This window comes from Nocardia aobensis NBRC 100429 (assembly GCF_000308375.1).
Lineage (GTDB): Bacteria > Actinomycetota > Actinomycetes > Mycobacteriales > Mycobacteriaceae > Nocardia > Nocardia aobensis.
On record NZ_BAFQ01000293.1, the window covers coordinates 1 to 54,747 of the forward strand.

Annotated in this window: 61 protein-coding genes (1 of these 61 only partly in view); 35 read left to right on the forward strand and 26 right to left on the reverse strand. The window is 68.6% G+C overall.

Annotated elements, in window-relative coordinates:
- Positions 1–70 precede the first annotated feature (70 nt).
- On the reverse strand, positions 71–364 hold the full coding sequence (locus RJ03_RS32115) for a hypothetical protein (protein ID WP_036509991.1): 294 nt from the start codon (positions 362–364) through the stop codon (positions 71–73).
- 324 nt (positions 365–688) lie between these two features.
- Between RJ03_RS32115 and RJ03_RS32120 the strand changes: the two genes are divergently transcribed.
- The gene (locus RJ03_RS32120; RefSeq protein ID WP_036509994.1) at positions 689–943 is read left to right on the forward strand and encodes a nickel-binding protein; all 255 of its coding nucleotides are present in this window, start codon (positions 689–691) and stop codon (positions 941–943) included.
- A gap of 26 nt (positions 944–969) precedes the next feature.
- Positions 970–1,776 (forward strand): methanethiol S-methyltransferase, encoded by an 807-nt coding sequence (gene mddA / locus RJ03_RS32125; RefSeq protein ID WP_373281743.1) that lies wholly within the window; start codon positions 970–972, stop codon positions 1,774–1,776.
- A 24-nt stretch (positions 1,777–1,800) separates the two neighbouring features.
- Here the strand turns inward: mddA and RJ03_RS32130 are convergent, their stop codons facing one another.
- Positions 1,801–2,454 (reverse strand): hypothetical protein, encoded by a 654-nt coding sequence (locus RJ03_RS32130; RefSeq protein ID WP_036509997.1) that lies wholly within the window; start codon positions 2,452–2,454, stop codon positions 1,801–1,803.
- Positions 2,455–2,473: 19 nt separating this feature from the next.
- Here RJ03_RS32130 and RJ03_RS37915 point away from each other — a divergent pair, with 19 nt between their 5' ends.
- A complete protein-coding gene (locus RJ03_RS37915) occupies positions 2,474–2,647 on the forward strand; it encodes a hypothetical protein (protein ID WP_167332038.1) in 174 nt (57 codons plus the stop codon).
- Positions 2,648–2,934: 287 nt separating this feature from the next.
- Here RJ03_RS37915 and RJ03_RS32135 read toward each other — a convergent pair whose 3' ends face one another.
- The 3 genes from RJ03_RS32135 to RJ03_RS32145 all read right to left on the reverse strand — a co-directional run bounded on the left by RJ03_RS32135 (position 2,935) and on the right by RJ03_RS32145 (position 4,004).
- Complete coding sequence (locus RJ03_RS32135) at positions 2,935–3,300, reverse strand: PIN domain-containing protein (protein ID WP_232329136.1); 366 nt, start codon at positions 3,298–3,300, stop codon at positions 2,935–2,937.
- A gap of 46 nt (positions 3,301–3,346) precedes the next feature.
- Positions 3,347–3,601 (reverse strand): type II toxin-antitoxin system Phd/YefM family antitoxin, encoded by a 255-nt coding sequence (locus tag RJ03_RS32140; protein ID WP_036510000.1) that lies wholly within the window; start codon positions 3,599–3,601, stop codon positions 3,347–3,349.
- 223 nt (positions 3,602–3,824) lie between these two features.
- Positions 3,825–4,004, reverse strand: a complete 180-nt coding sequence (locus RJ03_RS32145; protein ID WP_036510003.1) for a hypothetical protein — start codon at positions 4,002–4,004, stop codon at positions 3,825–3,827.
- A gap of 231 nt (positions 4,005–4,235) precedes the next feature.
- Here RJ03_RS32145 and RJ03_RS37590 point away from each other — a divergent pair, with 231 nt between their 5' ends.
- Complete coding sequence (locus RJ03_RS37590) at positions 4,236–4,409, forward strand: hypothetical protein (RefSeq protein ID WP_157121498.1); 174 nt, start codon at positions 4,236–4,238, stop codon at positions 4,407–4,409.
- A gap of 4 nt (positions 4,410–4,413) precedes the next feature.
- Positions 4,414–4,947 (forward strand): hypothetical protein, encoded by a 534-nt coding sequence (locus tag RJ03_RS32150; RefSeq protein ID WP_036510006.1) that lies wholly within the window; start codon positions 4,414–4,416, stop codon positions 4,945–4,947.
- 25 nt (positions 4,948–4,972) lie between these two features.
- On the opposite strand, the gene RJ03_RS32155 is transcribed toward RJ03_RS32150, so the two are convergent.
- The 4 genes from RJ03_RS32155 to RJ03_RS32170 form a co-directional block, all read right to left on the reverse strand.
- Positions 4,973–5,581: a maleylpyruvate isomerase family mycothiol-dependent enzyme gene (locus tag RJ03_RS32155; RefSeq protein WP_218001048.1), complete on the reverse strand. Its 609-nt coding sequence runs from the start codon at positions 5,579–5,581 to the stop codon at positions 4,973–4,975.
- Positions 5,582–5,764: 183 nt separating this feature from the next.
- On the reverse strand, positions 5,765–6,565 hold the full coding sequence (locus tag RJ03_RS32160; RefSeq protein WP_051025558.1) for a carbohydrate ABC transporter permease: 801 nt from the start codon (positions 6,563–6,565) through the stop codon (positions 5,765–5,767).
- Positions 6,566–6,616: 51 nt separating this feature from the next.
- Entirely contained in the window at positions 6,617–7,471 is an 855-nt protein-coding gene (locus RJ03_RS32165; protein WP_051025559.1) for a carbohydrate ABC transporter permease, read from the reverse strand.
- A 125-nt stretch (positions 7,472–7,596) separates the two neighbouring features.
- Positions 7,597–8,919 carry an ABC transporter substrate-binding protein gene (locus tag RJ03_RS32170; RefSeq protein ID WP_036510022.1) on the reverse strand — a complete coding sequence of 441 codons (1,323 nt, stop codon included), beginning with the start codon at positions 8,917–8,919 and terminating at the stop codon, positions 7,597–7,599.
- A gap of 227 nt (positions 8,920–9,146) precedes the next feature.
- On the opposite strand from RJ03_RS32170, the gene RJ03_RS32175 reads away from it, so the two are divergent.
- Both RJ03_RS32175 and RJ03_RS37595 read left to right on the forward strand, forming a co-directional pair.
- The gene (locus RJ03_RS32175) at positions 9,147–9,530 is read left to right on the forward strand and encodes an Rv0313 family protein (protein WP_036510026.1); all 384 of its coding nucleotides are present in this window, start codon (positions 9,147–9,149) and stop codon (positions 9,528–9,530) included.
- Positions 9,531–9,891: 361 nt separating this feature from the next.
- Positions 9,892–10,158: a hypothetical protein gene (locus RJ03_RS37595; RefSeq protein ID WP_157121500.1), complete on the forward strand. Its 267-nt coding sequence runs from the start codon at positions 9,892–9,894 to the stop codon at positions 10,156–10,158.
- Positions 10,159–10,439: 281 nt separating this feature from the next.
- On the opposite strand, the gene RJ03_RS32190 is transcribed toward RJ03_RS37595, so the two are convergent.
- Complete coding sequence (locus tag RJ03_RS32190) at positions 10,440–10,934, reverse strand: SRPBCC family protein (protein WP_036510032.1); 495 nt, start codon at positions 10,932–10,934, stop codon at positions 10,440–10,442.
- Positions 10,935–11,022: 88 nt separating this feature from the next.
- On the opposite strand from RJ03_RS32190, the gene RJ03_RS32195 reads away from it, so the two are divergent.
- Genes RJ03_RS32195 through RJ03_RS35425 form a run of 3 tightly spaced genes read left to right on the forward strand, consistent with a single transcriptional unit; the run spans position 11,023 to position 12,656 of the window.
- Complete coding sequence (locus tag RJ03_RS32195; protein WP_198163723.1) at positions 11,023–11,364, forward strand: ArsR/SmtB family transcription factor; 342 nt, start codon at positions 11,023–11,025, stop codon at positions 11,362–11,364.
- Positions 11,357–11,893: an SRPBCC family protein gene (locus tag RJ03_RS32200; RefSeq protein ID WP_036510039.1), complete on the forward strand. Its 537-nt coding sequence runs from the start codon at positions 11,357–11,359 to the stop codon at positions 11,891–11,893. The genes RJ03_RS32195 and RJ03_RS32200 overlap by 8 nt, the downstream gene beginning before the upstream one ends.
- Positions 11,886–12,656, forward strand: coding sequence for a GNAT family N-acetyltransferase (locus RJ03_RS35425; RefSeq protein WP_157163566.1), 771 nt, complete (start codon positions 11,886–11,888; stop codon positions 12,654–12,656). Before RJ03_RS32200 ends, RJ03_RS35425 begins: the two co-directional genes overlap by 8 nt.
- Here the strand turns inward: RJ03_RS35425 and RJ03_RS32210 are convergent.
- Positions 12,647–13,159, reverse strand: coding sequence for an SRPBCC family protein (locus RJ03_RS32210; protein ID WP_051025562.1), 513 nt, complete (start codon positions 13,157–13,159; stop codon positions 12,647–12,649). The two genes, RJ03_RS35425 and RJ03_RS32210, sit on opposite strands and share 10 nt — an antisense overlap.
- Before the next feature lie 95 nt (positions 13,160–13,254).
- On the opposite strand from RJ03_RS32210, the gene RJ03_RS35430 reads away from it, so the two are divergent.
- The 7 genes from RJ03_RS35430 to RJ03_RS32245 all read left to right on the forward strand — a co-directional run bounded on the left by RJ03_RS35430 (position 13,255) and on the right by RJ03_RS32245 (position 19,949).
- Positions 13,255–13,911 (forward strand): TetR/AcrR family transcriptional regulator, encoded by a 657-nt coding sequence (locus RJ03_RS35430; protein ID WP_083871498.1) that lies wholly within the window; start codon positions 13,255–13,257, stop codon positions 13,909–13,911.
- A gap of 192 nt (positions 13,912–14,103) precedes the next feature.
- A complete protein-coding gene (locus RJ03_RS32220; protein WP_036510042.1) occupies positions 14,104–15,231 on the forward strand; it encodes a DegT/DnrJ/EryC1/StrS family aminotransferase in 1,128 nt (375 codons plus the stop codon).
- Between the two features lie 18 nt (positions 15,232–15,249).
- On the forward strand, positions 15,250–16,188 hold the full coding sequence (locus RJ03_RS32225; RefSeq protein ID WP_198163724.1) for an NAD-dependent epimerase/dehydratase family protein: 939 nt from the start codon (positions 15,250–15,252) through the stop codon (positions 16,186–16,188).
- Positions 16,189–16,190: 2 nt separating this feature from the next.
- Complete coding sequence (locus RJ03_RS32230) at positions 16,191–17,306, forward strand: glycosyltransferase family protein (protein WP_036510046.1); 1,116 nt, start codon at positions 16,191–16,193, stop codon at positions 17,304–17,306.
- The gene (locus RJ03_RS32235) at positions 17,303–18,220 is read left to right on the forward strand and encodes a DMT family transporter (RefSeq protein WP_051025565.1); all 918 of its coding nucleotides are present in this window, start codon (positions 17,303–17,305) and stop codon (positions 18,218–18,220) included. The genes RJ03_RS32230 and RJ03_RS32235 overlap by 4 nt, the downstream gene beginning before the upstream one ends.
- The gene (gene galE / locus RJ03_RS32240) at positions 18,217–19,203 is read left to right on the forward strand and encodes a UDP-glucose 4-epimerase GalE (RefSeq protein ID WP_036510049.1); all 987 of its coding nucleotides are present in this window, start codon (positions 18,217–18,219) and stop codon (positions 19,201–19,203) included. The genes RJ03_RS32235 and galE overlap by 4 nt, the downstream gene beginning before the upstream one ends.
- Entirely contained in the window at positions 19,200–19,949 is a 750-nt protein-coding gene (locus tag RJ03_RS32245; protein WP_051025566.1) for a polysaccharide deacetylase family protein, read from the forward strand. The genes galE and RJ03_RS32245 overlap by 4 nt, the downstream gene beginning before the upstream one ends.
- Before the next feature lie 39 nt (positions 19,950–19,988).
- Here RJ03_RS32245 and RJ03_RS32250 read toward each other — a convergent pair whose 3' ends face one another.
- Positions 19,989–20,255: a hypothetical protein gene (locus tag RJ03_RS32250; protein WP_036510052.1), complete on the reverse strand. Its 267-nt coding sequence runs from the start codon at positions 20,253–20,255 to the stop codon at positions 19,989–19,991.
- Between the two features lie 63 nt (positions 20,256–20,318).
- Between RJ03_RS32250 and RJ03_RS37600 the strand changes: the two genes are divergently transcribed.
- Complete coding sequence (locus RJ03_RS37600) at positions 20,319–20,456, forward strand: Rv1535 domain-containing protein (RefSeq protein ID WP_157104230.1); 138 nt, start codon at positions 20,319–20,321, stop codon at positions 20,454–20,456.
- Between the two features lie 37 nt (positions 20,457–20,493).
- Here the strand turns inward: RJ03_RS37600 and RJ03_RS38710 are convergent, their stop codons facing one another.
- The 3 genes from RJ03_RS38710 to RJ03_RS32270 form a co-directional block, all read right to left on the reverse strand.
- Positions 20,494–20,925: a hypothetical protein gene (locus RJ03_RS38710; protein WP_232329137.1), complete on the reverse strand. Its 432-nt coding sequence runs from the start codon at positions 20,923–20,925 to the stop codon at positions 20,494–20,496.
- 495 nt (positions 20,926–21,420) lie between these two features.
- Positions 21,421–22,203: a Mut7-C RNAse domain-containing protein gene (locus RJ03_RS32265; RefSeq protein ID WP_036510059.1), complete on the reverse strand. Its 783-nt coding sequence runs from the start codon at positions 22,201–22,203 to the stop codon at positions 21,421–21,423.
- A 36-nt stretch (positions 22,204–22,239) separates the two neighbouring features.
- Entirely contained in the window at positions 22,240–25,512 is a 3,273-nt protein-coding gene (locus RJ03_RS32270) for an arabinosyltransferase domain-containing protein (protein WP_036510061.1), read from the reverse strand.
- Positions 25,513–26,171: 659 nt separating this feature from the next.
- On the opposite strand from RJ03_RS32270, the gene RJ03_RS32275 reads away from it, so the two are divergent.
- Both RJ03_RS32275 and RJ03_RS32280 read left to right on the forward strand, forming a co-directional pair.
- Positions 26,172–27,128, forward strand: coding sequence for a TIGR03564 family F420-dependent LLM class oxidoreductase (locus RJ03_RS32275; protein WP_036510185.1), 957 nt, complete (start codon positions 26,172–26,174; stop codon positions 27,126–27,128).
- The gene (locus RJ03_RS32280) at positions 27,125–28,240 is read left to right on the forward strand and encodes a CaiB/BaiF CoA transferase family protein (RefSeq protein ID WP_083871500.1); all 1,116 of its coding nucleotides are present in this window, start codon (positions 27,125–27,127) and stop codon (positions 28,238–28,240) included. The genes RJ03_RS32275 and RJ03_RS32280 overlap by 4 nt, the downstream gene beginning before the upstream one ends.
- A gap of 96 nt (positions 28,241–28,336) precedes the next feature.
- Here the strand turns inward: RJ03_RS32280 and RJ03_RS32285 are convergent, their stop codons facing one another.
- The gene (locus RJ03_RS32285) at positions 28,337–29,353 is read right to left on the reverse strand and encodes a ferredoxin--NADP reductase (protein ID WP_036510064.1); all 1,017 of its coding nucleotides are present in this window, start codon (positions 29,351–29,353) and stop codon (positions 28,337–28,339) included.
- Positions 29,354–29,426: 73 nt separating this feature from the next.
- On the opposite strand from RJ03_RS32285, the gene RJ03_RS32290 reads away from it, so the two are divergent.
- Genes RJ03_RS32290 through RJ03_RS32310 form a run of 5 tightly spaced genes read left to right on the forward strand, consistent with a single transcriptional unit; the run spans position 29,427 to position 34,441 of the window.
- The gene (locus RJ03_RS32290; protein ID WP_036510067.1) at positions 29,427–30,830 is read left to right on the forward strand and encodes a class I adenylate-forming enzyme family protein; all 1,404 of its coding nucleotides are present in this window, start codon (positions 29,427–29,429) and stop codon (positions 30,828–30,830) included.
- On the forward strand, positions 30,808–31,713 hold the full coding sequence (locus RJ03_RS32295; protein ID WP_036510191.1) for an acyl-CoA dehydrogenase family protein: 906 nt from the start codon (positions 30,808–30,810) through the stop codon (positions 31,711–31,713). The genes RJ03_RS32290 and RJ03_RS32295 overlap by 23 nt, the downstream gene beginning before the upstream one ends.
- On the forward strand, positions 31,700–32,788 hold the full coding sequence (locus tag RJ03_RS32300) for an acyl-CoA dehydrogenase family protein (RefSeq protein WP_036510072.1): 1,089 nt from the start codon (positions 31,700–31,702) through the stop codon (positions 32,786–32,788). Before RJ03_RS32295 ends, RJ03_RS32300 begins: the two co-directional genes overlap by 14 nt.
- Position 32,789: 1 nt before the next feature.
- A complete protein-coding gene (locus tag RJ03_RS32305; protein WP_036510076.1) occupies positions 32,790–33,569 on the forward strand; it encodes an enoyl-CoA hydratase/isomerase family protein in 780 nt (259 codons plus the stop codon).
- Positions 33,570–33,628: 59 nt separating this feature from the next.
- Complete coding sequence (locus RJ03_RS32310) at positions 33,629–34,441, forward strand: LLM class flavin-dependent oxidoreductase (RefSeq protein ID WP_051025572.1); 813 nt, start codon at positions 33,629–33,631, stop codon at positions 34,439–34,441.
- Between the two features lie 13 nt (positions 34,442–34,454).
- Here RJ03_RS32310 and RJ03_RS32315 read toward each other — a convergent pair whose 3' ends face one another.
- Positions 34,455–35,204, reverse strand: a complete 750-nt coding sequence (locus RJ03_RS32315; RefSeq protein WP_036510083.1) for an SDR family NAD(P)-dependent oxidoreductase — start codon at positions 35,202–35,204, stop codon at positions 34,455–34,457.
- Positions 35,201–35,965, reverse strand: coding sequence for an SDR family NAD(P)-dependent oxidoreductase (locus RJ03_RS32320; protein WP_036510086.1), 765 nt, complete (start codon positions 35,963–35,965; stop codon positions 35,201–35,203). The genes RJ03_RS32315 and RJ03_RS32320 overlap by 4 nt, the downstream gene beginning before the upstream one ends.
- 53 nt (positions 35,966–36,018) lie before the next feature.
- Between RJ03_RS32320 and RJ03_RS32325 the strand changes: the two genes are divergently transcribed.
- The 3 genes from RJ03_RS32325 to RJ03_RS32335 are packed head-to-tail and all read left to right on the forward strand — an operon-like array spanning position 36,019 to position 39,501.
- Positions 36,019–37,455 (forward strand): class I adenylate-forming enzyme family protein, encoded by a 1,437-nt coding sequence (locus RJ03_RS32325; RefSeq protein WP_036510090.1) that lies wholly within the window; start codon positions 36,019–36,021, stop codon positions 37,453–37,455.
- Positions 37,448–38,593 carry a thiolase family protein gene (locus tag RJ03_RS32330; RefSeq protein ID WP_036510094.1) on the forward strand — a complete coding sequence of 382 codons (1,146 nt, stop codon included), beginning with the start codon at positions 37,448–37,450 and terminating at the stop codon, positions 38,591–38,593. The genes RJ03_RS32325 and RJ03_RS32330 overlap by 8 nt, the downstream gene beginning before the upstream one ends.
- Positions 38,590–39,501 (forward strand): ArgK/MeaB family GTPase, encoded by a 912-nt coding sequence (locus RJ03_RS32335; protein WP_036510099.1) that lies wholly within the window; start codon positions 38,590–38,592, stop codon positions 39,499–39,501. Before RJ03_RS32330 ends, RJ03_RS32335 begins: the two co-directional genes overlap by 4 nt.
- A 19-nt stretch (positions 39,502–39,520) precedes the next feature.
- On the opposite strand, the gene RJ03_RS32340 is transcribed toward RJ03_RS32335, so the two are convergent.
- On the reverse strand, positions 39,521–40,195 hold the full coding sequence (locus RJ03_RS32340) for a hemerythrin domain-containing protein (protein ID WP_036510102.1): 675 nt from the start codon (positions 40,193–40,195) through the stop codon (positions 39,521–39,523).
- Between the two features lie 102 nt (positions 40,196–40,297).
- Here RJ03_RS32340 and RJ03_RS32345 point away from each other — a divergent pair, with 102 nt between their 5' ends.
- On the forward strand, positions 40,298–43,573 hold the full coding sequence (locus RJ03_RS32345) for an ATP-binding protein (RefSeq protein ID WP_036510194.1): 3,276 nt from the start codon (positions 40,298–40,300) through the stop codon (positions 43,571–43,573).
- 72 nt (positions 43,574–43,645) lie between these two features.
- Positions 43,646–44,098 carry a nitroreductase/quinone reductase family protein gene (locus RJ03_RS32350; protein ID WP_306304692.1) on the forward strand — a complete coding sequence of 151 codons (453 nt, stop codon included), beginning with the start codon at positions 43,646–43,648 and terminating at the stop codon, positions 44,096–44,098.
- Positions 44,099–44,147: 49 nt separating this feature from the next.
- Here the strand turns inward: RJ03_RS32350 and RJ03_RS32355 are convergent, their stop codons facing one another.
- Both RJ03_RS32355 and RJ03_RS32360 read right to left on the reverse strand, forming a co-directional pair.
- Positions 44,148–44,960: an acyl-CoA thioesterase gene (locus RJ03_RS32355; protein ID WP_036510106.1), complete on the reverse strand. Its 813-nt coding sequence runs from the start codon at positions 44,958–44,960 to the stop codon at positions 44,148–44,150.
- 44 nt (positions 44,961–45,004) lie between these two features.
- Positions 45,005–45,658: a TetR/AcrR family transcriptional regulator gene (locus tag RJ03_RS32360; protein ID WP_036510110.1), complete on the reverse strand. Its 654-nt coding sequence runs from the start codon at positions 45,656–45,658 to the stop codon at positions 45,005–45,007.
- Positions 45,659–45,836: 178 nt separating this feature from the next.
- Here RJ03_RS32360 and RJ03_RS32365 point away from each other — a divergent pair, with 178 nt between their 5' ends.
- From RJ03_RS32365 to RJ03_RS32385, 5 genes are all read left to right on the forward strand, one after another.
- Positions 45,837–46,835: an acyl-CoA dehydrogenase family protein gene (locus tag RJ03_RS32365; protein ID WP_036510201.1), complete on the forward strand. Its 999-nt coding sequence runs from the start codon at positions 45,837–45,839 to the stop codon at positions 46,833–46,835.
- Positions 46,819–47,997, forward strand: a complete 1,179-nt coding sequence (locus RJ03_RS32370; RefSeq protein ID WP_036510114.1) for an acyl-CoA dehydrogenase family protein — start codon at positions 46,819–46,821, stop codon at positions 47,995–47,997. Before RJ03_RS32365 ends, RJ03_RS32370 begins: the two co-directional genes overlap by 17 nt.
- A 9-nt stretch (positions 47,998–48,006) precedes the next feature.
- Complete coding sequence (locus RJ03_RS32375) at positions 48,007–48,792, forward strand: enoyl-CoA hydratase (protein ID WP_036510117.1); 786 nt, start codon at positions 48,007–48,009, stop codon at positions 48,790–48,792.
- A complete protein-coding gene (locus RJ03_RS32380; RefSeq protein WP_245552456.1) occupies positions 48,789–49,319 on the forward strand; it encodes an MTB12 C-terminal domain-containing protein in 531 nt (176 codons plus the stop codon). Before RJ03_RS32375 ends, RJ03_RS32380 begins: the two co-directional genes overlap by 4 nt.
- 188 nt (positions 49,320–49,507) lie before the next feature.
- A complete protein-coding gene (locus RJ03_RS32385) occupies positions 49,508–50,227 on the forward strand; it encodes a 3'(2'),5'-bisphosphate nucleotidase CysQ (RefSeq protein WP_030516349.1) in 720 nt (239 codons plus the stop codon).
- Between the two features lie 67 nt (positions 50,228–50,294).
- On the opposite strand, the gene RJ03_RS32390 is transcribed toward RJ03_RS32385, so the two are convergent.
- The 5 genes from RJ03_RS32390 to RJ03_RS32410 form a co-directional block, all read right to left on the reverse strand.
- Entirely contained in the window at positions 50,295–51,857 is a 1,563-nt protein-coding gene (locus RJ03_RS32390; RefSeq protein ID WP_245552457.1) for a DUF4153 domain-containing protein, read from the reverse strand.
- Between the two features lie 74 nt (positions 51,858–51,931).
- Entirely contained in the window at positions 51,932–53,014 is a 1,083-nt protein-coding gene (locus RJ03_RS32395) for a sensor histidine kinase (protein ID WP_083871501.1), read from the reverse strand.
- Positions 53,011–53,712 (reverse strand): response regulator, encoded by a 702-nt coding sequence (locus tag RJ03_RS32400; RefSeq protein WP_051025568.1) that lies wholly within the window; start codon positions 53,710–53,712, stop codon positions 53,011–53,013. The genes RJ03_RS32395 and RJ03_RS32400 overlap by 4 nt, the downstream gene beginning before the upstream one ends.
- A 75-nt stretch (positions 53,713–53,787) precedes the next feature.
- Positions 53,788–54,591 carry an inositol monophosphatase family protein gene (locus tag RJ03_RS32405; protein WP_036510218.1) on the reverse strand — a complete coding sequence of 268 codons (804 nt, stop codon included), beginning with the start codon at positions 54,589–54,591 and terminating at the stop codon, positions 53,788–53,790.
- Positions 54,592–54,689: 98 nt separating this feature from the next.
- A protein-coding gene (locus RJ03_RS32410) for an acyl-CoA dehydrogenase family protein (protein WP_036510120.1) crosses the window boundary here: on the reverse strand, positions 54,690–54,747 show its 3' end. It continues 740 nt past the right edge of the window; only the last 58 of its 798 coding nucleotides appear in the window; its start codon lies beyond the right edge, outside the window; the stop codon is at positions 54,690–54,692.

Sequence of the window (54,747 nt, forward strand, 5' to 3'; positions counted from 1 at the left end):
GACGGGGTGGCGTAAACGATGGCGGATCCGCGGGTCGGCAAGAGCGAAGCAGATGTCCACCGACGCGGGATCAGGAGGCCGACTTGGGCTGGGAGAGGTCCCTGATGCCGGTGATCGCCGTGATGATGTTGTCGATCGTGGAGGTGCCCTCATCGAGGGCGGAGCTACCGGAGTCGAGCGTGGCCGAACCCGACGATGCGGAACCGGAGGATGAGCCGGAGTCGGCTGATCCCGAGCTCAGCTGGGCGGGGCCGGGAGTGGCCGAGTCGGCGGACGGGCCGGCCGCGGAGGCCATGGCTACCGGGCCGAGGAACAGGGCGGCGGCGGAGAGGGTGGCGGCAGCGAAGATCTTGCGGGAGACCATGTACAGGAGTTCCTTTCACAGATGGATAACGACGCCATCACGGCGTGCCACCAAATATATGAAAGAGAAATCTGTGAGGCCACTTTCGTTACTGTGTGAATGGTCACTGTTAACAACTGGCGAACTGCGCATTTTGCTGAGGTAACAACATTTGATCTTGCATTTTCTCGATTATTGAACGATCAAATGTCCAGGCTCTCGAATCGCGTGTCTCGCCCTGGTAGAAGGGGGTCCTGCGGCGTAATCTACGCATGGGCTGCGTTACCCGATGGAGCATATGTCGCCGGCCGCGGCTCACATCGCCCACCCGACCAAGGAATCGTGATGGCCCTCTTCATCGACGTGCACGAACATTTGCCCGAAGGCACGACGGCGCAGGACGTGGCCGCCGCGCATGCCGCCGACCAGGCGATCCAGGGAGACTACGGCGTGACGTACCAGCGCTACTGGGTCGACGAATCGAGCCACACGGCCTTCTGCCTGGTCGACGCACCGGACGCGGACACCGCAATCACCGTGCACCGCGAGGCGCACGGCCTCGTGCCCGACAGGATCTACCCGGTGGTCGAGGGCACCTGATAATCGCCGCTCGAAACGAGGTACCGATGTCCACCACCCCGCCCGGTTCCCCGGGGACTCGGCGCGATCGGCCGGCTACGGCCGCCATGCTGATGGCGGCGTACGGACTGGTCGCCTACCTGCTTTTCCTCGTCGTCTTCCTCTACGCGATCGGCTGGGTCGAGGGCCTGGTCGTACCGCGCGACATCAACGAGGGCCCCGCGGCGTCGACCGCGGTGGCGATCGTGATCGACCTGATCCTGCTGTCGATCTTCGCGGTGCAGCATTCGGCGATGGCCCGGCCCGCGTTCAAACGGGTGTGGACCCGTGTTGTCCCGGAACCGATCGAACGCTCGACCTACGTTCTGGCCGCCACCGCGGCGCTGGCGTTGATCATGTGGCAGTGGCGTCCGCTGCCGGCGGAGGTCTGGCACGTGTCGGCCACCCCGGCCCGCATCGTGCTGTACGCGGTCTCGCTGGCGGGGTGGGCTCTGGTGCTGATCGCGACCTTCGCCATCGATCACCTCGAGCTCTTCGGCGTGCGGCAGGTCCTTCGCCATCTGCGCGCGCAGCCCGACGCCGAACCGGATTTCCGCACCCCCACCCTGTACCGCACGGTCCGGCACCCGCTCTACCTGGGCTTCGTGATCGCGTTCTGGGCGGCTCCGACGATGACCGCCGGTCGGCTGCTGTTCGCGGCCGTCACCACCGGCTACATCCTTGTCGCCATCCGCTTCGAGGAGCACGACCTGGTCGGTGTGTTCGGTGATCGCTACCGCAACTACCGCCGCCAGGTCCCGATGCTCGTCCCGCATCCGCATCACGGGAGTCGCGCGCATCCGGTCGATCTGTGACGACGCGGCGGGTATTTCGGCGCGTCAGCGCCCGAAGACGTTGACCGCGATTTCGCCGCCGAGGTGATAGTCGGCGGACAGATGCAGATTGTCGCCACTCCAAAATCTGCCCGGGTCATACCAATTCGGGCGCTTCTCCGGCAGCAATCCCATTGCCTGGTAGGTCATGGCGACGATTTCCGCGCAGTAGGCGTTCTCCAGACCGGCCTCGGTTTCGCGGGTCTTCGAACGCTTCGGCAGCGGTATCCGGCCCCGAAACCACCTGCCCGCCAGCGCACTCGTGGACGGAAAGGGCATGCCGTCCAGCCGTGCCACCGTCCGCAGCGCCGCGTCCTCCATCTCGCGTGTCACCGGCCGATCCAGCTGGCGCAGCCACGCTTGCTGACCGTAGTCATTGGTCCAGCGCAGGACCGCGGCCTGCAGGTCGTGCAGCTGGGCGCCGCGATGGTGGTTGCCCGACCAGACATCGGGCAGCGCGCGGCCGAGCTCGGCATGCCAGATCAGGGCCGGCAGGTCGTCGACGACCACCGCCATACCGACGTGGTTGACCGGGCTGTTGGTCAGCCCGCGGATCGCGCGGTCGGCGCCGGAATGTCCACGGAACAGCCACAAGTCGCCCGTCCGCGTGAGTTCGACCGCTTCATCCAAACCGATACTCGAGGGCGCTTCGCGTGGCACAGCGACTAGCCTAAGCCGTATGCGGTGGTGGAAAGTACTCGGCTTGGCAGGAGCCGCGGGTGTCGCGGCGACCGGAGTGGTGATCGTGCGCTCCGAGCGCAAACGCCGTGCCTATACTCCGGATCAGGTGCGGGATCGGCTACACGCCCGTCTCGGTGATGAAGCCGAATCCATCGGCGACGGTAAGCGCTGATTCGAGCGAATCCGGCCACACCCCAACAGTTCTGGCAACCGCGCCATAGGTGATCACGCCACAGAAAATGTATGGTCGGGCCTCAGCTCGACGAAATCGCCTTTCTCACAACATAGATGGGCAGAAGGACTCTTCACGTAGTCACAACTACCGAACCGAACTCCACCACCGACACCCGATCACCTGCCACGCAGCCGGGCGGTGATGTGCCCAGGTAGTGGCCCCCGAGCCACACCCGTGAGTAAGCGCGTAAACATGGACCCTATGCCCGAATAGTGGCGCGCTGTTCAGATGGTGACCACGGTCAGCAATGCCTCGAGTCCCTTGAAGTCGTCCGGGTTGCGGGTGAACAGGGGGAGATCGTTCGCCGACGCGATAGCCGCGATCATCAGGTCCATTCGGCGTGGCTTCGGGTTGCGTTTCACTGCGACAACCAATTTCGACATGGACGTGAATCGCCGGGCGGCGGTGGAGGAGAACGGCAGTGCGTCGAAGGTGTGCTCGAATTCCAGCAGGCGTTCGGTGCGAATCGCCAACTCCTCCGCGGTTGCCGCCATGGCTGTGCCCAGCCCTAGTTCGGCGAGTGTGACTGTGCTGATGCGAAGTTCGATGGGTAGCGCGGCCTCGTCGATCAGCGGCAAGTCGATGCACACGCAGGTATCCAACAGTCCGGCTTGATGCCGAAAGCTGTTGTCCGGCTCAGTCATCGAGCCGGTCTTCGCCGAATTCGGCGTCTACTTGTGCTCGTTCCGCTGCGCTGTCGGCGTACGCGGCGAATCGGGCGAATCGTTGTTTGGCCACGGCCGCTGTGACGGTCCGCTTCGCGGTGACCGGCCGGAGTTCGCCCACGGGCCGGCCGTTGCGGGTGATGACGAAATCGTCCCCGGCCTCCAACGCGTCCATGATCCCGGCGCTACCGTTGCGCAGTTCGGCTTGGGTAATGGTCCTGGTCATCGCTTCACTATAGCAACACATGCTATGCGATGCTATCCGTCGTTTTCGGAGCCTACGACGACGAGGTCGTGGATCGGATCCGTGTGGTGCAGTTCCCCCGCTTTTGGTCATGGACGAGAAGCGATGGCCGACAACGGGCGAGCGCCGCCCGGCAGCGGCTGCCCCAGGAGGTCGTCCGGGCGGTGAACGGGTCGTTCTTTTAGATAAAGAGCCGGAGTGTTCGTCAGTAGTTTCCGCCGGGCGGATATTCGGAGAAGAACTGTTGGAGCCAGGGCGTGGCGGCGTCGAAGCCCCACCGCACGACGCCGAGTATGGCATTGCCGGTATTGATGACCACGTATCCGATGACATCGCGGTTTTGTTCGGCGAGTTGCTGAAGTGGCTGGATGATATTCGTGAACATGATGTGTCCTTCGCATCCGGACGGATGGATACTTTCAAGGCTGCCACAGTGGTCAATGGGGGACCAGGTCCTTCATCGGCGTCGGCCGGTCCGTCACAGCGGGCCCGTGTCGCGACACAGCAATATCGGTGGACATTCGCCGGCGCGACCGCTTCGTGAGCCGGTCGAGAGTGCTCAGGCCTGGGAGCGTTCGGGAGCGAATATGTCAGTGGTTTTCCCTACGCTGCGTGCATGATTCGTTCCTGGATGCGACTGCGCGAACGCCTCCGCGCACCCGCCGGTCTTCTCTCGCTCGAGCAGGCCGGCACCGATCCCGGTGGCGTGAACAGTCGCCGGTCGTCCGGCGGCCCGCTGCTCGGAGCGCAGCTGCACGACGGCAGGTCCTCGTCGGTGGGGAGCGTGTGAGCAAGTGCGCAGGCTCGATGGCGAGGTGCATGTTCACTACAGCCAGATCTACGTCGAGAGCGACCCCGAGAGCGTCGGCCCGGACATGCAGGAAGCGTTCGCCGGGCAGAGCGCAGGACTGTGCGGTGCTGCGATACCCGGCGCCCTGTGGCTGATGACCGGGCTGCACACCGGCAACGTCGGCTTCACCGCCGAAGTGCGCGGCCAAGCTCCACCGCTCGATCCCGCATGGGAGGACGTCGTGGAGGTCTCTTTCCGCCCGGTGTCGGCTCACAGTTGGCTGATGCAGTGGGCCGGTGAGGCTTGCTGGGAACTGGACCTGGAAGAGATCGACTACCGGGTGCGGTACTGCGCGCAGGGTATGGACCAGGCGCACCAGAAGGACACCAGACTCGATGACGAGCCACTGCTGGACCGTTACCTCCTGCAATTTTGGCCTGCGCCGCCCGAGCCGGACCGAGTGGTGCGGCAGACCGCAGAGATCGCCGCCTACTGGCACAACTATGCCCGCAGCCAACCGTCTCCCACACCGGAATAAGGTGGGGCTCCCTATCGCACCCTGATCACTGCACCTCGCGTCCGCGCAGCGCGAGCACGCCTGGCCCGGCCAGCTCATCGAGATAGGCGGTGCGGCCGGCCATGGCCATGGTCAACGCGATCGTCGTTCCGGTGACCAGAGGGCCGGTTCCGGCAGTGAACGGGCCGTCGGTCGCTTCGAGACGGAGTCCGTCGATCATGCTGCGGCTGGGCACCGCGAAGTCGCGGCTCGCGTAGAACTTCGCCACTTCGGTGGCGGCCTCGACAGGTGGTTCGCGCAGTATTCCCAGCGGTCGTCGGATGTCCTGAGCGTGGACGATCACCTCTCCGAGCCATGCCGCGGTGTGTCCGAACGGGGTAGTGGTGCTGGTGACGATTCTGCGGAACCGATCCAAAGTCTCGGCTGGGGTGCTGCCGCGATGCTCGGCCAGCCGCCGAGCGTTGTGTTCGTCGAAGTCGAAGCGGGCGCCGACGACACTGACCAGCCAGCGCAACCGCCCGGTGCTCGCGGCCGCGGTCAGGTGTGCGACGACCTCCTCGACCGTCCAGCGACCGCACAGCGATTGCCGGGCCCATTGGTGGTCGTCCAGCTCGGCGAGATCGTCCGCCAGAGCCGCCCGTTCGGCGTGGGCCATGGCCCAGAGAGCGTCGCGAGAAATGACATCCGACACCGGAAACCTCCAATTCGAGCCGGCCGGGCACACCGATGAGTAGCTGCACGGGCCATGGCACTGCCGCGCCACATTCGTGGATCCCCAGTGCAGACGACGTCGGTCCCGCGAACTCATCGGTCGCCCTGGAACGCAGCCGAGCCCGCGTCACCGACCACCCATCCCCGACATCGCGATCCCACGCACGAACGACTTCTGTGCGAACGCGTAGATCACCAGCATCGGGGTCACCATCAGGATGGACGTCGCCATGAGGATCGGCCAGTTGGTTTCGTATTGGCCCTGCAGGCGCACCAATCCCAATGTGAGCGTGGAGATTTCGTCGCGCTGGATCATGACCAAGGGCCACAGGAAATCGTTCCAGACCGTCACCCAGGTGAGTACCGCGAGTACCATCACCGCGGGCCGGGCGTGTGGCAGCAGCACCCGCCAGTACGTCTGCCAGACCGAGCAGCCGTCGAGGATGGCCGCCTCCTCCAATTCGACCGGCAGGGTGATGAAGAACTGGCGCATCAGGTAGGTGCCGAACGCGCTGCCGAACAGGCCCGGCACGATCATGGCCAGGGGACTGTCCACCCAGCCGAAGGTGCGCATGAGGATGAACTGGGGGATGACCGTGACGGTCGTCGGCACCATCAGGGTGGCGAGGTAGGCGACGAACAAGACGTCGCGGCCCTTGAACGGCAAGCGGGCGAAGGCATATCCGGCCAGTGAACAGAAGAACACCTGGCCCGCGGTCACGCAGCCGGCGTAGAGGACGGTGTTGAAGAAGATCCGGCCGAACGGCATCAGGTCGAAGATGTCGCGGTAGTTCGACCATGCCAGGTGGGCCGGGACGATGCTGGTGTCGGAGATGTTGCCCTGCTTCTTCAGCGAACTCGACAGTGCCCACAGCAGCGGGAACAGCGCGCACCACGCCATCACGACGAGCGCCAGGTACAGCAGCATGCCGCGCCCGGTACGGCGGAGAACGGCACGATTCGCGGTCGCTGTCGCCACCTAGGCCTCGCTTTCGTAGGCGTCGCCGCGGGTGAGTCGCAGTTGCAGCAGCGTCAGCACCAGCAGGATCGCGAAGATCACCCAGGCGAGGGCGCAGGCGTAGCCGATGTCGTCGAAGGAGAAAGCGTTCTGGTACAGCATGATTCCGAGCACATAGGTGCCGGTTTCGGGACCGCCCTTGCCGCCGGTGAGGACGTAGGCCTGATCGAACACCTGGAACGAGTTGATGAACGTGATGACGAAGGAGAACACCAGCGCGGGACGGATCAGCGGCACGGTGATCGAGCGGAACCGGCGCACCGCTCCGGCGCCGTCGATCCGGGCGGCCTCGTAGACATCGGTCGGGATGCCCTGCATCGCGGCGAGCAGAACGATGGTGGCGAAGGGGACGCTCTTCCACACACTGACCAGGCACAATGAGAACATCGACCACGCGGGGTCGGTGAGCCACGGGACCGGTCCGATGCCGATCCACCCGAGCGTGGTGTTGAGCACGCCGTAATCGGTGCTGAAGGTGAGCCGCCACACCACCGCCATCGCGACCGTCGAAGCGACCAGCGGCATGAACATGATGCTGCGAAAGATCCCGATACCCCTGAGTTTCCGGTTCAAGGCCGCCGCGACGACGAGACCGATGACGATGGTCGGGATCAGCGTGCCGGCGGTGAAGATCACCGTATTGCGCAGGGCCACCCAGAACAGCGGGTCGTGCGCGAAGAGCCGGCGAAAATTGTCGAAGCCGATGAACGTCGGCGAACTGAACAGATCCCATCGGTGCAGACTCAGGTACAGCGTGAACACCAGGGGGAACGCCATGAACACCGCCACCGCGATCAGGTTGGGCGCGATGAACATTCGGCCCGCGGCAGCCTTGCGCCGGCGCAGCGCGGAACGTCGTGGTGTGCCGACGCTCGCTGTGCCCGGTGATGTGGGGGACACCCACGCTCGGTCGGCCCAGCGAGCCGCTGCGCGATTGTCGCTCACTGTGCCTCCAAGAGATCGTTGATCTGTCCGGCGAGGCCCGCCTTGAACCACTCCGCGGAGGCGGCGCCGCGGAACACGTGGTCGTATCCCTGTTCGATGACCGCGTCGACGCGGGGCCACGCGGGCGTGACCGGCAGGTTGTTGGCGTGATCGCCGCCGTGGAACACCTCGAGGTTGTGCACTCTCTCGTGCGCCTGCGCGAACCCATCGGAGGCGAGGGCCGACTTCAATGCGGGGACGAACAGTCCCGACTTCGCGATGACCGCCTGACCGACGGGCCCGGTGGCGAATTTGACGAATTCCCAGGCCTGTTCCTTGCGCGGGCTGTCGGCCGCGATGGACAGGCCGGTGGTGCCGATATCGGAGCGAGCGGCGGTACCGCGCGGTCCGACCGGCAACACCGTGACGTCGAAGTCGAGGTCTGGCTGAGCGGTGTAGGCGCTGTACATCCAATGCCCGGACAACGCCATCGCAGCCTTGCCCTGGGCGAACATATCCGATGACGAAAGCGATTGCTGGAATTCGATTTTCGGCATCACCCGGTGCCGGGTGGACAGGTCGGTGTAGAACTGGACGCCCTCGATGAAGGCGTCGTTGTCGATATTGGTGTGGGTCGGGTCGATGGACGGGGTGAACCATTCCACGCCGTTGTTCATGCCGAAACAACTGGCGGAGTAGTAGACGGTCCAGGGATCCACGAATCCCCACTGGGTGACGTCGCCGGAGCTGTCGCGTTTGGTCAGCGCCTGTGCCGCGTCGAGGAATTCGTCGAAACTCCAGGCGTCCTCCCAGCGTGCGGGCGGCGGTGGGAGCTTGGCGTCGGCGAAGAGTTTCTTGTTGTAGTACAGGAAGATTCCGGCCCACTGCTCCGGTAGCGCGTGCTGCGCGTTCTTGTAGCGGAAGGTGTTGTACAGCGCCGTCGAGCTGTCCTTCTTCAGCTCGGCCGCATACGCCGGGTCCTTGTCGAGGATCGTGTCGAGGTTTTCGAAGATGCCGCGTTCGGCGAGGAAGGAATAGGACAGGTCCCACGACATCAGTACGTCCGGACACTTGCCGCCCGCGCAGTAGGTGAGGATCTGGGTCTGCGGATCGGGGCCGGACATCTGAGTCCGGATATTGATGTCCGGATGCAGCTTGCGGAACTCGTCGATGATCGTCAGCCGGACCTTCGCCTCATCGGGTTTGGCCTGGAAGAAGAAGGTGAGCGCATCGTCGTCGTGGTTACCGCAGCCGGTCATCGAGGATGCGGCCGCTACCGCCCCGGCCGCCGCCGCGCCGCGCAGAAGTGTGCGCCGGTCGAACCTCCGAGACGATGCCACCCACGCCCCCCGTTCGGTTACAGCAAGCGAATTTCTTTGCAGACGAACGTAATACCGCAGGGGCCTATCCGTCCGGAAAACACACGAGAGACCGTCGAACGCACCTCTGTCTCCTGACCGAGTCGGACCAGCCGCAATAAGGGACCTGCTGGACAAAAACTGGTCCACCCCCTCGACGTCCGCGCGCGGCATACTGGAGACACAGCGCCGACTTCGGGAGTATCGAGATGGCAACCAACGGGCCGTTCGGGATCGATCCGGAAGAGTTCGAGCGCGCTCTGCGCGAGGCCGAAGTCGAGCTGCGCGACCTGCTCGGAAAGGCCGCCGGATACCTCGACCGCACCACCGTGAACTCGCTGACGTCACTGTTCGGTCAGTTCGTACAGCCGGAGCGGACGCGATCGCCGGAACCGGACGATACGACGACCGGGGAGACCGGCAGCGGCGTCTGGGCCGTCTACAGCGTCGACGACGCCGGCGAGGCCCGGGTCGAGCAGGTATTCCCGACCGAGCTCGAGGCGTTGCGCGCGCACCGCGACAACACCGACGAACGCCGTAAGGTGCGTTTCCTGCCCTACGGCGTCCCCACCAGCGTGCTCGACCAGACCTGAGTGCGCTGACCCGAGAGATGTCGCGGTTCGCGCACTGTGCGGACGCGATGAATGCTTACTTGTGCGATCAACCGGAGAGCTCCCCGGGTACCTGGATGCCGAAAAATAGGTACGGGCATAGGTAGATCTCCCGTCGCTGATCGTGTGTCGGCGAAGCAGGCTGTGGGGAACAGATCGCACACTATCGCTCGGGGTCACCATGAATGCACAGCAGCGGCAGAGAAGTCGTTCCGGCGCGATCCGCAGTGCACGAGGGGCGCACTCGCCACGACCGCGGACGCTGGACGAGACGAAATCACGGCAGAGGGCCGATTACGATTCGTTCTGGGTCCGCTCGGCGCTGAGTCAGCTGGAGTTTCTGGTGTCCGGCAGGTCGATCGGCGCGGAAACGAAGTCGATGGTCGAATTCGCCATCCGGTGGGCGCCGTTCGGCGGTGCGAGTTCCGGGGATCTCCTCGTGACCTTCGGAGTCGAACGCCGGCGGTTCCTCGAATTGCTCGCCGAAGGGCTGCGGGCGCGGCGATCCGACGACTCCGAGGAGCAATGGCTCGAGCGGAGGCTGGCAGACGCGTTGGCGGCGGCGTGGTCCGTCGACGGCGGCGCCTCGACCGGAGCCCGGCAGTGCTGACCCTCGCCGAGCGCACTCGGCTGCTGTCCCACGACGATGTGCATGTGCGAATCTGGTTGGGCCGAACGGCCTTCGACTATCGGGCGACGGTCGCGGCGGCGGTCAACCTGGTTCACGACTGCCGTCGAAAGCGGTGGTGTGCGATCGAAGTATTTCTGCACAGGATCGAGGAATCACTACCCGAAACGCGCTTGCCGAATGAACGATTGTTTCTGGACCCGCAACCACTTCGGCAGTACGGGTAGTCGGAATTCGGGTGCTCGGCGGTCCACGTCGCACTGTCACGCTCGGGTTTTGTGTGGCAGCGCCGCGTTCGCCAGGGCGAGGGCTTGGGGGTCCTCATCGGGTTGGCCGGTGCCGGTGGCGATCAGGTCGTGCAGGCTCGTGTCGATGTAGAACGACCAGCCCTTGCGGCAGGCGTCGAAGCATTCGAAGGCCGGGGTGAGACCGACGTGGGTGAAGCGGAGTTCGGTGGTGTCGGTGCGGCGGCTGATCTCGAAACGAATCGTGGTGCCGTTCCATTCGGTTCGGTCGTCGACGAGGGTGAGCCGGGCATCGAGGACGCGCCAGACCACGCGTTCGTGAGCAACGACCTCGGTGACCTCGATGGTGGCGCGATGTACGCCCGGGACCTCGTACGTGAAGATGTCTCCGGGCCTTTCGCTGCGTCCGGTGAGAGTTTTCGACCACCAGCCGCGCACGTCGAGCACGGCGTCGAAGAACGTTTCGGGGGTTCGGTCCACGGCGAAGGTCGTCGAGAAATTCTGCTCGGTCATGGGTTTCTCCCTGAAGGGTGGATGAATCGGTCGTGATATTCAACCGATGGGTTGACAGTAGGCGTGCGCAGGCGGAATAGTCAACCATGTGGTTGAGAATTCGTCGGAACAGCTCGACGTGGTGTTCCATGCGCTGTCGGACTCCACGCGCCGCTCGATGCTGCGCACTCTGGCGCGGCGTCAGTGCAGTGTGGGTGAGCTCGCGGCCCCGTTCGACATCTCACTCGCGGCCGCGTCCAAGCACATCAAGGTGCTCGAGCGGGCCGGGCTGGTGCGACGCAGCGTGCGCGGGCGCACACATCTGTGCCGGCTCGATCCGCGCCCGCTGCGAGAGTGTGCCGACTGGGTGAACTTCTACGAGCGCTTCTGGAGTGAGAGTCTCGACGCTCTGGAAGCCGCGCTGCTACAGGAGGATTCGCGAGATGAGTGACTACGGCGAGGTCGTCGAGCCGGGCACGGTTCGCATCGAACGATTACTGCCCGGACCGATCGAACGGGTGTGGGCCTACCTGACCGACGTCGACAAGCGCGCGACCTGGCTGGCCGGCGGCCTGCTCGAACAGGCCACCGGCGGCCGGGTCGAACATATCTTCCGGATAGTTCAACTCACCGGCGAGGGTGATCCCGCCGAGGTGGCCGACCGCAGGCACGGCGAGGTGCTCGAATGGCAGCCCCCGCATCGGCTGCGCCACACCTGGAGCACCGGCGGCGGCCTCGCCGACTCGGACGTGACCTTCGCGCTCGAGCAGGTCGCCGACAAGGTCCGGCTGACCGTCACCCACCGCCGGATCCCGGCTCGCGGCGAAATGCTCGATATCGCCGCAGGCTGGCACACCCACCTGGACATCCTGCAAGCCAGGCTCGCGACATCTCCACCCGATGCCTTCTGGCCGAAGTTCCATTCCCTTCGCGCGGAATACGAATCGCTGCTCCCGCCGGAATCGTCGGATCGTGGCTGATCTCGGCGGCCAGGCCGTGACCCGACGAACGACCCACCCGCGGTTGTGCCACGAGGCCGTAACCACCTTTGTCGCAACACATGTGGTGCGAGCGAACCGGTCGAGCGGTGGCACACTGTCGAGCTGGTTTCGTACCGGCGCGCCCAGCGAGGAGCTCAACGGCGTCCTCCGGGTGGGCGATGCGAGTCCGCACGAGATCGAGCGGTTGCGAACGCTGGTCGACGGCGTGCCCGCGAGCTGGCATTTCTGGCGAGACGTCGATTCGCCGGAGATTCCGCACCTTCTGCGCCGGAAGGGGTTGGCGCTGTTCGAAACCGAACCGCTGATGATGCTCGCCGATCCGGACCGAATCACGCACGGGGAACGCGAAGAGCCGGAGCGAATCGAGGCCGTGACCGATGATGGCGGCCTCGCCGAGTGGGCGGGGCTCTGGTCGGGTGCGACCGACACCGCTGCCCTCGTGGCCGGCCTGCGCCAAGGTGTGGAGCGAGGCTCCACCCGCTACGTGCTCTGGCGTGAAGGCGGCGAGGTGCTCGGCTGTGCCGCAGTCGTGAGCTGCGCCGCAGGCGCATCGCTCGAACATATCGTGACCCGAGCCGATCGTCGTGGACAGGGCATCGGCAGCGCGCTCACGCGGCACGCTCTGATCCTCGCGCTCGAAGCGGGTGCTCGCCGGGTCGTACTCACCGCCTCGCCGGACGGTGAAGGGATCTACCGCCGCCTCGGCTTCGTCACCGTCGGATATGTCGAGCGCTATGCGTGATCGGCGGTCCGGCCGGGACCTGGGCCTGCGTCGCGCTGTTCATCATCGAGGGAGGGTTCGGCTGCCGCGATGAGCAGGTTGTCGGCCAGATCTCCGAGGAACCGGAGCAGGAATCGCTTCCACAGCCATCCGGTGCACGGGATGCGTTCGATGAACTCGCCCGACCATCGCACGGTCGTGGTGCCGTCGTCGTGGGGAGTGAACTCGACCCGGGCGTGGTAGTCACGGACCGGCCAGCGGGTCAGTATTCGGTAGGCGTGGACGTCGGGGCGATCGTCGACGGTGATCTGCTCGGGGGTCTGGACTCGCGGTGTGCCCATCAGCCGCACCCGCCCGACGATGTCGTCGCCGACCCCGGTTTCTCCGTCGCGCCAGGTCGCGTAGGTGATCAGCGGGCCGGCCCATCGGGGCCAGCCCTCGGCGTCGCGTATCAGGTCGAACATCGCCTCGGGTGCGGCGGGCCCGCGACGATCCAGCTGGTAGGTGAACTTTCGGCCGAACATGCCGGCTCCTCTCCGTGTCAACCGACCGAAATATAACAGAAGGATGTTCTATTATTGGTGCATTCCGGGTGCTCGGTCCGGGTGGGAGAGGTGCGATGACAGGTGAGAGTTTTCAGCGAGCGCGTACCGCTGCGCAGCGTGCCGAGCGGGTGCATGCTGTCTTGGCGGCCACCCGGGCGCTGCTGGCAACCGTCGACGTGACATCGCTGTCGTTGGGGGCGATCTCGCGCGAAGCGAACTTGGCGAGCTCGAACGTATTGCGCTACTTCGGCTCTCGCGAAGCCTTGCTGCTCGATCTCATGGACGTGGAGTACCGCACATGGACCCCGCAACTGGAGACGACAGTGCGACAGCATCGCGGACCGCTCGACGTCGATCAGGTGGCGGCGATCGTCGCCGGTGATCTGGCCGAGCGTCCGATCCTCGCGCGGCTCATCGCCGCCTCGGCGGAATTGCTGCAGTATCCGATGCCGGAAGCGGCACGCGAGCGGTGCCGCGAGCAAGGACGTCACAACCGAAACGAGCTGGCCCGCGTCCTCACCGCAGCCCTCGGCATCGAACTGCGAGCCCCCGACCAGGCGTACCTGGTCGCGGGATTCCACGCCGTTGTCACGGCGGTATCGGCATGGTCGAACCAGCCGGCGTTCCCCGTCGAGACCACCGGTGCGATCCGTGAATTGCTTGCCATCCAACTACAGGGCCTGATCTGCCGCCGCGCGGGTGGACATGGGGCACACGATCGCCGTCGATGACATGTGGCACAGGTGGGCCGACTCGCGAAGTCGCTCCGGCGACCGGCGCCGCCGCGGCCGAAACACTCGAATAATCGCTGGTAGAGGCGCTGTCCATGTAGGATGGCGTACTGGTTGGTCGATATGTGTGGTGCCGCGGCCGGAGTCCGGCCGTGCCGACGACGGATATTTCGCTGACGAGGAAAGGCTCGCATGCAGATACCGGCCGCGCGAATCCTGTTCACCGACGATGACCGAGACGAAATCGCCCGCCGCGTCTCCACGGCGCTGAGCACCGGCGCACTGACCCTCGGGCCCAATACGAGAGAGTTCGAAGCCGATTTCGCCGCTGCGCACGGTGCGCCCTACGCCGTGGCCGTGAGCAGCGGAACCGCCGCGCTGGAGATCATCCTGCGCAGTATCGATGTGGCCGGGCGCGACGTCGTCGTGCCGGCGAATACTTTCGCGGCCACGGGATTTTCGGTGCTGCGCGCCGGTGGCAACCCGGTCTTCGCCGATGTCGACCGCGATACGTTCGCACTGTCGCCCGAGACCGTGGCGGCCGCCCTGAGCCCCGACACCGCGGCCGTCGTGCTCGTCCATATCGGTGGACTGGTCTCGCCCGATGCGGCGGCACTGCGGGCGCTGTGTGACGAACGCGGGATCGCCCTGGTCGAGGATGCGGCGCATGCGCACGGCTGCGGCTATGGCGGCCGGTTCGCCGGTTCGTTCGGAGTGGCGGGCGCGTTCTCGTTCTATCCGACCAAGGTGCTCACCAGCGGTGAGGGCGGCATGATCGTGACCGGGGACGAGCGAATCCGCGACGAAGCGGTGATCCACCGCGATCAGGGGAAGGCCGGCTTTCTCGGCAACGTCCACATCCGCGAGGGCTATGCCTGGCGGATGAGCGAGCTCCACGCCGCGGTCGGTCTGGTCCACCTGCGTCACCTCCCCGACTTTCTCCGGGTACGCCACGCCGCGGCGCGACGCTACGACGCGGCAATCGACGCCATGGACGGATTCGAGCGGCTCGTCGTCGGCCCCGAAGGGCGCAGCAACTATTACAAATACATCGTGCTGCCCACCGACGACATCGACCGGGCGCAGTTCAAGAAGGCGGTCAAGGAGCGCTTCGAGGTGTCGTTGAGCGGTGAGGTGTACGAGGCGCCGCTGCACCGGCAACCGGTGTTCGAGCGCTACGCCCGCCGCCGGCTCGAGGTCGCCGACGACATCTGTGCCCGCCACCTCTGCCTGCCGCTGCATTCGGACATGACCGATGCCGAGGTCGACCACGTGCTGGCGGCGCTGCGCGAGGTCCGAGACACGCTGACGGGAGGCTGAACACTTATGCGGATCGGAGTGACAGGCGGCTCCGGCTTCATCGGAGCCCATGTGATTCGCCGGCTCGCCGAGTCCGGGCACACCGTGTACGCCCTGGATACGGTGGCCCCGTCGAGACCGGACCCCCGTGCGCAGTTCCGCCGGCTGGACGTCCTCGACTCGGCTGCCGTCCTCGACGCGTCGTCGGATCTCGAGGTGATCTTCCACTTGGCCGGGATGTCGAATGTCGATGTCGCGCAACATGATCCGCTGCGCACGGTCCGGTTGAACGTGGACGGCACCGCCCATGTTCTGGAAGCGGTGCGGGTCCACGGCCTGCGCCGAATGGTGTTCGCGAGCACGGTCTGGGTGTACGGCGCCGCCTACGACATCTCCGGCGGGACCGAGCCGCTGACGGAGGCGGCGCCGATGGCGCCGGCCAAGGCCGGCCACATCTACACCTCGACCAAGATCGCGGCGGAAACCCTGATCCACAGCTACGCCGAGACCTACGAGGTGCCGTTCACGATCCTGCGCTACGGCGTGCCGTACGGGCCCGGCATGCGAGACGAACTCGTACTGGCCCGATTCGTCCGCAGAGCCCTCGCGGGGGAACCCCTGACCATCGCCGGGGACGGTAAACAGTTCCGCAACTACGTATTCGTCGAGGATCTCGCCGACGCGCATGCGCTGGTGCTCGACGACGCTGCCGAAAACCAGGTGATAGCGCTGGAAGGAAACGAGCGCGTGAGTGTCCTCGACATGGCGGAGGCGGTCCAAGCGCGTTTCCCCGGCACCACGATCGAACACGTTCCGGCGCGGCCCGGCGACTTCCGGGGCATCGACGTGTCGAACGCACTGGCGCGGACACTGGTCGGATGGCGGCCCACGACCTCGTTCCAGGACGGTGTCCGCCGGTACGTCGAGTGGTATCTGGCGGAGCATCCCGACACGGCAGCCGCACACGGAAACGGGTAGCCATGGCGACGCCCTCCGCGCTGCTGCTGTCCGGCTCGCTCGGCATGGGACACGACGTGATGGCCGAAGCGTGCGCGGTGTCGCTGCGCCGGCGTGGCTGGACGACCGACACCGTCGACAGCATGCGCATGATGGGGCACCGTCGAGGTGGGCTCGGGGAAGGGGTGTTTCGTGGCATGCTCGCCGTGCCGGGCCTGTACGACGCCTTCCACTTCGGGCAACTGCGTTCCGGAGGCCGGCTGGCGCGGTTCATCGACGCGGCATCGTGCCGTTACCTCGTGCCCGCCCTCGACGAACGGCTGCGTGAACGGCCGGTCGAGTTGCTGGTGTCGGTGTTCGCGACCGGCGCCGCCGCCGCCGGCCGCATCAAGGAGCGCCATCCCGATGTCGTGAACGCGGTGTTCTGCACCGACACCTGTCCCCATCGCTTGTGGGTCCACGACAACACCGATCTATACCTGGTCACCTCCGATCCGGCGGCCCGCTACATCCGGCGCTTCGATCCGGACGCGGAGATCGCGGTGGTGCCCGCGCCGGTGCGCCCGCAGTTCTACCTGGCGCCGACGCAGGCCGAGGCGCGGGAGGCGCTGGGCGTGCCTCCGGATGCGGAGTGCGTGTTGCTCATATCGGGGGCCTGGGGTATCGGCCCGCTGGTCGAGGCGGCCGACCTGATCGCGCGCGCAGGCGTCCATGTGCTCGCGGTGGCGGGCCGCAATGCCGGACTGGAATCCCGGTTGCGATCGCTGGCCGCGGCGACGGACCGGGTCGTCCCGTTCGGTTTCACCGACGAGATCCCCACGCTGATGGCCGCTGCCGATCTCGTCGTCACCTCGTCGGGCGACACCTGCGCGGAGGCGAGAGTCATCGGCCGGGACCTGTTGCTGCTCGACGTCGTGCCCGGACACGGCCGGGAAAACCTTCACCAGGAGCTCGTGCGCGGCGGCGCCGCGGTCACGTCCGCGCAGCCGGAGGCGATCCGGCGTTCCGTTTCGGCGTGTCTGCAGCGGGTGGAACCATCGTCGCCTCGGGTCGCCGTCGAGCCCACGGCGTGGGAGGAAGCCTTCGGTGCCGTGCTGGAACGGGTCGGGCCGGCCGGCTGGGCGGCGCCCGCGCCGTGAATCAGTCGCTGACCCACGGATTGCCCGCGGTGGTCGTGGCCGCGGCACTGTACGGTTGCGCGCCGGTGGTGCAGGCCGCGGCGGCACGGCAGACCGCCCCGGGCGGCGGCCTGGGGCTCGCGCTGTTGGCCCGGCTGGCCGTGCGGCCCCTGTGGCTGCTCGGATTGACTTGTGAGATAGGCGGTTTCGCGGCCGAGGCATACGCGTTCTCGATCGCGCCGGCGACGCTGGTCGCGCCCTTGCTGACCCTGGATATGGTGTTCCTGGTCGTGCTGGCCCGGCGCGGGCTCGGTGAGCGGCTGGCCGCCGTGGGCCGGTACGGGATCGTCGCGATGGTGCTCGGCACCGGTCTGATGGCGTATGCGTTCGCCGGCGAATCATCCCTCGGTTCCCCGGCTTCGGACGGACAGATGGTGCTGTTCGCCGTCGTGGGCGCGGTGGCCGCGGGAGCCGGGGCGGTCGCCGGGGATCTCGGGTCGAGAACCGGCCGGGCATGGGTCGCCGCGCTCGGTTTCGGCGCCGCGGCCGGAATCGCCTACGGCATCGCGACGGTCGCGACACGGCAGTTCGGATTGACCTTCGATGTCCACGACCCCTGGCGGCTGCTCGCCACCCCGACACCGTATGTGCTGGCAGTGTGCTCGCTGCTCGCGATCAGCCTGCTCCAGCGCGGACTGCAGGCGGGCGCGGCCGTGCTCACCTTCCCGGTCACCAGCGTCGTGTCCTCGCTCGTTCCCGTCGTGCTCGGGATCACCGTGCTCGGTGACGAGGTACCCGCTGGCCGGGCGGGTGCCGCCTTCGCGGTCGCGTTGGTGGCGATATCCGTCGGTGTGACATGTCTCGGTCGCGACCGCGCGGCGGCCGCGCGCGGCATCGAGGCGGACACCGACCTGACCACGAGGAGTGCAGGGTGACCTGGCTCGTGACCGGTGGCGGCGGTTATATCGGATCGCACGTGGTGCGCGCTCTGCTCGCGGCCGGACGGCCCGTGGTCGTCCTCGACGACTTCTCGACCGGCCGCCGTGCCGTGATCCCCGACGACGTCGCGACGGTCGCGGCGTCGATCACCGATTTCGCGGCCGTGACCGCCGTCCTGCGCGACTACGAGATCACCGGTGTCGCCCACCTCGCCGGCCGGAAGTCCGCGGTGGACTCGGTGACCCATCCGCTCGAGTACTACGAGCAGAACACGGGTGGCACGCGCACCCTGCTCGCCGCGATGCATGCCACCGGCGTCGAGCATCTCGTATTCTCCTCCAGCGCAGCGGTATACGGTTCGCAGACCGGTGACGGATCGGTCGGCGAACACGCACCGCCGCGCCCGATCAACCCCTACGGGCGCAGCAAACTCGCCTGCGAGTGGATCGTCGCCGACGCCGCCGCGGAATTCGACAGGCTGAACTCGACCGTTCTGCGCTATTTCAACGTCGCCGGGGCGGGCGGCCCCGGGCTCGGTGACCGGAATGCGACGGGGCTGGTACCCAATGTCCTGCAAGCGATTTCGTCCGGTCGCCCCCCGGTCGTCTTCGGTGCCGACTACCCGACGCCGGACGGATCCTGTGTCCGCGACTTCGTGCACGTGCTCGACGTCGCGAACGCACACGTCAGTGCGGCCGAACGGCTCGAGTGTGGACAGCCGGGTACTTCGGTCTACAACGTCGGAACCGGGCGCGGGTACTCGGTATTCGAAATTCTCGTTGCCGCCCGCGCGGTGACCGGCGAACGATTCCGCCATCTCGTCGGCGACCGACGGCCGGGGGACCCGCCCCGGGTGATCGCCGACATCGCGAGGATCGGCGACGAACTGGGGTGGCGGGCGCGGCTGGGACTGGCGGAGATGCTGGGCAGCGAATGGGAAGCCCGGTGTGGTGTGCGAGGCGGGCTGACGGGCGCATGAAATCCGCTGTCGCGCACGTGGCGACCGCCGGTGCCGGTGCGGTCCTGCTGAATGCCCTCCCATCGGTCACGGCGATCTCGACGGTTCGCACCCGCCTGACCCCCGGCCTGTCCGGACACTCGGAGACCGGCACAGTCGCACTGACCTTCGACGACGGCCCGGATCCGGAATCGACGCCGGCCATCCTCGACGCACTGGCCGCCGCGCGCGTGCACGCGACGTTCTTTCTGCTCGGCTCGATGCTCGAGCGGGCGCCTGCGCTCGGCGCGGAGATCGTCGCCGCCGGGCACGAGGTGGCGGTGCACGGGTGGAGTCACCGCTGCCTGCTGGCGCGCGGGCCCGTATCGACGTACCGCGACATCGCCCGCGGGTATGACCTGATCACGGAGGCGACGGGGAGCAGGCCGCGGCACTATCGACCGCCGTACGGGATACTCTCGGCCGCGGCGCTGGCCACGGCCCGGCGGCTGGAACTGACGCCGGTGCTGTGGACGGCGTGCGGGAAGGACTGGGTGCGGACCGCTACGCCGGACACCGTGGCACACCGGGTGGTCCGCGAACTTCGGCCCGGTGCCACCGTCCTGCTACACGACTCCGACTGCACATCGGCATCCGGCGCGTGTCGCGCGACCCTCGGCGCGATCCCGCGGATCGTGGACGAATGCGCCGAGCGTGGCCTGGTCGTCGGCTCTCTCGCGGAGCGGACGCATACCGCTCGGCATGCTCCGCGCAGCCGCACCGGGTAGCCCGATCGCTGGGACTCACCTCGCCGGCACGGCCCGGTGTCAGGCGTCTTCGAGGGCTTCGCCGATCTCGTGGGCCACGCGGTTGTGTTGATTCTCCGCGAGCCAGTGGCCGCCGGCCAGCACCAGCGCGACCGGCCATTCGATGATCTCCGCGGCGGCCAGGGCGCCGAGTGCGCCGTAGTAGGCCAGCTGTTCGGGGCGGGGGACCGGTACTCGGCCGAGCAGGGGAAGTTCCACCGCGAAACTGTGCGCGGCCATGACCTTGTCGACCGCGTTCCGGTGGCTGGTGTGCGTTTCGTCGGCCATATGTTGCCTCCCGGTCATGTGATATTCGGGGTCTCGACGCCTGGGTTCGGCACAGTGTCCATCGTGAGGACCTCTGATGTAGGCGGCCGGGATCCGCTGACGGGCGCACTGACGCAGGTGCTGACCGTCCCGCTGCGCGAGTTGTACGCGGTGTTGTGGCGCCTGGGCGTGATCGACGTCGTCGGCGAATCATCACGCTGATCGCCCCACGCTACGCCTGAGCCGACACCGCCGCGGGCTAAGCCTTGCTCGGTACGTGCCGCGATCCGGTCGCGGTCTCCCCGGCGGGGGGCTTCCCCTCGTCGTCGCTGGGGAGGGCCGGTCGCTCACCGGGCGCCTGCTGCTCGTCACGCGCGGCAGGAGCATCGGTCGCGGATGCCGGTCGCTGGTCCGGGTGCGAAATGAGCTTCCGGATCACGAGTGCGGTGCCACCCACGCCCAACAGCACAGGCCAGTCCACGACTCCCGTAGCTCCGATCGCGGCCAGCGTGAGCGCGGCCGCCGGCGTCGAATGACTGCCGCTGCTCAGTCCGCTGCGCACGCCGGACACGACGCCCTGCATGCCGCCGAGAACACCGTTGACCGCAGCGCCGCCCACCGCCCCGGCCGCGGATGTGGTCGCATCGGCCGTCCACGAAATTGCTTTTACCCCACCCTCGAGAAGGTCCATCGTCACTCCCTTGAGTTCACCTTGTGGACATCTGCGAGCAAGCTGCAGTCTACTCGTGGCGTGGGGTCGCGCCGGGGGCGGCGACCGAGATGAAACATGCGCCGGCACTCCCCGCGACGGCGTGCCTCGTCCGGTCGAGTGCCGACGGACCCTTGTGGTCGATGCGGCGGCGGGCGGAGAATTGGCGTGTGTAGTCCGGACTCTCGAGGAAGAATTGCGATGTCTCGAAGGATTGGTCTTGCCGTCGCGGCGGCCGTCACCACGTTGACCTTGGGAGCCGCCGCCCCCGCTATCGCCTCGGCCGCGGCGCCCGCGACCGACCGGCCGGCGACCAGTGACACAGCTGCTCAGGCGACGCAGATTCAGTGGCTTTCCGTGTGTCTGAACCTTCCGGCCGGATCGGCGAGCGTCAGCTTCTGCATCTAGCGCGGGACGTGTGGCGGGCACCGGTTGCGCCGGTGCCGGTGGAAACGTGTCACCGTCGCGGTGGATGATCTAGTCGCGGGTGGGAGGGCGCACCTGGCGATCCGCTCCGACCGCGGCTCGAATTCTGGTGACGAGGTCGTCGAGTCGCCGCTGATGCGAACCCTCCCAGTAGATCCGGTGGCAATCCCGGCATTCTCTGAAAGTGTCGTAGTACTTGCGGGTGAGTGGTTCGAGCCTGTCGATGACGTCCCGTTCGGCCACGTCGGTCAGCAGGCCCCCGCAGGGCAGGCAGCGGCTGAACGGTATCAGCCGGTCGGCCAGATCGAGCCGGCGGATCACCTCGACGAGCTGATCGAAGGGCCGGTTCGAGCGCACGAAGACGCCGTGGGTCACATTGCGGCGCTTCAGGAGTCCGCGGTCGCGGGTGAGGATGATCCGGTGTTCGTCGGCGGCGGCCGTTGCCAGCGCGGCATCGTCGGTGTCCGAGGGGATTCGGGCGTCGAGGCCCATCAACCGCATGAGCCGGGCGAGCCCGCCGAGATTGACGTCCACGATGAAACGCGGATCGCGCAGCGGGCGGGGACGGACCCGCGTGGACGGCCCGATGTCGAGGGTCTCGAACACCGGGTAGGCGGCGAGCCGATCGCCCGGCCGCGGGTGGTGACCGAAATCGACGGATTCACCGTTCACCAGCATGAGGTCGACCTCGGTATGCGGGATGCCCGCGGCCTCGACGATGTCTTTCACGGTCTGATGCGGACGGATCGGACGCCGCTGCGCGACGTACCGTGCGCCCGGCGGCACGAAGTCGTTCAGCTCGGCATACACCCGCAGCTCGACACTCGCGGTCATGCGGTCATTGTCGTCCTGCTCCGGGACGCGACGCGATTACCAGGTGTAGATATGGCCCGGTGACCACAGTCCGCTGTGGGTCTCCTGGGTGACCGCCGGGTTCGCCGGGACCGCCGAGGGATCGATGGGCGTGAGGCGTTGCAGTTCGCCCCAATCCTGGTCCCAGTCGAAGGCGAGGTAGGTGGCCAGGGTCTGCGAGCGCAGCAATTGCTGACTCCAGCCCAGCGGACCGCCGCCCGCGTGGCTTTCCCACATCGTGGTGTCGGCCGCGCCCAGGCGGTTGGGCAGGATGCGCCAGTCCGGTACCTGGGCGATGCCGTCCTTGTGGTCGAAGGGACGCTGACACGGGAACTGCAGGCCCACGGCCCAGTCCAGGAGCACCGGTTGCTTCGAGCCGACCAGGTCGTTGAGGGTGTGCGTCTTCGGTATGCGCGGGGGAGTCAGCGCCACCCAGCGCTGTGGATCGAGGTTGTGATCCTTGGCCACGATGCGGATCACGTTGGCGGCGGCGGGTATTCGGTCCAAGGGGACTCGCAGGTTCCGCCACGACGGCGCCGGGCCGATGTCGATCGGGGTCACCCGTCCGAGTGCGTGTGCGCTGGTCGGGGAGTCGGTGCTGCCGTATTCGATCTCCACCGGCTCACCACCGACATATCCGTTGTTCGGACCCACCGCCTGGATGCGCCCCGCCGCGGCGATCGAGACGATGTCGCTGCGGTCGTGCTGGGCGGGCAGGCGGTACCAGCCGGTGACGAGATCGGCGGGCTGCTCCTCGCCGTAGGTGCCGAGTTCCGGCGTGGTCGCCGCATCGAGCCCGTACGGCAGTGGGGCGCCGCCGGTCTGGGTGGCCGACTCGCCGGTACCGGGTTTGTCGCCGAAGGATTTGGCGATGCTGCTGGTCTCCTCCTTCTCATCGGGAGACATGACGTCACCGACGCCGTCGGGCACGAATCCGCGCGCACCGGAGGTGAAGGTGGAGAACTGGTCGCCGACCAGCGGCTGCATCATCGAGGCGTTGGGATCGGTTTCGACCAGGACCTTGTTGGCCAATCCGCACGGATTGCCCACTACCGCATGGATATTCGAGGATGCCAGCGAGAATCCCGGATATTGCGCCACCGCGCCCGCGGTGAACGAGAACACCTCGAACACCACCAGGATCGCCGCGGCCGCCATCAGTGGCGGGAACTTCGCCAGGCGCCACGCGCGCGGCGAAACCCGGTGCGGGATGCCGGGTTTGGGCGCCCGCACATGCCACCAGATCGCCAGCAGCAGGCACAGCGCGGCGATGATCAGGAAGATCTTGCTGAACCCGATGCCGAGAACGGCAGGGGGCTCGTTCCACCACGGGACGCCGAAACTCGATACCCACCACCACTGGTTGACGCTGGTGAAGATCTGCGCCATCGCCAGCGCCACCACCGCCGCGAACAGGGCGCGGTTGCGTGGTGAACGCATCACCCGGGGCCCCACCGCGACCGCGGTGAGGACCGCCACCGATCCCGCCAGCCCGGCGTACACCCCGTTGTGATGGGTGAATTTCGTCGGGCAGGTCGCCATCAGCACCATGGCCCCGAAGGTCACACCGAGCAGCCGCCGCGCCGGTCCGGGCGCGGTGAACGGAATGCGGCCGCCCTTGCGCAGCAGAACGAAGACGCAGACCAGCAGGCTCAGCCACATCGCGACCATGCCGAAGCGGCGGGCGATGGAACCGTCGGCCGACGGCATGAACAGCCACTGGTAGTTCAGGTAGTCGTTGTACCAGGGGTCCGAGGGGCCGACGAGGTTGTGCACGCGCTGCATCTCGAACATCGCCGAGAGCGGTTCGACGGCGAAAGCGAAGGCCAGCACCAGCATTCCGGCCGCGGCCAGCGGCGCGAGCAGCGCCCCGTACGCCCGGATCCAGGCGGCGGCCGGCACCGGGGTTCCGTGCCGGGCACCGGCGAGTTCACGCGCTCGCGGAACACCGAATCCGACGGCCGAACGCAGTCCCGCCAGCAGCGGCGCCAGACAGATGATCCCCGAGGGCGCGGCGGTGAAACTGAACGCGGCGATCAGGATCGCGAGGGCATACGGCAGCAGCCGGTGCGTCGCGATGGCGCGCTCCACGAGGCACCAGGTGAGCAGTACGCAGACGGCGACGACCGGCTCGGGCCGCAGCCCGTTGTTGTAGGGCAGCCACACGGCCAGGAACGCCAGCGCGCCCGTCCACACCGCCACCTTGTCGTGGCGCACGGCCACACCGAGCCGCGGGATCACCTCCCGGCTCAGCGCCAGCCAGGTGACCACGGCCGCCAGCAGCGTCGGCAGCCGCATCCACGGGCTCGCGACGCTGATCTCCGACATGTGCGCGATGATGTCGTACGGCGGCGTGCCGACCGGGTTCTCCGGAACGCCGAAGAACCGGAAGTAGTTGGCCATATATCCCGACACCAGCGAGGTCCGTGCCATCCCGAACTGATAGCCGTCGTCGGAGGTGGTGGCCCCGATGAAATGCCACACCAGCAGCGTGGCGAAGACGACGAGGTCGACGCCGGTGAACGTGCGCCACCGCTGCGGAAGCAGCCGCCTCGAACGCCGGCCGTCGGTGCGGTCCAGCCGGTACAGCGCCGCCAGCGCGACCAGCGTGAACACGACCGCCAGAACTTCGGCCGCGCGTTTGAGGACGGTCGGCGTCACCGAGAACCGGCTGTCGACCTGCGCGACGACCTTGACGCCCTCGGCCTTGGGGAGGTCGCTGAAGATGCCGACCACCTGGGGCCGCCAGTCACCCGGCGGCAAGGTGGCGGCCTCGATATCCGATCCGGTGATACCGACCTTGGTCGACGACATATCGGCGTGCACGGTCAAGGTGCCGTCGGCTATCGCATCGATCGGTGTGGTGAGCAGCGACTGATTGCGCAACACGACCTCGAGTTGCGCGGCCTTACCGTCCTGTGCCGGTCGCACGCGCGCGACGAACCCGTACTTCTCGAGTTGCGGCGCTCCGGCGGGCAACGTCGACGCCAGCACGCCGCCGTGCGCGCTCAGCTGCGTCATCGACCGGCCGGGAATGGTGGCATCGAAGGTCAGCGGCGCGTAGGTGACCAGCGGCGCGTCGACACTGCGGGCAGAGTCCTGTTGCGGCCACGACAGCGTGGTGTGGTCCACCTTCACCGGCAGCAGCGGCACCGCGACGGCGCACAACGCGCCCAGCAGCCCGGCGAGGAACGCTATCGGTCCGGCCCAATCGCCGCGCTGTCTACCCGAGGCCCTGGGTGTCGCGCCTGCAGTAGGCGCACCGTCCGCCCTCACCATCGTGTCGACCACGGTCGCCGATGCTAGCGTGACGCTTCTGTTATCCGGTATTTCGTCTGTTGTTCTCAGTCTGCGCTCAGGATCTGCGGCCGAGTCGACGGCGGGTTCCGAGGGCGCGGACGCCTCCGGTCGGCGAGTTGCGCGCGGGCCGACATCGCCCGCTGATCGGACGGTCGATTCAGGTCGGCGACAACGGCTTTCACGGGGCGCTCTCACTCACCCGCGGTTGCTTAACTCACGTAACTATTCGGCGGGGTATTCCGATCGATAAGGAGTGCGGGTTGTGGCGACCTGCTCGATCCACGGTCTGCAGACATCGATCGTGGGTAACACGCTCTCGGACGGGAGGAGACGCGGTGTTGCTGTATCTGATGATTGTCGTCGTGGCCACGGTCGGTTCCGCCGCCCTGGCGGCGTACGGAACTTATGTCGGAACTCATCGCTCGACGAGGCGGCGAGAACGCCTTTCGATGCCCGCGCGGACCCATGTCGCGGGCGGATATGCCGTACGGGTTCGCACCTGCCGTTCCCTGGGCGGAAGGCCGGTCGGAAGCCGTTCGTAGTCGCCGCGCCGGCCGCGGTAGCGGTATTGGCATTCTCTTTTTTCGCAAGTACCGTATTCATCAGTGGGTGACATGGTCGCCCGGCGTAGCGGCGGGTTGGAGGTCTTCGTGCGTGTCGGAGTGATGATCGGACCGGAGAAGGGGGATTCCGCGCGCAAGCTGAGCCGGATGCTCGACGACGTCGCCTGGGCCGAGGATGCCGGGCTCGACACCGCGTGGATTCCGCAGATTCCCAGCGATTTCGACGCGCTGATCACCGTCGCGGCAATGGGGTTGCGGACTCGCCGCATAGAATTGGGGACCGCCGTGGTGCCGCTGCAGGCGCAACATCCGATCGCGCTGGCCCGCCAGGCGGTGTCGGCGCAGGCCGCCGCGGGTGGGCGGCTGGCGCTGGGGGTGGGCCCCTCGCATCACTGGATCGTGCGTGACATGCTCGGCTTGCCGTACGAGCGTCCGGCGGCCTACACCCGTGACTATCTGGATGTGCTGGTGGCGGGACTCGCCGGCCCGGGCGCGGTCGACGTGGAGAACGACACATTCACCGTGCACAATCCGCTCGATCTGGGCCCGGTCGCTCCGGTGCCGGTGCTGGTGGCCGCGCTCGGACCGGTGATGTTGCGCATCGCGGGAGAGCGGGCCGACGGAACGATTCTGTGGATGGCCGACGAACGCGCGATCGCCGATCATGTGACGCCCAAGATCACCCGGGCCGCGGCCGATGCGGGCCGGAAACCGCCGCGCATCGTGGCGGGGCTGCCGGTCTGCCTGTGCCGGGCGGGAGAGGTCGAGGAGGCGAAGGCGCGGGCCAATCGCATTCTCGGCGAAGCGGAGATCTCGCCCAACTATCAGCGCCTGCTCGAACAGGGGGACGCCCGCGACGTCGGTGACATCTGCGTCGCCGGTGACGAGGCCGCCATCGCCGCCGGACTGCGCCGTTTCGCGGAGGCGGGCGCCACCGATGTCTCGATCCGGCTGCTGCCGATCGGCGAGAGCCGCGACGAACTGATCGCATCGAAGCGCCGCACCCGGGAGATGATCGCGGAACTGGCCCGGGAATTACGATGAGCGCCAACGCTTCTCCGGCGCTCGGCTCGGACCCGCGGACCGTAGCTTCACCGCAGCGCAGCTCCGCCGGCCCGCTGGCTGGGATTCGCATTCTCGAGGTCGGCACCATGCTCGCCGGTCCGTACGCGACGATGATGCTCGCGGACCTGGGCGCCGAGGTCACCAAGCTGGAACCGGCCGGCGGCGACATCTCCCGGCAGGTCGGCGACAGCTACTTCGCGAGCCTGAACCGCGGCAAGCGCAGTATCCGGCTCGATCCCGGCAGTGTGGACGGCCGGGCGCGCCTGGGTGAGCTGGTCGCGAATTCGCATGCGCTGCTGGTGAATTTGAAACCGTCCGCGATCCACCGGCTCGGTCTGACCTATGCGTCGCTGCGGGAATTCAACCCGGCCGTCGTCTGCGTCGCGATCACCGGATTCGGCCTCTACGGTGGCGACGATCCGGCCTTCGACTACATCGTGCAGGCCGCCACGGGGGTCGCGGCGCTCACCGGCGATCCGGACGGACCGCCGACCCTGCCCGGCTATTCCTCCGCCGACAACTCCACCGGCCTGACCGCGGCGCTGGGTCTGCTCGCGCAGATCGTGTCCGGACGTGGCGGTCAGGTGGACGTCTGCCTGCGCGATGTGATGTTGTCGCAATTGAACTATCACGCGGCGGCCTACCTCAACGAGGACAAGCGCCCGCAGCGGCGTCCGTTCGGCGCGCACTCGTATTACGTTCCGGCGCAGCTGTTTCCGACCGCCGACGGTTACCTGGCGCTGTTCGTCACGCATGATCGCTTCTGGAAGACCTTCGCCGCCGAGGCCGGGGTGACGGGATTCGACACCATGGCCGAACGCGTATCCCGTCGAGCCGAGGTGCTCGCCGCGGTGACCGCCGCGCTGGCCCGCGACGATGCCCGAAGCTGGGAGGCGCGACTGCGCCCACTGGGCATTCCCGCCGCGGCGGTGCGCACGCTGCCCGAAGCGCTCGACGCCACTCCCGAAGTGGTGGCCGAGGCGGGGACCTACCGGCTGGTGGCCTCGCCCATCCGAATCGACGGTTACACACCGGAATACGGCCCGCCGCCCCGGCTGGGTGAGCACGACAGTCCGGAGCCGGTGACTTGATCCGGTAACGGGCCGACGGCACCGTCCCTCACATCGCCCTCGCCACCGGGCGGGAACCGAGGCGGCCGACCGAGGGCGACCGCCGGCGTCGGGCGCTCATTCGTAATGGACGGTCACCGACTCGCTATCCGGTACCGCCTGGCAGGTGAGGACATACCCGTCCTCGACCTCGTCGTCGGCGAGGGCGTCGTTCACCCGCATCGTGGCGCTGCCCTCGCTGAGCCGGGCCATACACGTGGCGCAGTTGCCGGATTCGCAGGAGAACGGCGGGGTCAGGCCCGCGCGGCGGGCACTTTCCAGCAGTGTCTCGCCGGCGTGGCGCGCGACCGTGGCCTTCCTGCGGTTGAGGAAGATCGTGACGGTGCCACCGGGGGTGCCGGATTCGGTCGCGGGCGTGGCTTTCTCGAGGGCGGCGAGTTCGGGAACCGGTGCGCCGAAGCGTTCGCTGAAGACCACCCCCGGGCCGGGAAGCGCCCCCTCCACCATTTCCATGAATTTCTCCGGCCCGCATACATAGCTGTCGGCGTGACCGTCCGCGCCGACGAACTCACGCACCGCCGCGGGATCGAGTAGTCCGGCCGCGCTGTCGAGATGCCGGACCACCTGGAGCCGGCCGCGATAGCGCTCCGCCAGCTCGAGCAGCGTGGTGCCGAAGATGACCGACTCGGCGTCGCGGTCCGCGCACAGCAGTCGCACCTGCCGCGCGGTGGTGGCCAGCGCGCTCTTGGTCAGCGACAACACCGGCGTGATCCCGCTGCCGCCGCTGAACCCCAGGAGCGGAACCTCGGTGTCGCGCAGGCAGAATCGGCCGGTGGGCCGGCCCATGTCGATCTCGTCGCCCTCGGACACGGTGTCCAGCAACCAGTTCGAGACCTTGCCGCCCGGAACCCGTTTGACCGTGGTCATCAGTTCGGCGTCGGTTTCCGGTGCGCTGGACATCGAATAGGACCGGTACAGCTCGATGCCGTCGACCCGGACCCGGAAGGTGCAGAACTGTCCGGCGCGATAGGTGAGCGGGCCGTCGTGCGGGGCCAGCACGAAGGTCCGCGCATCGGCGCACTCCTTCATGATCCGGGTCACGGTCGCGGGCCGGAACATCGGGGGACTCGCCATGGAACGCCTCTCCTGGTATTAAGATTCTTATACAAAGAGAATAGCGTTCTCCTCAACGAGATGGGATTTTCTCATGACCGAGCCGACGGCGATCGTGTTCGACGATCGGCACTACAGCCTGTCGCAGCTCGACGAGCTGGCCGGCGGACTCGCGTGGACGCTGCGCGATCGCGGGGCCCGGGCGGGCAGCCGGATCGCCGTGATGTCGTCCAACCGCCCGGAATTCGTCCTCGCGGTGCTGGCCGCGTGGAAGCTCGGCGCGGCCGTGGTCCTGCTGAGCCCGGCGTGGCGGCGAGCCGAGGCCGAGCACGCGCTCGCGATCACCACCCCGGGATTCGCGATCGGTGACCATCCCGTACTGGCCGAACTGATGCCCATGCTCGATCTCGACGAACCGATCACGCCCAGTCGCGAAGAATTCGACCCGCCGGATCCGAAATCGGATGCGGTGCTGGTGTTCAGCTCCGGCACGACCGGCCTGCCGAAGGCGGTGCGCCACACCCACGCCTCGTTCGACGCCGCGGTGCGCGACTGGCAGCAGGTGCTCGAGCTGGGTAGCGACGACCGAATCCAGATCCTGACCCCGCCGTCCCATATCCTCGGCCTGCTCAACATCGTCACCGCGCTGCGCGTCGGCGCCTGGATGCGGCTGCATCGCCGCTTCGATCCGGAGTCGATGCTGCGCAGCATCGAACGCGACCGGATCACCGTGGAGATGGCGGTGGCACCGATCGCGCTGGCCATCGCCTCGCATCCGGAGTTGGAATCGTTCGACCTGTCCTCGCTGCGCTACATCATGTGGGGCGCGACGCCGGTGACGGTGAGTGTGGCCGAAACCGTCACCCGCCGCACGGGCGTGCGCTGGCTGCCGGCCTACGGCGCCACCGAATTGCCGGTGCTGGCCTGCAATCCGATCGAGGGCGCCCGGCTGGACACGGTGGGACGGGCCGCGCCCGGGGTGTGCCTGCGGACGGTGTCGCTCGACGACGGAAAACCGTTGCCGCCCGGGGAGATCGGGGAACTCCAGGCGCGGTCGCCGTCGCTGATGGCGGGCTATCTGCCCGACGGCGCCGACGCGGGGGCCGTGGTGGACGGCTGGTATCGCACCGGCGACGTCGGCTGGATCGACACCGACGGCTGGGTCCGCATCACCGACCGGGTGAAGGAGATGATCAAGGTCCGCGGCTTCCAGGTCGCGCCCGCCGAAATCGAATCCGTCCTGCACGGGCATCCGGCGGTCGCCGACTGCGCGGTCTTCGGCGTGGCCGACGGCGCCGACGGCGAGGCGATCGTCGCCGCGGTGTCGGCCGCCGCGCCGGTCACCGCGGAGGAGTTGTCCGCGCTGGTCGCCGATCGCCTGGCCGGATACAAGCGGTTGCGCCGGGTGGTCTTCGTCCCCGAAATCCCGCGCCTGCCGTCCGGCAAGGTGCTGCGCCGAGTTCTCGAGGAGCGCTATGGACGTCCGTCTGACCAGTGAACAGCGCCAATTACGTGATGCCGCGGCGAAATTGGCCGACGATCTGGGCCCCGGTTCGGTGGCGGACCTGGCCGATCGGGAGCGGATCACGCGGCTGGACAAGACCGTCGAGCTGACCGGATGGCGAGCCCTGCGCTCCGACGGCGCGTCGGGTGTGGAAGTGGCGATGGTGGCCGAGGAGTTCGGGCGCGGACTGGTCGATGTGGCGTTTCTGGGACCGGTGCTGGCCGATGACCTGCGCGGCCACCCCGCCGGAGACGAGGGGCGTTGGACGCTGGGAGTGCGTGGCCGCGCCGTCGACGCGGCCGGATGCGATCGAGCGGTGGTACTCGCCGACGGCCAGGTGCTGGCCGGCCGGCTGGGGTCCGCCGCACCGCTCGCGGATCCGACCCGGACGGCGGCCGGCCTCGACGGACGGCTCGAACACATCGGGGAACTGTCGGCCGATCAGGCGTCGCAATGGTTCGCGCTCGCGCTGGTCGGCACCACCGCGGATCTGCTGGGCGCCGCCCGGGGCGCGCAGCGGCTGGCCGTCGACTACGCGAAAGTCCGTGCACAGTACGGCGAGACGATCGGCTCCTATCAAGCCGTCGCGCACCTGCTCGCCGAATCGCAGGCGCTGATCGAAGGTTCGGTCAGTGTGCTGCGCTACGCCGCCTGGGGGGTGGACGAACTGGCGCCCGACGAGGCGGTGCGTGCCGCCCGCATCGCCAAGATCTACTGCGCCCGCGCCGCCCGCACCGTCTGCGAAACCGCCATCCAGGTGCACGGCGGCATCGGCAACACCTGGGAATGCCTGGCGCACATCTATCTTCGCCGCGTCCTGGTCTCGACCGAACTGTTTCCCGTCCGTCTGGAGGAGATCGCCCGTGGACTTTCGTGACTCACCGGCCGAGGCCGAATTCCGGGAACGGTTGCGCCGCTGGCTGTCCGAGGTCGCCGGCGACTTCCCGACTTCCGGGGACGAATACTGGGCCCGCCAAGGGGAGTGGCACCGCGCCCTGTACCAGGCGGGCTTCTTCGGGTCGTCGTGGCCGAAGGAGTTCGGCGGACACGATCTGCCGCCGGTCTACGACGTGATCGTCGACGAGGAACTGGCCCGCGCGGGCGCCCCGCCCCGGCCGAGTCTGGGCTATCTGATCCAGGGACTGGGCCGTCACGCCGGCAAGGACCTGCAGCAGCGATTCCTGCCCGGCATGATCGACGGCACCGAACGCTGGTGCCAGGGCTTCAGCGAACCGGGCGCCGGATCGGATCTCGCCGCACTCACCACCAGCGCCACCCTCGACGGCGACCACTACGTGATCCACGGCCACAAGATCTGGACCAGCTACTCCGATGTCGCGGACTGGTGTCTGCTACTGGCCCGCACCGATCCGCAAGCGCCACGGCACAAAGGGATTTCGGCCTTCATCGTGTCGATGAAGCAGCCGGGTGTGCAGCAGCGGCCGCTGCGCATGATCAGTGGTATCACCACCGAATTCGGTCAGGTCGGTTTCGACGGCGCCACCGTTCCCGCCGACCGGATGGTCGGCGCGCCGGGTGAAGGCTGGAAGCTGGCGATGACCGTGGTCGGTCACGAACGGGAACCGTCGACACTCGGCTATTCGGCCCGCTACGCCAAGACGGTGCGCGTGCTGGCCGACCGCGTCGACGGGCCGGTGCCCGACGAATTGACCTGGGCGGCAGTGCAATCGGAGATGCTGCGGCTGCATGTGCGGCGGCGTCTGTCCGAACAGCTGGACGGCGTCTCGCACGGCCCCGACGGCTCACTCGACAAACTGCTCATGACCTGGGTGGATCAGGCCGTCGGCCACGCCGCGCTGACCGTCGCCGGCACCGACGACGCCGACATGTTCGGCACCTACCTCTACAGCCGCGCCCAGAGCGTCATGGGCGGCACCTCGCAGATTCAGAAGAACATCATCGCCGCCCGCATACTCGGATTGGGAGCCTGACATGTACGACCTGCCCGCCGAAGTCGACGTCCGGGCCGAGGGCCCGGTTCGCATCATCACCTTGAACCGTCCCGACGCGCTCAACGCGGTCGACGACGCGCTGCACACCGGGCTGGCCCGGCTGTGGCCCCGGCTCGGTGCGGATCGGGAGGCCCGCGTCGCGGTGCTCACCGGCGCCGGGCGCGCCTTCTCCGCCGGCGGCGACTTCGCATACCTCGGCGAACTGAGCCGCGACGCCGAGTTGCGTGCGAAAACCATTGCGCACGGTCGCGATATCGTGCTCGGGATGGCGCGATGCCGGGTTCCGGTCGTGGCCGCCGTGAACGGGCCCGCCGTCGGCTTGGGCTGCAGTCTGGTCGCCCTCAGCGATATCGTCTACATCGCCGAACAGGCCTATCTGGCCGATCCGCACGTGCAGGTGGGCCTGGTGGCCGCCGACGGCGGCCCGCTGACCTGGCCGCTGCACACCAGCCTGCTGCTGGCCAAGGAGTACGCGCTGACCGGCGACCGGATCCCGGCCGAGCGGGCGCGGGAGATGGGTTTGGTCAATCACGTGGTCGCCGATCCGGTCGCCGAGGCGCGCGCCTGCGCCGAGCGGATCCTCCGGTTGCCCAGGCAGGCAGTCGAATCCACCAAACGGATATTGAACCTGCACCTCGAGCGGGCGGTGCTGGCCACGCTCGACTTCGCGCTCACCGCCGAGGATCTGACCTTCCAATCGGAGGATCTGCGTACCAATCTGGCTCGGTTGTCGGCGCCGAAGAACGGCGCGAAGAGGTAGCCGTGGCACAGGAGGGTGATTCGCAGTGGTACCTGTTCCTTCCGCAGATCCGGCTCGATATGGCCGATATCGTGGCGCGGGCCCGCGCGGCCGAGACCGGCGGATTCGACGGTATCGCCTTCATCGATCATCTGCGGGCGCCCGGCGCCGAACAGCAGCCGCTGTGGGAGGCGATGACGGTGGCCGCCTGGGTGGCCGCGCGCACCGAACGGTTGCGCATCGGTCACCTGGTGCTCTGTGATGCGCTGCGCCATCCCGCGATGCTGGCGAAACAGGCGGTGGCGCTGCAGGAGGCGAGCGGTGGCCGGTTCGAACTCGGGCTCGGTTCGGGGTCGGTGCCGAAGGAGCTGACCGATTTCGACATCGGCCACGAGGACGGCCCCGCCCGCCGGGCCCGGCTGGAACGCACACTGGCGCTGCTGCCGCGGTATTGGGCGGGCGAGGGGGACCTCGCCCTGGCACCTATGCCGACCTCGCGGATCCCGATCGTGATCGGCGGGTCCGGTCCCGCCACCATGGCGCTGGTGCGTCGCTACGCGGACTGGTGGAACCTGCCGGCCAACCAGCTCGACCGGCTGCCGCGACTGCGGGCGGAGGCGGGGTCGGCGCGCGTGTCCACCCAGCAGTTGGTGGGTTTCGTAGGCCGCGGCGCCGATCCCGGCCAGGTGCGTGCGCTGAGCCTGCGCCGATTCGGTTATCTGGCAAGCGGATTGGTGTGCGGAAAGGCCGAGGAGCTGATCGCCCACTTCGCCGCTGCCGTCGAGCAGGGCGTCGAACGGTTCTACGTCTGGTTCACCGATTTCGCGAAACCGGAGACTCTCGCCGAATTCGGTGAGGCAGTCATCGGTGGCGTGCGGGGCGCCCGGCCGTAGCGCCCGGAGGGCGCTACCGTTGTGCCAGTAGCACTTCCGACTGCTGAACCGATCCGGTGATGCCGCTCGCGTCCTGCCCGGCGAGCAGTACCGCGGCCTCCGCCATCGTTTCCGGTGGCTCGACCATCTCGGGGGGAATCCGCCGTCCGCCCCCGCCCGCCTGCCAACCCTCGGTGAGAACCACTCGCGAGGGGCACAGGCAGTTCACCGCGACATTGTCCGCACGCAGATCGGCCGCCAGCCCCAGATACATGCGTTCCACCGCGGCCTTGGATATCCAATAGGCGTTGGCGCCGCGATCGAGCATGCCGACACCAGTGGTCGTGATGGCGATCATCGAACCGCCACCACGGGCGCGCAGCAGCGGAATCGCGGCCCGGGTGACATGGAAGACGCCGGTGAGGTTGACGTCCAGGCAGCGCTGCCAGCGCGCGTCCGGGGTGGATTCGATCGGGCTCAGCGCGAGGACTCCGGCATTCGCGACGACGATGTCGATTCCGCCGAATGCGGAAATCGTTGCCGCCAGAGCAGTGTCGACCGATTCGGCGTCGGTGACGTCGCACGCCACCGGCAGGGCCCGGCCGCCGGATGCGGTGATGCGCTGCGCCACCGAGTGGATGGTTCCGGGTAACCGCCCTGGTTCCCGCGAGCGAGCGGCGACGGCCACCTCGGCCCCCGCCGCCGCCAGACCGTGTGCGATCGCGGCGCCGATACCACGGCTGGCGCCCGCCACGAACGCGACTTTGCCCGTCAGAGCGGTCATTTGGGCGGAAAGCGCAGCGCGCCGTCGAGGCGGATGACCTCACCGTTGAGGTAATCGTTCTCCACGATGGACTGCACCAGTTGCGCGTATTCCGGGGACCGGCCCATCCGCTTGGGATGCGGAACCTGTTTGCCCCAATAGGTTTCCAGCTGATCGGCCGCCTTACCGTAGGCCGGGGTGTTGAACGTGCCGGGTGCGATGGTCACCACCCGGATACCCAGCGGCGACAGGTCGCGTGCGGCGACCAGGGTCATGCCGACCACGCCGCCCTTGGCCGCCGAATACGGCAACTGCCCGATCTGGCCCTCGTAGGCGGCGATCGAGGCGGTGTTGACGATGACACCGCGCCGGCCCTCCTCTTCCGGCTCCGACTGCGCGATCGCCGCGGCCGAGAGCCGCAGCACGTTGAACACGGCGGTGAGATAGAACTCGATCGTGGTGCGGAAGCCGTCCAGCGCGAGCGGGCTGCCGTCCTTGCCGACCAATCGGCCGCCGCTGGCCGGTCCGCCGTGCGCGTCCACCGAGATGCGCAGCGGGCCCAGCGATCGCGCCTCGGCGATCGCCGCCTGCACCGACTCCTCGCTGGTGGCATCGGTGTGCACATAGCGGATACCGAGTTCGGCGGCGAGCTCCTTGCCCTTGTCGTCGGCGACGTCGGCCACCACCACCCTGGCTCCCGCGGCGTGCAGCCGTCGCACGGTCGCCTCGCCCAGTCCGCCGGTTCCGCCCACCACGATCGCGGAGCTACCGCTGATCTCCATGACACTGCCCTCTCTTGAAATCAACACTCTCTTACTGAGAGAATAATGTTCTCATGAACATTAGCATGATCCTCGAGATGGCGGCCTCGGCCGGAAACCGGCCGGTGATCACCGTCGACGGCCGATCTCTCACGGCGGCGCAGCTGCTACGGCTGGCGCGCCGCGCGGCCGCGGACTTCGCCGACAGTTCGGCGGTGCTGTATCTGGGCGCGAACCACCTGGCCTATCCGGTGGCGCTGTTCGGCGCGGTCCTGGCCGCGGTGCCGTTCGTGCCGCTGAACTATCGACTCGGCGAACACCAGCTGTCGGCACTGCTGGCACGGCATCCGGGTGCGCGGGTGCTGCGCCCCGAGGATCTGGACGCCCTGGTGGAAATCGATGCGGCACAGCCCGATCCGGAACCGCAGCCGGCACCGTGGGACGGTGAGGCGGTGGCCGCGATCATCTACACCAGCGGCACCACCTCCGAACCCAAGGCGGCGCTGCTGCGGCACCGGCATCTGATGGCCTACCTGCTGAACACGATGGAATTCGGCGCGGCCGCGGAATCCGACGCCGCCCTGGTGTCGGTGCCGCCCTACCACATCGCCGGCCTCACCAACCTGCTGTCCAATCTCTACAGCGGCCGCCGGGTGGTGTATCTGCCCGCGTTCGACCCGCAGCGATGGCTGGACACTGTTCGGGCCGAACGGATCACGCACGCCATGCTGGTGCCGACCATGCTGGCCCGCATCGTCACCGCGGCCGACAATGCCGCCGCGGACACACCGACACTGGCGAGCCTGGCCTACGGCGGTTCGCGGATGCCGCGACCGGTACTGGAGCGGGCGCTGGCGATGTTCCCCGGCACCGGCTTCGTCAATGCCTACGGCCTCACCGAAACCGCCTCCTCGGTGGCGGTGCTCGGCCCGGAGGATCACCGCGCCGCGCAGGCCGCGACCGATCCCGCGATCCGCGAGCGGCTGGGCTCCGTCGGCCGGGCGCTGCCCGGCGTCGAATTCGACATCCGCAGCGCCGCGGGAGAATCGCTGCCCATCGGGCAGACCGGCCTCGTGTTCGTGCGCGGCGAGCAGATCTCGGGGGAATACGGTGCGCGCACCGCGCTCGACGCGAACGGCTGGTTCGGCACCCGCGATCTGGGCAGGCTGGACGGCGACGGCTATCTGTTCATCGAGGGCCGCGCCGACGACACGATCATTCGCGGCGGGGAGAACATCGCGCCGGCCGAAATCGAGGACGTGCTCCTGACCCATCCCGGGATCAGCGAGGCCGCGGTGATCGGGGTGGCCGACCCGGAATGGGGGCAGCGGCTGATCGCGGTCGTGGTGGGGGCCGGTGATCCCGAAGAGATCAAGCGGTGGGTGCGCGAGCGGATGCGGTCCTCGAAGACGCCCGACGCGATCGTGTTCCGCGCCGAACTGCCCAAGACCGAAACCGGAAAACTGTTGCGCCGCAACCTCGTCGCCGAATTGGAGAGCTCCCATGCCTGAAGCCGTCATCGTGTCCGCCGTGCGGACCCCCATCGGCACCGCGCGCAAGGGCACGCTGCGTGATACCAACGCCTTCGACCTCGCCCACCACGTGGTCGCGGCGGTCGCGCGCGATATCGACCCGGGCCGGGTGGACGACGTCGTCCTCGGCGAAGGCCGCTACGGCGGCGGGGTGCTGGCTCGCCACGCGGCGGTCACGGCGGGGCTCACCACGGTGCCGGGTCTGGCCGCCAACCGGCACTGCGCGGCGGGAATGGCCGCGGTGCAGAGCGCGGCGGCCGGAATCCGCGCGGGGATGGACGAACTCGTCATCGCGGGTGGTGTGAATTCCGATTCGACCGGGCCGCGGGTGCGGTTCCGGGTCGGTGCCGACGAATGGATCGACCCGTGGGTCTCGCCGTCGCATCCGAACCGCCCGGACGCGCCGAATCTGGACATGTCGATCACCGTCGGCTGGAATACCGCCGTCAAGGCCGGAATTTCGCGCGCGGAGATGGACGCCTGGGCCTTGCGTTCGCACCGCAACGCGATCGCGGCCATCGACGAGGGCCGGTTCAAGGAGGAGATCGTCCCGATCGAAACGCCGCACGGCGAATTCTGCGTCGACGAACATCCGCGCCGCGATACCAGCCTGGAACGCCTCGCGGGACTGAAGGTGCTGCATCCGGAGATCGAGGGGTTCTCCGTCACCGCGGGTAACGCCTCCGGATCCAACGACGGCGCCGCCGCGCTGGCGATCGCCTCGGATCGGCTGGGCCTGCCGGTGCTGGGTGTCATCCGCTCGTGGGCGTCGGTGGGAGTGGACCCGGCCGACACCGGCCTGGCGCCGATCGAGGCGATCACCAAAGCGGTTGCGCGGGCGGGTATCTCACTGTCGGAGGTGAAGCTGATCGAAATCAACGAGGCCTTCGCCTCGGTTCCGCTGGCCGCGGTCAAGGCGCTGGACCTGGATCCCGAGCGGGTGAACTACAGCGGCAGCGGCTGCTCGCTGGGGCATCCCGTGGCCGCCACCGGCGCGCGCATGATCGTCACCCTGGTCCACGAATTGCGCCGTCGCGGTGGCGGATTCGGTATCGCGGCGCTGTGCGCCGGTGGCGGGATGGGATCGGCGACCGTGGTCGAGGTGCCCGCCCCGTGACCACCGCCGGGCGGGAGGCCAAGCGGCTGCTCACCGCCGCCCGGGACGGTTCCCTGCGAGCCACCGGGCGGCTGCTGAGCATGGTCGAGAACGGCAGCCGCGACGAGGTTCTCGCGCTGCTCGGCTCGGTCGCCACGCCTCGGGTCCTGGGCGTCACCGGGCCGCCGGGCGCCGGGAAGTCGACCACGGTGGCGGCACTGGTCGGCACGTACCGGGCGCAGGGGGTACGAGTGGCCGTCCTGGCGGTGGATCCGTCCTCGCCCTACAGCGGCGGCGCCCTGCTCGGTGACCGCATCCGGATGTCGGCCCACGTCGGTGACCCCGGTGTGCTGATCCGCTCGGTGGCCACCCGTGGGCATATCGGCGGCCTGGCCGCCGTGGTGCCGGCCGCGATCCGGCTGCTCACCGACCTCGGCTACGACCGGATCGTGGTCGAGACGGTCGGGGTCGGGCAATCGGAGATCGAGGTCGCCGCGGTCGCCGATCCGACCGTGGTCATCCTGAATCCCGGTGCGGGAGATGCGATTCAAGCCGCCAAGGCGGGGCTGCTGGAGGTCGCCGACATCCTCGTGGTGAACAAGGCCGACCGGCCCGGCGCCGACCGGACGGTGCGGGAACTGCGCGGTGAATCGTCGGCCCCCATCCTCACCCTCGTCGCCGAGAACGGCACCGGAATACCCGAACTGGCCCGGGCCATCGACGCGCACCAGCGCGGCGACGACCCGGAACGCCGCATCGCCCGCGCCCGCGTGCAGATCCTGTCGCTGGTGCACACCCGAGTGCGAGCCCACCCGGATCTGGACCGCCTCGCCGCGGACGTCGCCGCAGGGACGGTGGATGCCTATACCGCCGCGGAACGGCTGGTGCCACGCTCCGCCGCCGTTCCGGCGCCGGCCATCCGGTGGTGAGCGCGCGGGGGGTGGTCGCTCACCACTCGGGATCGCGGCGGTAGATCGCGCGATACTCCCGGGCGAAGCCGCGCCGCCCGAGCACCCGCCAGGCCAGGCGGGCCGCCGGCGGCATCTCCGCGAGAAGTTTGCGCCGCTGGGATTCGGACGCCGTGTGCATCATGAAGCCGAGAAAGACCAGTTGGCGGTTCCTCGGCATCTGCGCGCGGCCGCGCTCGCCGAGAGCCCGCCACTCCGCGACGGTCATGACCTCCTCGACGACGGCCAGGACCTGGCGTTCCTCTTCGGCCAGGTGTTCGTCCAGGGCGGCGGCGAGCGTCCGCAGGGTTTCGGCGAGCCGATCACGCACCGAAGCCGATGCGGCCGTCGCGAATTCGTCCGCGTCACGCCGCGCGCGCCGAACCAGCTCCGCGATGCGCTCGTGCTGTTCCTCCATGCGCAGTATCGCGCCGGCATGCATCGGGGCGCGTTCGAGCAGCAGCGGCCACATCAGCTCGTCCTCGCCGGTGTGATGCTCGTGCAGTCCGGTGCACAACTCGTCCAGGAACGCCGCGAGCTGCCGGGCGCGCTCGACCTCGCCCGCATCGACCCGGGCGACGAGGCCGGGAAGCGCGCGGAAGTGACTGCGAAAGGCGTTGTGCACAACGAGCATGTCGAAGGTATCGGGGCGGGTGGGCGCAGCGGCGGTGGACATGGCGGCTCCTGTCGGTGTCGAGAACTGCGACGAGGGTGACGCCGGCCGCTTGCAGCCGACTCGAGACGCACTTGGCGGCCGCCGTCCTAGACTTTGCGCATCATGGTTCGGATTCGGGTCCTCGGAGCGCTGACCGCGTCGGACGAGCACGGTGAACTCGATCTCGGCGGTCCGCGGCAGCGCGGCGTACTGGCCCGGCTGCTGGTCGCCCGGGGCGAGGTGGTGCCGGTCGACCGATTGATCGACGACCTGTGGCGGGGCGAGCCGCCGCCGCGGGCGTTGGGCTCGCTGCAGGCCTACGTATCCAATCTGCGGCGGCTGCTGGAGCCGGAACGAGCGCCGCGCGCACCGGCAGCGGTTCTGATCAGCCGCGCCCCCGGATACGCGCTGCGGCTCGGCACCGAGGCGGTCGATGCCTGGTTGTTCGGCGCGGAGCTGGATCTGGCCGCGCGACAGACGGATCCACAGCGGCGGCGCCGCGCCCTCGAGCAGGCGCTGGCACGCTGGCAGGGCCCTGCGTACGGAGCCTATGCGCAGGAGGCCTGGGCGACCGCGGAGGCGGCGCGGCTCGAGGAATTGCGGCTCAGTGCGCGCGAACAGCTGGCGGCGGCGCTGCTCGATCAGGACGAACCCGCGCTGGCGGCGGCCGAAGCCGAAGTCCTGACCCGCGAACACCCGTTGCGTGAGGAGGCCTGGCGGCTCACCGCGCTGGCGCGCTATCGGGCCGGGCGCCAAGCGGACGCACTCGCCGCACTGCGGCAGGCGCGCGAGATCCTCGCCGACGAACTCGGCATCGATCCGGGTCCCGCGCTGACGCGATTGGAAGCCGACATTCTCGCGCAGCGAATCCCGGTGCAGGAGAGAGTGATCGCGGAGTCGTTCCCGCCGCGCGACCCGGCCCCGGCGTCCACGGCGACCGTCCTGTTCGGCCGCGACGCCGAACTCGCCGCGCTGCATGCGGCCGCCCGAGGCGACGGACCACGGACGGCGACCGTGGCGGGTGAGGCGGGCAGCGGGAAAACCGCTCTGCTGCACCGTCTTCGCGACGACGTGCGCGACACGGGATATCGCGTGGTGATCGGTCGCTGCCCGGAGGACGAGGCCGCCCCGTCGGCGTGGCCGTGGGTCGAGATCCTGCGGACCCTGGCCGGTGAGCACCATCCCGGGGAACTGGCGCCCGCACTCGCGCCGCTGCTCACCGACGGCGCGGGGCCTGATCGGGCCGACCGCGCGCACGGCCGTTTCCTGCTGCACCGGGCGGTGATCGACTATCTCACCACTGTGGCGCACGCGCGGCCGCTGGCGATCCTGCTCGACGACGCCCATCGGTGTGATGCCGAGACCGCGGCGCTGCTCGCCGCGGTGGCCACCCGGGCGCCGGTCTTCATGGTGATCGGCTACCGGCCGGACGAGGTGCCGCCCGCGCTGGCCGATGCGCTGGCGAGCTCGGCGACCACTGTCCAGGCGCGAATCCGGTTGCGCGGCCTCGGGGCCGCCGACAGTGCCCGGCTCGTCGGCACTCTGATCGGAGGCGTACCCGCGGCTCCGGTGGTGGCGACATTGCACGATCGCACCGGCGGCAATCCCTTCTACCTCATCGAGATCGCGCGCCTGTTGCAGAGCGAGGGTGAGCTGGTCGCCGCGTCCGAGGTCCCCGACGGTGTGCGAGATGTGCTGCGCCGCAGGCTGTCCCGGCTTCCCGAGACGGCCGTGTCCGTACTGCGCCTGGCCGCGGTGATCGGCCGCGAGTTCGACCTCGCGGTTCTGGTGCGGGCCGCGGAGGTGGGGGAGGAGGAGGTGCTGGACGCGGTCGAGGCCGGAGTGGTCGCCGGGCTCCTGCACGAACCCGCCAGTGGGCGAGCGCGTTTCGCCCATGTCCTGGTGCGGGACACGTTGCTGGGGGATCTGTCGCGGATCCGCCGCGACCGCTGGCATCGCCGCATCGGCGCCGCGGTCGAGGAGCTCGACCCGACCGATCTCACCGCCCTCGCCTACCACTACGGGGAATCGGTGACACCGCAGACCGCGCGGCGAGCCGCCGACTACGCGGTGGCCGCGGCGCAGCGGGCCGAGCGGCGCTTCGCCCACGACGTCGCCGCCGCCGGATACGAACGCGCGGCCCGCGCGCTCGAACGCCATCCCGGCGGCGATACCGTCGACGAGCGGGTGGCATTGCTGTGCCGAGCCGGACGCAGTCACCTCGTCTGCGGCGCCGGCCTCGCCGCGCGCGCCGCCCGCGACCGCGCCGCGACGCTGGCCGAGGACGCCGATCGGCCCGACCTGCTGGTGCGGGCGTTCACCGCCTGGGAGGCCCCGACGCCCTGGATGAACCGGCGCTACGGTGTCGTCGACCACGCCGTGGTCGCCCGCCTCGAGACCGCGCTGCGGTATCCCGGTCTGGCAGCCGCCGACCGGTGCCGGCTGTCGGTCGCGCTGGTCGAGGAGATCGGTGGCGCCGAACTCGACCGGGCGCGCCGGGTGGCCGCTGACGCCGAGGCTCTCGCCCGCGACCTCCGCGACGACACACTGCTCGCACCGGTGCTGCAGGCCCGGGCTTCGCTCTACGACAGTCCGGATCGCGGTGCGCTCGGCGCGGAACTGATCGAGATCGGGCAGCGCAACGATCACCATGCCTACCTGCTGCTGGGTCACACCGTCGCGCTGCAGGCCGCCGCCTTCGCCGGCGATCTCGTGGCGGCCCGCGCACATCTCGCGGCGGCCACCGTGCCGGCCGACCGATATCAGTGGCGGCAAGCCCAGGCGGCGAACGCGATGGCCCGGGGACTGCTGGCACTGGTGGGCGGCGACGCCGACGACGCCGAGCGGCGCTACGTGGAGGCCGCCGAATTGCTCGCCCGCACGGGCATTTTCAATGCCGGCACCCTCCCGCTCATGGCGCTGTTCACGGTCCGCCTGTATCAGGGCCGGGCCGGGGAACTGGCCGAGACGATCGAGGAATTCATCCGCAGCGCCTCGGCGGACACCGCGGACGCGACCGTCGACTTCCACGCGCTCGTCCTGCTCGCCGCCGGTGACCGGGCGGCGGCGGCCCGCGTCCGAAGCCGCGCGCGACCGGTTCCCGAAGACCTGTTCCGCTCGCTGTTCCTCACCCTGCGCGGCATGGTGATCGCGGCGCTCGGCACGGCGGAGGAGGCCGCCGCCATCTACCGGGACCTGCTGCGGTATCGCGATCGTCTCGGTGGCGCCGACACCGGGTCGTTCACCGTCGGCCCGGTCGATCTCGTGCTGGGAGACCTGGCGGCGCGGTGCGGCGATCCGGATCTCGCCGGCGGACACCACCGTGCGGCCCTGCGCATCGCCGAGGGCTGCGCGAACCAGGGGTGGATCGACGCCGCTCGCGTGCGTCTCGACCACTGATCGGTCACTGGTCGCTCACAAGCCGGATCCGGATCGTCGGTACCCGACCGCCTTCCTACCCGAGGAGCTCCCGTGCCCGACACCCGCCGTATCGCCACCGACCTGCGCCTGAAGACCGTGACCAGCCTGCACCGCACACTGCTCGACGTCACCGGTGGCCGCATCGGTACCCGCTTCAAGAACATGCCCACGCTGACCCTGACCACCGCCGGCCGACGCAGCGGACGGCCGCACACCGTGGTGCTCACGGTCCCGATCGTGGACGGCGACCGCTATCTGGTCGTGGCGTCGCGGGGCGGAGACGCCGTCTCGCCCGCCTGGTACCACAACCTGTGCGCCGAACCCCGCGTCGAGGTGTCCTTCCGGCACGGGCCCGCACGTCTCATGACCGCGCGCGTACTCACCCCGGCCGAACGCGAGGCGCGGTGGCCGCAGGTGGTGCGGGCCTATCCGGGCTATGCGGACTATCAGAAGCGCACGGCCCGGCGGATTCCGCTGATCGAGTTGTCGCCGCGCGGCGAGTGAGCACCCCGTATGACGCGCACCGGATGTGCTGTGCGGCAGTGTATTCGGGCTACGGGAAGCGCACCATGGCTTCCTGCGCGAAGGAGGCGACCAGTGCACCGTTCTCGGTGAACACGTCCCCCCGGCCGAAGCAGCGGCCCTGCGCCATCACCGGGCTGTCCTGGCGCAGCAACAGCCACTCGTCGGTGCGCAACGGCCGGTGGAACCAGAGGGTGTGGCTGGTGACCGCCGAGCGGAACGCGGTGCCGTTGCCGCGCTGGCACACCCCCTCGAGCGGGCGCAGCGCGGTGCCGATCAGCGTGAGGTCGGTGGCGTAACCGGTCAACGCCGGCGCGAGCGTGACGTCGGCGGCCGGTGTTCGCATCCACAACTCGAATTCCGGTGCGGCCGAACCGGTGTCGTCGAGATCGACGTTCGTCCGTGTCTCCCACGGGATGATGTCGAAGCCGGCCTTGTGCTCGGCCGAGAGCAGCGGTCCGATCGGCGCGGTCGCCTGCTGCTCGGGGCCGTCGTCGGCGGCGTGCAGTGAAATCGCCGCGCTGGCAACGATTCCCGAGGCCTGCTCGGCCAGCACGGTGACCGAGGCGAAGGTCCGCCCCTGATGCTGGACCTGGACGCGGTATCGCAGCGTCTCGTCCGGTTTACCCTCGCGAGGAAACAGCGCGTGCAGCGATTTGACGGACTTGTCCGGACAGGTCAGTTGCGCGGCGCGGACGAATTGCGCCAGCAACTGGCCGCCGAAGATCCGGTAGTACCCCAGGCTCTGGTTGGGGCCGGAGAACACCGCGGTATCGCGGTCGTCGCCGGCCGGAACCGAACGCAGGTCGAGACAAGTGAGAAGGTCGCTCCACAGATCGGGCATGAGTCCGAGTGTAAGCGACCTTCCCTATTATGAGAATTGAATTCTCAGTCTTGAGCAAAGCCGTGAGCGCAGAAGTTCCAGACTTCCTCGGCGGTGATCGGGTGGGTGGTCTCCTCGTCGGTGCCGCCGGTGGACTGCGCGGTGAACATCACCGTCTGCATGACCATCGCCGCGGTCCGGCGCGCATTGAGTTCCTTGCGCAATCGGCCCTGCTCCTGGGCCTTCTCCATCAACTCCGTGATCAGGCCCAGCAGCGGCGCATGCGCCACCTTCACCTGCGCGGGATGCGAAACCAGCAGCTGCGGAGCGAAATCCGTGAACAGCGGCCGCTGCGCGGTCGGATCCGGACGGCTCAGTTCGAACAGCAGCTCGATGGTCACCCGCAGCTGGTCGATCGGATCGTCCTGCCCGTCGGCGGCCGCCCGGAGCTGGTCCGCGGTGCGGCTGAGCGCATCCTCGAACAAGGCCAGCAGTAGTTCGTGTTTACCGTCGAACTGCAGGTAGAAGCTGCGCAGCGATTGTTTGGAGCGGTCCACCACTTCCTGCACGGTGAAATCGGTGGTGCCCTTTTCGGTGATGATGGCCTGGGCCGCGTCGAGGAAGCGCTGTACTCGCTGTTCGGCACGCAATTTCGCGGTCCGGATCGAGCGCTCGACGGCGCGTTGCTTCCAGGCGGGCTCTTCGCTGGGGCTGCTCACGGTCGGCTCGGTCCTTGGTTATGTGTGCAGAACATGAATGCACTGTACCGGAGAATGTCATGTTCCCGGCCACTGAGGGCGCGTGTTCGGGAACGGCACGAGAGACTGTTACTTTCTGTTGTGGAGAATGCTATTCTCGCGTCGGTAGGCAGTCTAGTGGCCAGAGAGGCGGTCCGGGATGCTTTTGGAGTTCGACTCCGAACAAAGACTCTGGCGTGACACCGTGCGCGAGGCGGTCGGCAAACAGTGTCCGGCGTCGCTGATCCGCGAGATCGCCGACAAGGGCGGCGACCCGATGCCGTTGTGGCGCACCTACATCGAGCTGGGCTGGACCGAATTGACCGGCGACGCGGCCGCTGTCGAGCTGGCGATCGTCCTCGAGGAACTGGGCCGGGCGACCGATCCCACGCCGTATCTGGCCACGATGACCCAATTCGCCCCGCTGGCAACGGAATTCACCGATGCCGCGGTGGCCGGCACGGCCGTGTACGACGGAGTCGACGCGGTCCTCGACGCCGACGGCTGGGTGCTCGGCGGCACCGCCCACCACGTCCTCGACGGCGACCGCGCCGAACGGTTCGCGGTGGTGACCCCGGCGGGTGTGTTCGTGGTGCCGGCGGCCGAGGTGCAGGTGCGCCGCAGCGCGGTCTTCGATCCGGTGCTGCACATCGCCGAGGTGCGCTTCGACGGCGTGCGCGCCGGACACGATCGGCGCAGCACCGTGGATGTGGCGCGGGCGCGCCAATTCGCCGCCACCGGGATGGCTCTGACCGTCGTCGGCGCCTGCCAGCGGATTCTGGACCTGGTGCTGGACCATGTGCGCGCCCGCCATCAGTTCGGCGTGCCGATCGGCTCGCTGCAGGCGGTCAAACACAAGGCCGCCGATATGCACGTGGCGATCGAGCGGGCCCGGGCGCTGGTCTATTTCGCGGCGCTGACCATCGCCGAGGACGACCCGCGCCGGGCGCTGGCGGCCTCGATGGCGAAGGCCGGCGCGGGGGAGTGTCAGAACGTGGTGTTCCGCAACGGATTACAGCTGTTCGGAGCCATGGGTTTCACCTGGGAGAACGACCTGCAGTTCGCGCTCAAACGAGCCCAGGCCGGCGAGCTGATGCTCGGCGGTGCGGCCGAACACCGGGCGCTGATCGCCGAGGAGTGCCGTGCAACTGAGATTTGACGACGACGTCGAGGAGTTCCGGGCCGAATTCGTGGCCTTCCTCGACGCCCATCTGCCCGATGCGGCCACCGCGAGCCGGCGGCGGTCGCATTCCAGTGCCGACGTCCCCGAATGGGCACGTGACTGGCAGCGGCTGCAGTTCGATCACGGCTGGCTGCTGCCCGGCAATCCGCCCGAATTCGGCGGGCGCAATGCCACCATCCTGCAGCAGTACGTGCATCTGCAGGAGTTGTCGAACCGGCGCATTTATCACAGCTTCAATCCGCAGGGCGTCGGAATCGTCGCCGCCTCGCTGCTGTCGTTCGGCACCGAGGAGCAGAAAACCCGGTGGGCGAGACGGATTCTGCGCGCGGAGATCACCGCCGCGCTCGGCATGAGCGAACCCGGCGCGGGATCGGATCTGGCCGGTCTGCGCACCCGGGCCGTGCGCGACGGTGACGAATTCGTCGTCGACGGGCAGAAGGTGTGGACCTCCGGCGCCCACGACGCCGATGTGCTGCTGACCTTCGTGCGCACCGACCCGGACGCGCCGAAACACAAGGGGATCAGCGTGCTGCTGATTCCCACCGACACCCCCGGCGTGACGCGACGACCGTTCGCCTCGGTCTGCGGTCCGCACGATCTGGATTTCAACGAGGTGTTCTTCGAAGGTGCGCGGGTGCCGGCGCAGAATCTGGTCGGCCCGCTGCACGGGGGGTGGGGCGTCGCGAACGGTTCACTCGGACACGAACGCACACTGCTGTGGTTGTCCTACGCGGACCGGCTCGCGGAACTGGCCGCCGATTTCGCCCCGGAGACGGCGCTCGATCGTGATCACTACGCCACATTGATCATGGACAGCTACGCCCTGCGGCTGCTCGGCTCGGCGGCGCTGGCCCGCGCCGCGCGCGGCGAACAGGATGTGGCGGCGCTGTCGGTGCTGAAGGTCTTCGGCTCCGAGGCGGTGCAGACCGCCTCCGGACATGCCCTGCGCGCGCAGGGAGCCCGCGGCCTGATCCATCCGGCGCGGACCACGCCGTTCAACCCGCTGAATCTGGATGCCTTCGGCGCCAGCTGGTTCGAGCGCTACACCCGCAGTTTCGCCGGGACGATCGCCGGCGGCACATCCGAAATCCAGCGCAACATCATCGCCGAGCGCGTGCTCGGCCTGCCCCGAGGCTGAGGAGTCGTCGTGTACATCACCTACGAGGCCGCCGACAGGATCGCGACCATCACCCTGAACCGGCCGGAGGCGGCCAACGCGCAGAACGGCGAACTGCTCGACGAACTCGACGCCGCCTGGACCCGCGCCGCCACCGACGACGAGGTGTCGGTGATCGTATTGCGCGCCAACGGGAAACACTTCTCCGCCGGACACGATCTGAAGGACCGGTCCTGGCCGGACGCGTCGACGATCACCCTCGACCGCATCTACGCCATCGAGTCGCGGCGCTATCTGGAGTACTCGCTGCGCTGGCGCAACACCCCGAAACCGTCGATCGCCGCGGTCCAGGGCCGCTGTATCGCCGGTGGGCTGCTGCTGTGCTGGCCGTGCGATCTGATCGTCGCCGCCGAGGACGCGCAGTTCTCCGACCCGGTGGTGCTGATGGGCATCGGCGGGGTCGAATATCACGGGCACACCTGGGAATTGGGTCCGCGCAAGGCCAAGGAGATCCTGTTCACCGGGCGCCCGATCACCGCCCGGGAGGCCGAACAGGTCGGCATGGTCAATACCGTCGTCCCGCGCGACGAACTGGACGCGCAGACCCGGACATTGGCCGAACGCATCGCCGCGATGCCGCCGTTCGGTCTGCGCCAGGCCAAGCGCGCGGTCAATCAGACCCTCGATGTGCAGGGCTTCTACGCGGCCATCCAGTCGGTGTTCGACGTGCACCAGACCGGGCACGGCAATGCGCTCAGCGTCAACGGTTATCCGATTCTGGTGAACCTGGACGAGATGAAACAGAAGATCGAGTGAAGGGCATATCCATGCGCAACAAGATGATTCGCGGTGCGGCGGGTCTGTGCGGCATCGCGGTGATCGCGGCGGCGACCGTCACCGGCTGTAGCGACGACAAGTCCGACAACGCCACCCCCACCACGACGGCCGCCGCGGCGACCACCGCCGCCGCGCCCGCCGCGGGATCGTCGGCGGCCGACCCGGCGACCACCAAGGCGGTCACCGACGCCTACGTGCTGTTCTTCGACGCCAAACAGCCGGCCGACAAACGCGCCGCCGCCGTGGAGAAGGGCGACGTCTTCGCGCCTGTGCTGGCCGCCCAGGCCGGCAACCCGCAGGCGCAGGGCACCTCCGCGACGGTCTCGAAGGTCACCACCGTCGACGCCGATCACGCCGACGTGACCTACACGCTGCTGATGGGCGGCAATCCGGTGCTGCCGGATCAGGCCGGGCAGGCCGTGCAGGAGAACGGGCAGTGGAAGGTCGCCGCCACCACCTTCTGCGCTCTGCTGAAGTTGCAGGGCGGCACCGCGCCCGCCTGCTGATCGGTCGCTCCCGGCCCCCTGATCGACCCGCAGCGGCAGGGGGCACGCCGCCCCGGCCCGCGCGGCTGGCACACTGCAAGGGTCCCGCCGATCACCGCGGGGCGATGCGAGCGCCGGCCGAACGCCGGCGTGCCAGGTGCGCCCGGTCGGCGTCGGTTCGCCGTCCGGCGGGAGAGTGAGAACCGAATATGGACGACCACGCGGTGGCCGCCGAGCTCGCACGGGAAGCCGGTGAGCTCCTGCTCGAGATTCGTGACCAGGGCGGTGCGGTCGGAGACCGGCGTTCGGATGAACTGCTGCTGAAGCGGCTGGCGGAGCTGCGGCCCGACGACGCGGTCCTCTCCGAGGAGAGCACCGACGATCCGATTCGCCTCTCCCGCAGCCGGGTCTGGATCGTCGACCCACTCGACGGCACGCGCGAATACGGGCAGCCCCCGCGGGCGGATTGGGCCGTGCACGTGGCGCTGGCGGTGGACGGCCGCGCCGAAATCGGTGCCGTCGCGCTTCCGGTGCCCGGGCTGGTGCTGGAAACCGGTGCGCCGCCGGTACTTCCGCCCGCCCACGACGGCCCGCCGCGCATCGTCGTCTCCCGCAGCCGCCCACCGGCCTGCGTGCACCACCTCACCGCCGCACTCGGCGCCGACACCATCCCCATGGGTTCGGCCGGCGCCAAAGCGATGGCGGTCGTCCGCGGCGAAGCCGACATCTACGCCCACTCCGGCGGCCAGTACGAATGGGACTCCTGCGCACCCGTCGCGGTGGCCGCCGCCGCGGGCCTGCACACCTCGCGCCTGGACGGCTCACCGCTGATCTACAACCAGCCCGACCCCTACCTCCCGGATCTGCTCATCTGCCGGCCGGAGCTGGCGGACGAAGTCCTGGAAGCCTTGCGAGACTTCGGCATCTGAGTAGCGACGGCCTTCGGCGCCGCGGTCCGTCCGCCGGCGCCGGAGCCGCCTGCCCGGATGCTCGCGGTCATTCGCCCGTGCGCATCCGGGCCAGGTTCCAGCTGTTCCAGGTCTCGTCGCCGCGTCCGTGGGTGAGCCGCTGCCGCAGGTCGAGGCGGATCGGTGCCGGGAGACGGTCGAGGACGGGGACGATATCGGCCGACAGCCCGGACAGATAGTCGACATCGAGTTCTTCACCGCGCTGCCAGCGGTCGATGTTCTCCGACGCGACCAGCGCCTCGGGATTCGCGACGGCGAGTACCAGCAGCGCGGCCACCGCGGTCGCGAGGGTGGTGCGCGGCAGCCACGCCGTTTCCAGGCGCAGGACCGCGACGATCACCAGCAGGTAGACGACGCCGAGCCAGAGTTCACAGGTTCCGACCAGCAGACGCAGCACCGTGAATCCGTATGCCTGCTGATAGGTCCACATGCGACCGAGCGCGGAGGCGATGATCACCAGGGTGAGCCCGCTGATCGTGCAGAGCAGCCCGCGCAGCCGGATACGGTCGGTCGCCGAATCCCTGGTGGCCCGGTGCAGTACGGGCAGGATGACGGCGAGTGTGAGCAGGGTGACCGCGGCCAGTTGCCAGAATCCGCTGCGCGCGTAGTCGGCGTAGGTCAGACCGGCGGTGCGCTGCACATAGTCGTCGCCACCGAACAGGGCTACCAGCTGCGCGCCGAGGAACGACGCGAACAACACCGTCAGCGCCCCGACCGGCAGCGCCCACTCCAGTCGTGCCAGTGTGCGTTTCGCGGGTCGGCTCCGTGCGTCGGCAGGAGCGAGGGGACCGGCGAGCAGGTACAACGCGCTCAGGGTTGCCGTAGCGGCGAGCAGGAACAGCACGATCCATCGAGTGGTGGTGGCGGCGTCCATCCGCGGCACCAGTCCGGTGACGATGGCGGCGAAAGTAGCGTCGGCGCCGGCGAGCAGCGGCACGAACACCGCCAGGATCACCACCGTGGCAACCACGGACGCACCGAGCCGCCAGTGCCGTGCACCGGCGCTGCCCCGCCGCCTGCCCTGCGCCGCGTACACCCAGGCGAGTGCGCCGGCCGAGGCCAGCGGGACCGCGATCGCGTCGTGCAGCACTCCGCGCGCCGACGGCCGCCCGACCACTGCCAGCGACCCGCACACGGCCGCCGCGATCAGGCAGAGGATGAACAGCCACCCTGCGGCCCGGAAGGTGCCCACCGCGAGCAATGCGAGTGCGGCGGCCGCCCACCAGCGGCCGGGCCGGATCCGGCGTTCAGGGGGTGTTTCCGACCGGTTCGTGGCGCGCCGATGGACGGTGCCGACCGCGACCGCGGTGGCGGAACCCGCGAGCAGGCAGCCGATTCCGGGCCGATCCAGGGACACGGTGGCCGCCGCGACCAGACCGGCCACCCCCGCGGCGGGCAGCACGCCCGCCGGGTAGACGACCCGTCGCCGGCGCGGCGGAACGGGCGGCGCGGACCCGGGGCCGTCCAGGTCCGGCGGGGTTTCGCGTCGCTCCGGTTCCGAGTAGGCGCCGGAAGGTACCGGATGATCGTGGGCGGCGGAGTCCACCGGCTCCGGTGTCCGCGTGCGGTCGGGGGTGGGTTCTTCGGGCACAGCTGGTCCCTCCTGAGGGTGTGCGGTATCGGCCCGGGACCGAATCGGTCTGCCGGGCTGTGAGATTCGGGCTGTCAGTGGTGGTGCGGCGCGGTGGCCGGGAGGATCACGCGGATCCGTGAGCCGGGGTCGGCGACCGCGATGGAGCCGTGGTGCAGGTCGACCACCCAGCGGGCGATGGCGAGGCCGAGCCCGGTGCCGCCGTCGTCGGTGCTGCCGCCGCGGGTGAAGCGGTCGAAGATGCGCTCGCGTTGCGCGGGAGGAATACCGGGTCCGTCGTCCTCGACGTCGATGACGAGGTGCTCGCCCGCGGTGTGGGCGAGGAGGCGGACTTCGCCGCCGGCGGGGCCGTGCCGGGCGGCGTTGTCCAGCAGGTTCAGCAATACCTGGTGCAGGCGGGCGCGGTCGGCGTACACGGTGGCGGTGGCGGGATCGATCTCGCTGCGGAAGTGGATACCGCGCCCGAGGGCCGCGGTCATGACCTCCGCCTCGGCGGTCACCGTCGCGAAAGTCGGTGCGATATCGAATTGTTCGCGGTCGAGCGGGATCGCTCCGGCCTCGATGCTGGACAGATCGAGTAGCTCGGAGACGAGCCGGCCGAGCCGTTCGGTCTGTGCCAGTGCGGTTTCCAGCGTTTTCGGGTCGGGCTCGGATACGCCGTCCACCAGGTTCTCCAGGACGGCGTGCAAGGCGGTGATGGGGGTGCGCAACTCGTGCGAGACATTGGCGATCAGTTCGCGGCGCTGCCGGTCGGCGGCGGCGAGGTCGGTCGCCATCCGATTGAACGCGTCGGCCAGTTGCCCCACCTCGTCGCGGGAGGACGCGCGCACCCGGCTGGTGTAGTCGCCGTGTGCCATGCGTTGCGCCGCGGCGGTCATCTCCCGCAGCGGCGTGGTGATGCCGTGCGCCAGGAATTGGGACGACACCAGGGCGATGAGCATCGCGGTCAGTGTGGTCATCGGCGGCAGCCAGCCGATCCGGTGACTGAACCAGGCGAAGGCGAGCCCGCCCGAGAAGGTCATCAGGACGGCCAGTTTGAGTTTGATGGATCGGATGCGATCCAGCGGCCGCGGTAGCCGATCCGACAGCTGCGTTACCAGTCTCGAGGTCCGGAGATCGGCACGGTCATCGGGGTCGAGGCCGGCCCGCGCGCTCATCGGGTCTCCAGGGCATAGCCGACGCCGTGGACGGTGCGGATCAGGTCGGCGCCGAGTTTGCGTCGCAACGCCTTGACATGACTGTCGACGGCCCGGGTACCGGCCGCATCCGCCCAGTCCCAGACCTCTTCGAGGAGCCGCTCCCGGGCGAGTACCGCGCGGGGACGCCGGGCGAGGCGGGCCAGCAGATCGAATTCCAGCGGCGTGAGCTGGGCTTCGACCCCGCCGCGCCAGACCCTGCGCTGATCGCTGTCGATGCGCAGATCGCCGACCACGGTGACCGCCCCGCGCTGATCACCTGCGCGCTCGACCCGCCGCAGCAGCGCATGCACGCGCGCGGTCAGCACCCGCAGCGAGAACGGTTTGGTCAGATAGTCGTCCGCGCCCACACCGAGACCGATCAGCTGGTCGGTCTCGTCGGTCCGCGCGGTGAGCATCAGCACCGGTATCGAGCGCTCGGACTGGATCCGCCGGCACACCTCCAGCCCGTCGTAGCCGGGCAGCATGACGTCGAGGACCACCAGGTCCGGTTCGAACGTCGTCGCGGCCGCCACCGCCGCCGGTCCGTCCGGGGCCGTGGCGACCGTGAACCCTTCGGCCCGCAGCCGCGCCGCAACCGATTCCGCGATCGTGGATTCGTCGTCCACGACCAGGATCCGCCGCGCCGGCGTGCCCTCCACCAGTGGGTTCTGTTCCATGCTCCGGGAGCCTAGCGATCTCGTGTGGAGAGAACCGGTATCAGTTGTGGAGATTCTGTGTGGTCGGTCGCGGTATCAGTCGCGGCGGCGCAGATACTCCAGTAACTCGTTGTGCAGCAATCCGTTCGACGCGACTGCACCTCCGCTGAGAGGGCTGGGGGTGCCGTCGAAGCCGGTGAAGGTGCCGCCGGCCTCGGTGACGATGACCGCGTTGGCGGCCATATCGCCCGGGGACAGGCGGGGATCGGCGCAGCTGTCGATCGCGCCCTCGGCGAGCATCATGTAGGACCAGAATTCGCCGTAGGCGCGGGTGCGCCAGACGTCGCGGGACAGGGCGAGGAAGCTGTTCAACCGGCCGTCCTCTTCCCAGGCGGTGACGGTGGAGTAGGCGAAGGAGGCGTCCGTCAGGTTCGAGACGCCGGAGACCCGCAGGCGGGAGGCCGAGGTCAGGCTGCGACCGGTGAAGGCGCCGTGGTCCTTCGCGGCCCACCAGCGGCGGGCGAGGGCGGGCGCGGAGACGACGCCGACGATGGGGCGATATCCACCCGCGGACACCTCGAGCAGGGAGATCTGCGTGGCCCACACCGGGACTCCGCGCACATAGTTCTCGAGTCCGGTGATGGCGTCGACCACCCAGCAGCGCGGACCGCCGCCCTGCAGTCCGTCGCCCGCACCGAGGACCGCGTCGCGCGGGCGGGACCGGCGCAGCTGGCCGCGGACGAGTTTCTCCACGGCGTTCTCGCCGTGGGTCACCGCGGCCAGATCCGGTCTCGCCCGGACTGCACGATCGAGGCCCTTGAACCGGTCCAGATTCACCGCGTCGGCGGAATCGGCGAGGACATGGGCGAAACGGAGATCGTCGTCGAGGTGGTCGTGCACCACTGCAAGCTATCCGCCGCCGATGAACACTGCCACCGCCTCGCGTCGACCGATGCTGAACCAGGCGTGCAAACCTCGGGGCATCGGCCGCAGCCATCTCACAGCTGCGCGAGCCGAGGTGCGGTGCCGCGCGTGCGCACCCAGGCGCCCGCTTCG

Excerpts from the sequence above, each read along its gene's own strand:
- RJ03_RS32115 (WP_036509991.1), bottom strand. The coding sequence starts at position 364 with ATGGTCTCCCGCAAGATCTTCGCTGCCGCCACCCTCTCCGCCGCCGCC.
- RJ03_RS32120 (WP_036509994.1), top strand. The coding sequence starts at position 689 with ATGGCCCTCTTCATCGACGTGCACGAACATTTGCCCGAAGGCACGACG.
- mddA (WP_373281743.1), top strand. The coding sequence starts at position 970 with ATGTCCACCACCCCGCCCGGTTCCCCGGGGACTCGGCGCGATCGGCCG.
- RJ03_RS37915 (WP_167332038.1), top strand. The coding sequence starts at position 2,474 with ATGCGGTGGTGGAAAGTACTCGGCTTGGCAGGAGCCGCGGGTGTCGCG.
- RJ03_RS32140 (WP_036510000.1), bottom strand. The coding sequence starts at position 3,601 with ATGACCAGGACCATTACCCAAGCCGAACTGCGCAACGGTAGCGCCGGG.
- RJ03_RS32145 (WP_036510003.1), bottom strand. The coding sequence starts at position 4,004 with ATGTTCACGAATATCATCCAGCCACTTCAGCAACTCGCCGAACAAAAC.
- RJ03_RS37590 (WP_157121498.1), top strand. The coding sequence starts at position 4,236 with ATGATTCGTTCCTGGATGCGACTGCGCGAACGCCTCCGCGCACCCGCC.
- RJ03_RS32155 (WP_218001048.1), bottom strand. The coding sequence starts at position 5,581 with ATGGCCCACGCCGAACGGGCGGCTCTGGCGGACGATCTCGCCGAGCTG.
- RJ03_RS32160 (WP_051025558.1), bottom strand. The coding sequence starts at position 6,565 with ATGCTGCTGTACCTGGCGCTCGTCGTGATGGCGTGGTGCGCGCTGTTC.
- RJ03_RS32165 (WP_051025559.1), bottom strand. The coding sequence starts at position 7,471 with ATGTTCATCGCGCCCAACCTGATCGCGGTGGCGGTGTTCATGGCGTTC.
- RJ03_RS32175 (WP_036510026.1), top strand. The coding sequence starts at position 9,147 with ATGGCAACCAACGGGCCGTTCGGGATCGATCCGGAAGAGTTCGAGCGC.
- RJ03_RS32190 (WP_036510032.1), bottom strand. The coding sequence starts at position 10,934 with ATGACCGAGCAGAATTTCTCGACGACCTTCGCCGTGGACCGAACCCCC.
- RJ03_RS32200 (WP_036510039.1), top strand. The coding sequence starts at position 11,357 with ATGAGTGACTACGGCGAGGTCGTCGAGCCGGGCACGGTTCGCATCGAA.
- RJ03_RS32210 (WP_051025562.1), bottom strand. The coding sequence starts at position 13,159 with ATGTTCGGCCGAAAGTTCACCTACCAGCTGGATCGTCGCGGGCCCGCC.
- RJ03_RS35430 (WP_083871498.1), top strand. The coding sequence starts at position 13,255 with ATGACAGGTGAGAGTTTTCAGCGAGCGCGTACCGCTGCGCAGCGTGCC.
- RJ03_RS32220 (WP_036510042.1), top strand. The coding sequence starts at position 14,104 with ATGCAGATACCGGCCGCGCGAATCCTGTTCACCGACGATGACCGAGAC.
- RJ03_RS32230 (WP_036510046.1), top strand. The coding sequence starts at position 16,191 with ATGGCGACGCCCTCCGCGCTGCTGCTGTCCGGCTCGCTCGGCATGGGA.
- RJ03_RS32245 (WP_051025566.1), top strand. The coding sequence starts at position 19,200 with ATGAAATCCGCTGTCGCGCACGTGGCGACCGCCGGTGCCGGTGCGGTC.
- RJ03_RS32250 (WP_036510052.1), bottom strand. The coding sequence starts at position 20,255 with ATGGCCGACGAAACGCACACCAGCCACCGGAACGCGGTCGACAAGGTC.
- RJ03_RS38710 (WP_232329137.1), bottom strand. The coding sequence starts at position 20,925 with ATGGACCTTCTCGAGGGTGGGGTAAAAGCAATTTCGTGGACGGCCGAT.
- RJ03_RS32265 (WP_036510059.1), bottom strand. The coding sequence starts at position 22,203 with ATGACCGCGAGTGTCGAGCTGCGGGTGTATGCCGAGCTGAACGACTTC.
- RJ03_RS32280 (WP_083871500.1), top strand. The coding sequence starts at position 27,125 with ATGAGCGCCAACGCTTCTCCGGCGCTCGGCTCGGACCCGCGGACCGTA.
- RJ03_RS32285 (WP_036510064.1), bottom strand. The coding sequence starts at position 29,353 with ATGGCGAGTCCCCCGATGTTCCGGCCCGCGACCGTGACCCGGATCATG.
- RJ03_RS32290 (WP_036510067.1), top strand. The coding sequence starts at position 29,427 with ATGACCGAGCCGACGGCGATCGTGTTCGACGATCGGCACTACAGCCTG.
- RJ03_RS32295 (WP_036510191.1), top strand. The coding sequence starts at position 30,808 with ATGGACGTCCGTCTGACCAGTGAACAGCGCCAATTACGTGATGCCGCG.
- RJ03_RS32305 (WP_036510076.1), top strand. The coding sequence starts at position 32,790 with ATGTACGACCTGCCCGCCGAAGTCGACGTCCGGGCCGAGGGCCCGGTT.
- RJ03_RS32310 (WP_051025572.1), top strand. The coding sequence starts at position 33,629 with ATGGCCGATATCGTGGCGCGGGCCCGCGCGGCCGAGACCGGCGGATTC.
- RJ03_RS32315 (WP_036510083.1), bottom strand. The coding sequence starts at position 35,204 with ATGACCGCTCTGACGGGCAAAGTCGCGTTCGTGGCGGGCGCCAGCCGT.
- RJ03_RS32320 (WP_036510086.1), bottom strand. The coding sequence starts at position 35,965 with ATGGAGATCAGCGGTAGCTCCGCGATCGTGGTGGGCGGAACCGGCGGA.
- RJ03_RS32325 (WP_036510090.1), top strand. The coding sequence starts at position 36,019 with ATGAACATTAGCATGATCCTCGAGATGGCGGCCTCGGCCGGAAACCGG.
- RJ03_RS32330 (WP_036510094.1), top strand. The coding sequence starts at position 37,448 with ATGCCTGAAGCCGTCATCGTGTCCGCCGTGCGGACCCCCATCGGCACC.
- RJ03_RS32340 (WP_036510102.1), bottom strand. The coding sequence starts at position 40,195 with ATGTCCACCGCCGCTGCGCCCACCCGCCCCGATACCTTCGACATGCTC.
- RJ03_RS32345 (WP_036510194.1), top strand. The coding sequence starts at position 40,298 with ATGGTTCGGATTCGGGTCCTCGGAGCGCTGACCGCGTCGGACGAGCAC.
- RJ03_RS32355 (WP_036510106.1), bottom strand. The coding sequence starts at position 44,960 with ATGCCCGATCTGTGGAGCGACCTTCTCACTTGTCTCGACCTGCGTTCG.
- RJ03_RS32365 (WP_036510201.1), top strand. The coding sequence starts at position 45,837 with ATGCTTTTGGAGTTCGACTCCGAACAAAGACTCTGGCGTGACACCGTG.
- RJ03_RS32385 (WP_030516349.1), top strand. The coding sequence starts at position 49,508 with ATGGACGACCACGCGGTGGCCGCCGAGCTCGCACGGGAAGCCGGTGAG.
- RJ03_RS32395 (WP_083871501.1), bottom strand. The coding sequence starts at position 53,014 with ATGAGCGCGCGGGCCGGCCTCGACCCCGATGACCGTGCCGATCTCCGG.
- RJ03_RS32400 (WP_051025568.1), bottom strand. The coding sequence starts at position 53,712 with ATGGAACAGAACCCACTGGTGGAGGGCACGCCGGCGCGGCGGATCCTG.